Here is a 56,731-nt window from a genome sequence, read left to right as displayed (position 1 = left end):
ACCGGGAGGCGGTCATCGAGGAGATCAAGCGTAAACAGGCGGCGTCCGGGTGCGACGAGCAGGCGCCGCCGGTGGACGGGTCTGCCCCGCCTGCGGACGGGACGGCTCCACCGGCCGAGGAATCCGCCCCACCGGCCGGTGAGCCGGCCCCGCCGGTGGACGAGTCGGCGCCTCCGGAGGCCGGTGAGAGTTCGGATGCCGCCCAGCCGCCGGGGCAGGCGCCCGAGGGGGCGGTCGGCGAGGTCGTCTGCGCCGGGTCGACCGTCACGCTGTCGGGCGAGGGCGGCGCGCCGGCGGCGTCCAGCGGCGAGTTCCCGGTCGGCACGACGCTCAAGGTGACCAACCTCGACAATGCCAAGTCGACCACGGTGAAGGTCACTTCGGCCTCCGGCAGCTGCGCTCTGCTCAACAACCAGGCGTTCGAGGAGGTCCGCGAGGCCGGGAAGTTCCTGATCCGCAACGCGCGGATCGAGCGTGTCGGGTAAGCCGTCCTCTCAGGTACGTACGCCACTCAGCAGCGCGTCCACCGCACCACCGTGGAAGGCTCCCGCCGCGTCGCCGCACGGCGGGAGCCGGTTCACCCCCGCGGCGGCCCGGAACTCCACCGCCGTGCTGGTCGTACACGGAGGCGGCACACCCGGCCAGGCACCGGCGCGCGCTCCGACCGCGCCTTCGGCCCGGCCGGCACGGATATGGGCACCACGTGCGGCCGTCCTCGATTTCGTGACCGCACGGCGCTCGTGACGCGTGGGAAACCTGAGTAACACGGGGTTCACAAGCGGGCAACGGCCGGGAAATCCCCGCTTGCGAGGCTGCGTGCACAAGCCGCAGCACCGCAAAGGATGGCGTCCGTGACCTTCAAGGCCGAGTACATCTGGATCGACGGCACCGAGCCGACCGCCAAGCTTCGCTCGAAGACGAAGATCCTTGCCGGCGGCACCGAGCTGCCCGTCTGGGGCTTCGACGGATCCAGCACCAACCAGGCCGTGGGTCACGCCTCCGACCGCGTGCTGAACCCAGTGTTCTCCTGCCCGGACCCGATCCGCGGCGGTGAGAACGTCCTCGTCATGTGCGAGGTGCTCAACATCGACATGACGCCGCACGAGTCCAACACGCGTGCCCTGTTGCGTCCGTTCGCGGAGCAGTTCGCGGGCCAGGAGCCGATCTTCGGCATCGAGCAGGAGTACACCTTCTTCGACGGCCACCGCCCGCTCGGCTTCCCCGAGAGCGGCTTCCCTGCCGCGCAGGGCGGCTACTACTGCGGCGTCGGCGCCGACGAGATCTTCGGCCGCGACATCGTCGAGAAGCACCTCGACCACTGCCTCGCCGCAGGCCTCGGTATTTCCGGTATCAACGCCGAGGTCATGCCGGGCCAGTGGGAGTTCCAGGTGGGCCCGCTGTCTCCGCTGGAGGTTTCCGACCAGCTGTGGGTCGCGCGCTGGCTGCTGTACCGCACCGCCGAGGACTTCGATGTGTCGGCGACCCTCGACCCGAAGCCGGTCAAGGGTGACTGGAACGGCGCGGGCGCGCACACCAACTTCTCGACGAAGGCGATGCGCGAGGGCTACGACGCCATCATCACCGCGTGCGAGTCGCTGGGCGAGGGCTCGAAGCCGATGGACCACGTCAAGAACTACGGCGCGGGCATCGACGACCGCCTCACCGGACTGCATGAGACCGCCCCGTGGAACGAGTACAGCTACGGCGTGTCCGACCGCGGCGCCTCGGTCCGCATCCCGTGGCAGGTCGGGCAGGAGAAGAAGGGCTACATCGAGGACCGGCGCCCCAACGCGAACGTCGACCCGTACGTCGTGACGCGGCTGATCGTCGACACGTGCTGCACCGCGCTGGAGAAGGCCGGCCAGGTCTGATCACCACGGCTCGCACAGCCCACACAGCCCACAACTCGCACAGCTCCGCACGCGCGCAGGGGCGCCCACCGGACAAGCGGGCGCCCCTGCGCGCGTCTTGGGCCGGTGGACCGGAGGGGCTACTGCCGGCGGCCGCCGTCTGCTTGAATTGGGTTCATGGCCAGCTACCGGGAGAGCGCGACAGGTCGACGTATCGACCTTGAGCCGTTCTGGCCCTCCCGTCAGCATCACGACTTCGACCGGGTCTGTTGTCGCGCGACGAACGCGCGGTCCCTCCAAAGCCGTTGAACAGCGGTTTTCGGTCGGCGCGCACAGCGTAGTACGTCCCTCGACGACTCCCTCGCGCGAAAGAGCTGTCTCATGGCGAAAACCCGCCCCTTCTCCGCCGCACCCCAGCCCCACTCCCCCGCCAGCGCCGCCCGCCACCGGCTGCGGGCCGTGGACCGGGACGAGGTGGTACGTACCGGGACGGCCCTCGGCGTCGGTGACTTGCTTCCGCCCGGCGCCACGTGGCTGCCGGCACCCCCGCACTCGGTTCCCACCCTGCCCGGCCGGCCGCCCATGGTCGGCTACCTGGTGCTGCTCCCCGCCGCCCAGGCCGGCGCTCAGACAACCGCTCAGACCGGCCGCCCGGCCACCGCCCCCCTGAGCGGTTCGGGCAGCGAGGACGGGACGCCCGGCACCGGGCCGGTACGGATCGACGGAGCCGAGCGCACCGCCACCGTGGACGGCCGGACCCTGGACCTGACGTACCTCGAATTCGAGCTGCTCGCGCACTTGGTGGCGCACCCCCACCGGGTGCACACCCGAGACCACTTGGTGTCCACGGTGTGGGGGTACGGCCACGTGGGCGACGGCAGGACCGTCGATGTCCACATCGCGCGGCTGCGCCGCAAGCTCGGCGCCGAGCGCCGCGCCACGATCCGCACGGTGCGGCGCGTGGGCTACAAGCACACGCCCTGACGGGGCGCGGCAGCGGGGTGCTTGCCCGTGCAGGCGCACGGACAAGCACCCCGTCTCGGCGCGGGCTCAGGCCGTCGTACGGGCGCGGAGCCTGGCCGCCAGGCCGAGCGACGCGTCGACCGCCAGGAACGCCAGCAGGCTGATCCCCAGCAGCGGTACGAACCAGCCTGCCAGCGCGGTGAGCGCCACCAGCGGCAGCAGCACCGTCACCGGCGCCTTCCGCCAGGCGCCGCGCGGCATGGGCCGGCCGACGGTGAACCTGCGTTCCCTGGTCGGCCTGCGCAGCCACCACATGCGGTACCCCCAGGCGATCAGCAGGATGAGGGCGACCATGAGGGCGGCCAGGGCCAGCTGGTTGGCCAGGCCGAAGGTGACGCCCATGTGGGCATCGATCCCGAACCGGGTGAGCTGCGCGAGCAGCGGATAGTCGGCGAAGCGCAGGCGGTCCATGATCTTGCCGTCGGCGGGGTCGACCGCGACCGAGTCCAGGTGGACGGGGAACTGGGCGTCGGTCTCCTTGACGACGTAACCACTGCCCTCGCTCGGCAGGATCACCGAGAGCTCGCCGTCGACGCCGGCTGTGCGGGCGGCCGCGAGCGCCTTGTCGATGCCGATGTCGGGGCCGATGTCGGGGCCGGCGGTGCCCTGGTGGTTGCCTCCGCCGCCATGGCCGGCGTGGTCGCCGCCGCCCTCGGTGAGCGCCGCGGACACGGTCGGGGTGGCGCCGCCGAGCTGGTCCTGTACGGCGCCGATGTTCTCGCCGGCGTACCGGGACCAGGTGAGGCCGGTCGCCGAGAGCAGGAGGAGCCCGAGTGCCGCCCACATGCCTACGGTGCCGTGCCAGGAGAGCGTGCGGCGGCGGCCCTTCGGGCCGCGTTCGGGGACGATCAGGTCGCGCTTGGCGGTGTGGCGGCGGCCGAGCCACAGCAGCAGGCCGCCGAGGGCGACCACCCACAGCCAGCTGGCGGCGAGTTCGCTGTAGTGGCGGCCGAGGTCGCCGAGGTGCAGGTCGCGGTGGAGCTCGTCGAGCCAGGTGCGCAGCGGCAGGGCGCCGGAGCTGCCGTAGCTGGTGAGTTCGCCGCGTACCTGGGCGGTGTACGGGTCCACGAAGACCGCGAGTGACCTGTCCTCCGCGACTTCGGGCGTCGCCATCAGCACCCGGGTCGTGGCGCCGTTCTCGGCGGACGGCCAGACGGCGGTCACGGTGCCCTGCGGGTGGGCTTCACGGGCTGCGGCGAGCTGGTCGCCGAGCGGCAGGGTGCGTTCGCCCACGGAGACTTCGAGTTCGTGGCTGTAGAGGAACTTCTCCGCCTGGAAGGAGAGGGAGTAGAGCAGCCCGGTGACGGCGGCGACGAGCAGCAGCGGAGCTGTCAGCAGGCCCGCGTAGAAGTGGACGCGCAGGACGAGGGGGCGCAGGGCGGTCCACGTGGACCTGGGTCCGGCGGCCGGGGCGGCGGGTGACTGCGCCGTGGGCACGGGTTGTGCGGGTCGTGCGGGATCGTCAATGGCCATGACTGTCCTCGGAGTTGTCGACGAATGATCGGGAGCCATGCGCGGGGCATGGGGAGCGGCCCCCTGGTCACGCGGTCGGACAGCCGAGGCGGCTCAGACTGTTCGGAGGGTGCCCGGGGCGGGGGCCGTGGTGCGCGGTGCGGGTGCGCGCGGCGGCCCCCGGCGGGAGAGGGTGTGCGCGAGGACGACGCCGTGGGCGGGCCGACGGGTCGTACGGAGCCGGGGGCGCGGCTGCTTCGGCAGCCCGTGGGGGCCTGCGACGGCGAGCAGCAGCCGCAGCGGCGTGAAGGCGAGCGCCCCCACGGTGCGCGCCAGCCGGAAGAAGGCGGCCTCGCCGCGTGCCAGCCACAGGGCGCACAGCAGGGCGGCGGCGAGGTGGGCCGAGGTCATGGCGAGGGAGGAGGAGCCGTGGCCGTGCGCGACGGCGGTGGCGGCCTCCGCCACCGCCGCTGGGTCCATGGCCTGCTGGTGCACGGCCTGCTCCTGCATGGCGCCGGGCATCGGGTGGTGGCCGACGCCCGGGCCGGTGTCCTGCGCCGTACCGAAGACGAGGTGCAGGACTCCCTGTACGGCGAGGAGCCCGCCGCCGACGGTGAGGGAACCGCGCCGCCGGTGGCCCGCGACCCAGGCGATGGCGGCGGTCACCGCGAAGGCGGCGAACAGTCCCGAAACCGGAAGCTCATGGGCAGACATGGACGAATGCGCCACCGCGGCCGCAAGGACGCACACCGCCGCGAAAAGTGCGGCTCGGAGTGCGCGCAGGGGCGACCGGGCATCTGTCATGGTCCGCACATGCTGCCATCCCCGGCGTTGGGAGGTGGTGGTAGGTACACCACTGCGTCGGGGGCCGGGCCCAATGACCTCGTGGGGCGGCGCGGGCGAGACTGGCGCATGCCCGGCAGACCGGCCGCCGAGAAGAGGTGGGGCGCGTGATCGCGACGAAGATACGCACCGCATTTCTGGCCGCGGTACAAGGACTGGCACTCACGGTGGGTCGGGGGTGCGGATCGCCGTGCCGTACCGCCCGATGCCCGCCGGCCTGCGTTCCGGTGTCACCGGGCAGGTCGAGCGCTGCGTACTGATGTTGAAGGACCCGGCGACATGGCGGGACGTGCTGACGGGTACTGGCCGTCCTGGCATACCTGGACCAGGGCCGGCCCGGCGGCTGAGCGTCGGGCTGCTGAGCGCCGGTCACGCGGGCACCGGGGCCGCGCTCCGGGGCAGGATGGGCACATGACCGTCACCGAGGAAGTCATCCCGATCCTGCACGTCGAGAACGCCGCCAAGGCGGCCTCCTGGTACGCCCGTCTCGGCTTTCGGAAGCAGTGGGAGCACCGCTTCGAGGCGGGCTTTCCCGCGTTCGTGGAGGTGGCGCGCGGGTCCGTGCGGCTGTTCCTGTCGGAGCACCGGGGGGGGACGCGCGCCCGGACACGCTGGTGTATCTGCGGGTGCGCGACGTGGACGCGGTGGCTGCGGAGTTCGACGTAGCGGTGGAGAAGCAGCCGTGGGCGCGCGAGGTGGAGTTGCGCGATCCGGACGGAAACCGGCTCCGGGTGGGAACGCCGGCCGAATGACACGGTCCGTCCGCATGCGGGGCTCTTTGCTCATGGAGGTAGCTACGAATTCGGACGAGGTGTGAACAGGCCGTGAGCCGTGCCCGTATGGAACGGAGCGCTTCTCCCCTGCCGGGACATCCCTCAACCCTCCCCCGGCAACGAAGCAGAGGAGTTCCATGCGACGCGCATCTCGTAAACGATCCACGCTGGCGAACCGGGCGATTGCCGCTTCGGCCGCTCTGCTCCTGGGCGGGGGTGGACTGGTCGCGGTCAATGTCTACGCATCCGCGGGAGAAGGCTGGTCCGGCCCGCCATCGGGGCAGACCGGTCAGATCAAGAACGCCGGCCTGCGGATGTCGACCATTGTCTGTCCGGAGGTGGTGAACGAACTGACCGACGTACCCGACTCCGCGCGCCCGGAAGTCGACCGGGAGCTGGCGGCTCTCGACTCTCAGATCACGGACGCGTACAAGCGGTTCGCTGATTCCAGGGAACAGATGTCCAGGGACCCGAACCTGGCACAGAACGCCGTTCTCGGACCGCTGAAGGACAAGCGGACTGCGTCCGTCGACCGGATCGCCGTCGCCATCGACCGGGCGGCGGAGCGGCCCCAGGGGCTCGAAAGCCTCGCGCCCTGCACCCTGCGCGCCGACGACAACCAAGTGGCCGACGGCGGAGACGGACAGGGCGGGAACGGTAACGGGAATGGGACCGGGCAAGAGGGCGGGGGTGGGGGTGGGCAGGACAACGGGAACGGGCAGGACGGTGACGGTCAGGACGGCGGTCAGAATGGCGGTCAGGACGGCGGCGAAGGCGGTCAGAACAATGGCAACGGCGGGCAGGCCGGCAACGGCCCCAACGCCGCCGACTTCGTGGACATTCAGTCCGTCCAGCCGAACGTCCCAAAGCCCCGCAAGCTGCGCGGCGCCTCCCGCGGCGTCTTCAGCACGAACTGCGGCGTGAATGAGAACGGCAAATTCAACCCTGACAACGTCATCGTCGCCCCGGGTGTGAGCAATGGCGCACACCACATGCACGATTACGTCGGCAACCAGGCCAACGACGCCTTCGCCAGCGACGACGACCTCGCGGCCGGCGACACCTCGTGCCGCAACCAGGGCGACAAGTCGACGTACTACTGGCCCGTCCTGCGGCTGCAGAACGGGCAGAACGAAGCGGATGCCAACGCGGACGGCGGCGGGAAGGACAGCAACGTCGGAGAGATCCAGACGCCTTCCCAGGTCACGCTGAACTTCGTCGGCAGTCCCGTCAGCAGGGTCACCGCAATGCCCCGCTTCCTGCGGATCATCACCGGCGACGCCAAGGCGTTCACCAATGGTGACGCCAACGCCAACGCTTCCTGGAGCTGCACCGGATTCGAGGACCGCCAGCTGAAGGACAAGTACCCGATCTGCCCGGAAGGCAGCCAGGTCGTGCGTTCCTTCGAGTTCCAGAGCTGCTGGGACGGGCAGAACACGGACAGCGCCAACCACCGCACCCACGTGGCGTTCGCCCAGCCCAACGGAGCCTGCCCGCAGGGCTTCCGCGCCATCCCGCAGCTGGTGCAGCGGATCGTGTACGACGTGCCGCCGGGTCCGGGGTTCGCGGTCGACTCGTTCCCCGAGCAGCTGCACAAGCCGGGCACGGACCACGGTGACTTCATCAACGTCTTCGACAGCCGGCTGATGAACAAGGTGGTGGCCTGCGTGAACGGCGGCCGCCGCTGCGCCTGATCCCCCGCACCCCCACACCCCCCACCCCCCAAGGGGGCGGCCGCCCCACCGGCCGCCCCCCGTTGGCCTGCGCGGTCAGCTTTCGCGATGACCGGAGTGCTCGTCAGTGCTCGTCTCGTGCCCCCCATCGCCACTGTCCCCGGAGTGGTGCGAGGAAGTCTCCACGGTCCCGCCCAGCTGACCGCGCAGTGCTGTGACCACCTTCGGGTCGCCCACCGCGACCCACTTCCTGCCGACCAGGTACGAGCCGCCGTAGTCCTTGGCCTCGTTGATCCACTCGCGTTGTCCGCGATCGGTCGCGAAGGTGGCCAGCACGTAGCGGCTGTCGCCGGTCTTGCAGTTCGCCTGACGCAGCTCCTCCGCGTCCGTTTGTATGTTCGGCTTGCACCCGACCTTTTTCGCGAGCTGCTCCAAGCTGCCCTCCGCCGTCCTGGGCAACGGCTCTTCCGCGTCCTCACCCGAGCCGCAGCCCGTGACGAGGAGGGCCAGAACGGCCAGGGCAGAGGCGGTTTTCGCTGTACGTCGACCGTGGTTGCGCATGCCCCCATCGTGCCCCGTTGCGCCACCCGGTGGGGCGCGAACCAGTACATGGCACGCCCCATTGCCCGCCCCTCCACACCGTCACTAACGTGCGCTCCGTACGGCCCTGCGCCCTGTCGTCCCACCGAGGAGTGCCCGATGGCCGAGCAACTGTCGCGACGTACGCTGCTGGGCACCGCCGGCGCGGTCGGGATCACAGCCGCCGTCGGCGGGCACGCCCCCGCCGTGGCAGCGGCGCCCGATCACCGGCCCGCGCACGCCGCCCTGGAGCGGCTGCTGCCCGACCACGCCCACCAGTTCCGGCTCACCGCCCTGAGCGGCTCCGACCGTTTCCGGGTCACCGGCACCACAGGCCGCATCGAGGTCGCCGCCACCGGCCCGGCGGCGGCGCTCACCGGCGTCCACTGGTACCTCAAGTACGTGTGCGGGGCGCACATCTCCTGGTCCGGCACCCAGCTGCGGCTGCCGAAGCGGCTGCCCGCGCCCGGCGCGTCCCCGGATCTGGAACGATCGGCCACCGTCCCGCACCGCTTCGCGTTCAACGACACCCACGACGGCTACACCGCGCCGTACGCCGACTGGTCCCGCTGGGAGCGGATGATCGACGTACTGGCCCTGCACGGCTGCAACGAAGTACTGGTCACCACCGGCCAGGAGGCCGTCTACCACCGTCTCCTGCAGGACTTCGGCTACTCCGACACCGAGGCCCGCGCCTGGCTGCCCGCCCCCTCACACCAGCCGTGGTGGCTCTTGCAGAACATGAGCGGATACGGCGGCCCCCTGGCCCCCGAGCTGATCGCGAAGCGCGCCGCGCTCGGGCGGCGTATCACCACCAGGATGCGCGAGCTGGGCATGAGGCCGGTGCTGCCCGGCTACTTCGGGACGGTCCCCGAGGGCTTCGCCACCCGCAACCCCGGAGCCCGCACGGTTCCGCAGGGCGACTGGTCGGGGCTGCGGCGCCCCGACTGGCTCGACCCGCGTACACCGGCCTTCGACGAAGTGGCCGCCGCCTTCTACCGGCACCAGTCCGCGCTCTTCGGGCCGGTCGACCACTTCAAGATGGACCTGCTGCACGAGGGCGGCTCGGCCGGGGACGTGCCCGTGCCCGAGGCGGCGCGCGCCGTCGAGCGCGCCCTGCGGACCGCCCGGCCCGGCGCCACCTGGATGATCCTCGGCTGGCAGGGCAACCCGCGCCGCGACCTGATCGACGCGCTCGACAAGCGGCACCTGCTCGTCGTGGACGGCCTGTCCGACCTGGACACCGTCACCGACCGCGAGAAGGACTGGGGCGGCGCGCCCTACGCCTTCGGCACGATCCCCAACTTCGGTGGGCGTACGACGATCGGCGCCAAGACCCACCAGTGGACCGAGCGGTTCACGCTCTGGCGCGACCGGCCCGGTTCGGCGCTGGCCGGGACCGCGTACATGCCGGAGGCCGCGGAGCGGGACCCGGCGGCGCTGGAACTGTTCTCGGAACTGGCCTGGCGGCGCGAGGCGGTGGACCGCGAGGCGTGGTTCCAGGGGTACGCCGACCTGCGCTACGGCGGCCGGGACGCCGACGCCAGAGCCGCGTTCGCCGCGCTGCGCGAGACGGCGTACCGCATCACCAGCCGCGACGGGCGCCCGCACGACTCGATCTTCGCCTCCCGCCCCAGCCTGTCGGCGGCCTCCGGTACGCACTACGCGACGCACACGCCCGCCTTCGACCTGGCGGACTTCGACAAGGCGTTCGGTGCGCTCCTCGGCGTCCGCGAGCCGCTGCGGGCCTCGGACGCGTACCGCTACGACCTCACCGACCTGGGCCGCCAGGCCCTCGCGAACCGCTCCTGGCAGCTGCTGCCGCAGCTGAAGGCCGCGTACGGGCGTAAGGACCTGCCCGCCTTCCGCGCGCTGTCCGCTCTCTGGCTCAGGCTGATGCGGCTGAGCGAGGACATGGCGGGTTCCCACGAGGCGTTCCTGTTGGGGCCGTGGATCGAGGACGCGAAGCGGCTCGCGTCATCGGCCGCCGAGTCGGAGCAGCTGGAGCGGACGGCGCGGGTCCTGGTCACGACGTGGGCGGACCGGCCGACGGCGGACGGCGGGCGGCTCGCCAACTACGCCAACCGCGACTGGCACGGGCTCATCGGTGACTTCCATCTGCCGCAGTGGCAGGCGTACTTGGGCGAGCTGGAGGACGCGCTCGCGGCCGGTCGGGCACCGAAGCCCTTCGACTGGTACCCGTCGAGGAGCCGTGGACGCGGGAGCGCACGGCGTACCCGCTGCGCCCGCCGAACGATCCGTACCGCACGGCGCGCCGCGTCCACGCCGTACTGGCCCGCGCGCCCTACCAGGGCGCGGTGACGGTCACCGCCGATCCCGCTGTCCTCAAGCCGGGCGGCTCCGCGTTGCTCACGGCGGGCTTCCGCAACGTCAACGGGCTGCGCGCGACCGGCCGTGTCGACTTCGCACTGGACGGGGTCGACGCACAGCCGCAGGGGCCGGTGTCGCTGCCGTCCGTACCGGCGGCGGGCGCGGGGTCGGCGTCCTGGCGTGTGACGGCCCCGGACACGGCCCCGGACGGATCGCCGGCCCGGCCGCTCGTCGCCCTGCCGTACGAACTGAGCACGGTCTACGGGCCGAAGGGCGAGCCCCGGGTCACCTCCGTGCACACCGGCAGCCTGTACGTCGCCGGGCCGCTGAGCGAGGGCTGGCGGACGTACACGAACAACCAGGCGGTGTTCGGGCAGCTGGAGGGCCGGTACGCGATCAATGGCGCGGGCCAGGATCTGTGGAAGGCGACGGCCGAGTTCGGTTCTCTGTACCGGGAGGGAGCACTGCGGGACGGCGGGAGCGTGACGGTGCGGGTCGAGGCGCAGGAGGTGACGGGCGCGTGGGCGCGCGCCGGTCTCGTGGCGCGGAACTCTCTCGCGACGCCGGGGTCGCCCGGCTTCCTCAACCTCGCTGTCACGCCCGGGAACGGTGTGGTCCTGTCGTACGACACGAACGGCGACGGCACGCTGGACACGTACCTGCGCATCACGGGAATCACCGCGCCCGTGCTGCTGCGGCTCACGCGGGCGGACGGGGCGTACACCGGGAGGTGTTCGGTGGACGGCGGGACGTCGTGGCGGACGGTGGGGACGGTACGGGTGGCCGGGGCGGCGGCGGGGGCGCAGGACGCGGGGATGTTCATGAGCGCGGCGCACGGGGGAAGCGGCGGGCGGGGGACGGTGGAGTTCGGCGAGTGGGTGGTGGGCTGAGGCGGGGCCGCGGGGCCGCGGGGCGTTGGGCACGCGGCGGCCTCCCGCTGGCGGCTTTGCCTGCGCCGAGGTGACCGGCCGGTACTGGATTCGTGACGCGCGGCGGCAGTTACGCTGCTCGTATGACGATCGGGGTGCGCCGCAGAATGGGCGTCGAGGAACGCAAGCAGCAGCTGATCAGCGTCGCGCTGGAGCTGTTCAGCCATCGCTCGCCCGAAGACGTGTCGATCGATGAGATAGCGGCAGCCGCCGGCATCTCGCGACCCCTCGTCTACCACTACTTCCCCGGCAAACAGAGCCTGTACGAGGCCGCGTTGCGGCGAGCCGCCGACGAACTCGCCGCGCGGTTCGTGGAGCCGCATGAAGGGCCCCTGGGCGTACGGTTGTTGCGGGTCATGGGCCGCTTCTTCGACTTCGTCGACGAGCACGGTCCCGGCTTCTCCGCGCTGATGCGGGGCGGCCCGGCCGTCGGTTCCTCGACCACCAACGCCATGATCGACGAGGTGCGCCAGGCGGCGTACGAGCAGATCATCGCGCACCTCGGCATCACCGACCCGCCGGCCAGGCTCGCCATGGTCGTACGGTCGTGGGTGTCCCTCGCCGAGTCGAAGGCGCTGATCTGGCTGGACGGCCGAGAGATCCCGCGCCCCGAGTTGGAACAGCAGTTGGTGTACGACTTCGCGGCGCTGGCCGCGGTGAGTGCGGCGTACAACGAGGAGATGGCACAGATCCTGCTCCCGGTGCTCGCCCTGGAGCCGGCCGACGGACCGTTCGGCGACCTGCTGACGCGACTGGCGGCGCTGGCACCGCAGGCGGCACCGCAGGCGGCACCGGAGTCAGCGACGGCGACGGCTACAGCGACGGCGACGGTACCGGGTCAGCGACCGGCGTCGTCGTCACCGTAGCGGACGGTGACCTCCTTGAAGCCGAGCGAGGTGAGCAGGCCCTGGAGCATGCTGGTGGTGTTCTTCTCGGCGCGCGCGGCGAGTTCGCTGTCCTTGGCGGCCTCCCCGATGTGACGGGCGGCGAGGCGGCTGACGGCGCGCTCGTCGGCCGGGTTGTCGGAGAAGAAGTCCCCGAACCGGTCCAGCAGCCCCCGCTGCTTGGACACGGCGTACGAACGGTCCGCGTCCAGCGAGGGCTTGCCGAGCTCGGCATGCGGGAGGCGAAGAGTGGCGCTGGTGCGGTCCTTGTTCACGGTGACCTGGTCCTCGCCGACCTTGCCGAGGTCGACGTACGCCCCGACGGTGCCGGCGCCGACGTAGAGCGTGCGGGAGCCGCGGAGGGCGTCCGGGAGGAACTTGGCGTCCTTCTCCAGGTCGACGACGACCTGGAAGTTTCCGGACGCGGCCTCGTAACGGCTCATGTCCTGAATGGACCTCAGGAGGGTCGGCCCGGAGTTGTCGCGGGTCTCCTCGCCGAAGATGTCGTCGAAGTCCGGGACGAGACTGAGCCTGCCGGCGACGAGGAGCAGCGCCAGCAGCCCCGCGATCACAGCGATCACCTTGGCCCACCACGGGAGCCCGGTGCGGGGCCGGGGCGTCTTGGCCTGCTGGTCGGTGAGAGTCATACGGTCCTGATTCCCCCGTAGCCCTTGGTCACTCAGCGCTTACGGTTCGACCTATGACGACACGAGTGAACTTTCGTACGGCGGACGACGCCGATCTCCCCGCCCTGGCCGCCCTCTACGACCAGGCCGCCCGCTGGATGCGGAGCCGGGGCATCGAGCAGTGGCAGCCGGGTGGGAAGGACGAGGAGCACTTCCGGCTGCGGACGCAGGAGGGCGAGGTGTGGCTGGCGGAGGCGGGGGGCGTGGCGGGCGTGGTGCTGGGCGCGTACGAGCTGTGGTGGGACGACGAACCCGCGTGGGGCGTGCGGCCGCCCGAGGCCGGGTACGTACACCGGCTGATGACCGACCGCACGGCCGCACCCGCCGGTCTGGGGCGGACCCTGCTGGCGCACGCGGAGCGGCGGATCGCGGAGGCGGGGCGGGAGCTGGTCCGGCTGGACTGCCTGACGTCGAACCCCCGGCTGCGGACGTACTACGAAGCGGCGGGGTACGAGGTCGTCGGCGCCGAGCGGGTCAAGGCCGGCGCCGTGGGGGAGGCGCCCTACGGTGTGACACTGCTTCAGCGGCGCACGCCCCTGGGCCGCCCCGCTGGGCCCGGACCCCGCTCCTCAAACACCGGAGGGGCTGAAATGTGCGCAAGCGGCACATCCAGCCCGTCCGGCGATTGAGGACACGCCTGCAGGGCGTCACGGGGTCCGGGGGACCTGCCCCCGGCTTCGGGAAGGGGCGGGTCGGGGAACGCCCACCGCGGGCCGCCCCGAACCGCCCCGCCGCCACCCCCGGCTAGCGCGTGAACACCGCCACCGTGCGGGCCGGGACTTCGAACGTACCGCTCGCCCCGTCGTACGCCGCGCCCTTGACCACCGCGTCCGCCCCCGCCCGCTGCACAGGATGCAGCGAGTACGCCGCATCTCCCAGCCCGGCGACCTTCTGCTTCTGCGCCGAAGGGGTCGCGTTGAAGACCACGACCAGGTCCCCCGCCCTCATCGTGATGACGCCAGGCGTCTCGTCCCGCCCCGAGAGGGGGAAGGAAACCGCCGTCTGCACTTGATCCGCCGTGCCGAGGCTGAACGCCTTCTCCGTCGTACGGATCTTCAGCAGGTCCCGGTACGCCGCCGACGCCCCGTCGATCTCCGCGCATCCGGCCGTCAGCGACGGCGCCGTCAGCAGCGGCTTCGAGTAACCCCACTTGGCCTTGTTGTCGGGCGCCGGGGGCAGTCCGCGCCCGAAGCCGTTGCCGTCACGGCAGTCCCAGTGGATGGCGTTGAACCAGTCGCCGCTGTCGTAGGAGTTGCGGTCGAGGGACTTCGAGCGGAGGAGATCGGTGCCCGACTGGGACAGCGCCGGCCCCTGCGACAGCGCCGCCGTGGCCATCGCGAGCACCTGCATGCGAGCCCGGTCCTGCGCCTTCACCGAAGCGGGCAGCTTGAAGGCGAGAGCGTCGTAGAGGGTTTCGTTGTCGTGGGCGTCCGCGTAGGCCAGGGCGTCGCCCGGCGCCGCCGCGTATCCCGCCGGGGCGCCGTTGTAGTCGACCTCGGAGCCCTTGACCGTACGACCGGACGTGTCGGTGAAGGTGTACGCCGCGAGGTTGCCGGTCAGGCCGACCTTGATCAGGTCCTGGTAGTGCAGCAACCGCGCCTTCTGCTCGGCCTCGGTGCCGTTGGCCGCCGACGTGTTGGGGTCGGTGTAGAGGCCCGAGGCGAAGCCCTGCACGCCCGGGTCCTCGTCGAACGGCCCGCCGCCGCGCACCGCGTCGCGTGCCCGGTCGGAGAAGGTCGCGATGCCCGTGCCGGCCATGTTCTTCTGGGTGGCCTGCTCGAAGCGCGCGTCGTCGGCGATCTCGCCGAAGTTCCAGCCCTCGCCGTACAGGATGATCTTCTTGCCGTCGACGCCGTCCCTGGCGGGCGTCAGTTCGTCGAGGGCCTTGCGCACGGCGAGCATGTTCGCCTTCGGGTGGTGGCCCATGAGGTCGAAGCGGAAGCCGTCGATCTTGTAGTCGCGGGCCCAGGTCACCACCGAGTCGACCATGAGCTTGCCCATCATGGCGTTCTCGGGCGCGGTGTTCGCACAGCACGTGGACGTGGCCACCGTGCCGTCGGCCAGCAGCCGCTGGTAGTAGCCGGGCACGATCTTGTCGAGTACGGACTTGTCGGCCTGGCCGGACGCGACCGTGTGGTTGTAGACGACGTCCATGACCGTGCGCAGGCCGGAGTTGTTCAGGCCCTGGACCATCTGCCGGAACTCCACGGTACGCCGCGTCCCGTCGGGGTCACTCGCGTACGAGCCCTCGGGGACGGTGAAGTGCAGCGGGTCGTAGCCCCAGTTGTACGCGTCCTTCGCCGCCGCCTTGGCCACGCACGCCTGCTGCTCCTCGGAGTCGGGGGCGTAGACCGACAGGTCACAGGCGGGGCGCTGCTGGTCGGCCTTCTTCTCCGGGATGGTGCCGATGTCGAAGACGGGCAGCAGGTGGACGTACGACGTGCCGGCGTCGGCCAGCTTGCCGAGGTGGTTCATGCCCTTCGATTCGCGGTCGGTGAAGGCCCGGTACTCCCCCGGGTGCTTCGCCGTGCGGTCGCCGATCGAGAAGTCCCTGACGTGCAGCTCCTGGATCTGCGCGTCGCGCAGCGGGGTCGCGGCCGGCTTCCTCAGCCCGGACCAGCCCTTGGGAGCGAGCTTCGGGTCGGTGAGGTCGACGACGAGGCTGCGGGCCGAGTCGGCGGTCAGGGCGGTGGAGTAGGGGTCGGTGACCTGGTTGGTGACGACCTTCTGGACGCTGGGCGCCCAGACCTTGACGGCGTACCGGTAGGGCTTGCCCGTCCAGCGCTTGCCGCCGGTGACGGACCAGACGCCGCTGCGGTCGTCGCGCCGCATCGGCACCGCCTTGCCGTCGATGTCGAGGGCGACGTGCTGAGCGGTGGGCGCCCACAGGGACAGCGTCGGGCGGCCCTTGGTGAAGACGGGGCCCAGCGACGCCTTGGTGGCGGACCCGCTGTACAGGTCGTCGATTACGCCCGGCAGCTGGACGCCGGTCGCGGCGAGCAGAGCGCCGTTGGCGGCACGCTGGGTGGCGATGATCTGGCCGCGCAGGGCCTCGCGCACGCGGTCGCGGTCGCGCGGGTCGACGGTGAAGGCCGGGTAGTCCTTGAGGTGCGGGTACTTGGTCTTCTGGGCGTCGGTGAGTGGACCGGTGTTCATGCGCAGCCACCGGCCCTCGTCGGAGAGCGCCCCGCCTTCGACCTCGATGCCGCCGTCACGCGCGTACACGAGCTGTTGGCTGGTGGCCTCGGTGGCCTCGACCTTCCAGACGACCGTGTCCTTGTCGATCCACTGGGCCTCCGCCTTGCTCAGGTCGAGCGAGGCCGCGCCGCCGGTCTGCGGCAGCAGGTACGTGGGCTGCCCGGCTAGCATCCAGACTTCGTTGCCGTACGTCGCGAGGTCCAGGGACTGGTCGCTGGGCAGGTCCTTCTCGTCACCCTTGTGCAGGATGTAGCTGAGCGAGGTCGCGCCATCGGCGAGCGGGACCTCGAAGGTCGCGCCGTACGCGTCCTTCTTCACCGGCATCAGCGGCCTGGCCCAGTCCGTGGGGTTCTTGGACCCGGTCCAGGTGTGCAGTCCCCAGCCGTCGTAGTCGCCGTCGGCGCGCTGGTAGTGGAGCACTGCCTTGGTCTTGTCCTGGGGCGGGTAGGCGCCGTCGGGGGCCTTGGTGGCCTGGCCGTCCTTGCCCTGCTCGATCCAGACCTCGCCGGTCGCGCCGAGGTCGACGGTGCGCTGCGGCCCGTCCGCCGTGCCGTTCTTCTCGACCGTGTACGGGAAGGACGACGCACCCTCGGCGAGCTTGATCCACGCGAAGGCGCCGTACGCGTCACGACCGGTGAAGGGGGCTGTGCCGTCGCCGGACCTGAGGCGGTGACCTTCGTAGTCGCCGTCGGCGCGCTTGTAGTGGACGACGGCGTAGTCGCGCTCGACCGCCGACGGCCTGTCCGGCGCGGAAGCCCGGCCGGCCGTCGTGGCGGCGAGTGCGCTCGCGGTGCGTCCGGCGCTGTCGACCACAACTGCCTTGTACCGCACGGGGGTTCCGGCCGCCACCTTTGCGTCCAGGTACTGGGTCACCTGGTACGGGGCGTGATCGGCGGAGCCGAGCGTACGCCACGGGCCGTCACCGATCTGGGCGGCGAAGACGACGCGGGTCAGCTGCCCGCCGTCGGTGTCCGCGCTGATCTCCACGGTGCCGGTGGCGCCGGCCGCGGGGGCCTTGAGGGTGACGGACGGCTTGGCGGTGGGGGCGGGCAGGGGCTTCGCCGCCCGGAGCACCACGGAGGACAGTGCCGGCACGGTGACCTCGACCTTGCGGCCGGCGTCGCTGCGTACCGTCCCGGAGGCGCCGTACAGCGCACGGAAGCCGGTGTGCGCGGCCGAGCCGGTGGTCAGCTCGACGGTCTTCGGCTCGGCGGCGTTGTTCGTGGCGACGACGTACTCCGTCCGGCGCTCGGCGTCGGTGCGCGAGAACGCGTACACGGAGCCTTCCGCGTGCAACTCGCGCTGGACGCCGTCTCGCAGGGCGGGGTGGGACTTCGTGAGCTTGGAAAGGTCGGCGATCGACCGGTAGAGGGGATGGGTGGGGTCGTACGCGTCGGAGGCGTGCGTACGGTCAGTGCCGAGCTGGTCGTCGTCGAGGTAGTCGGCGGTCTTCGACGCGAAGAGGGTCTGCCGGGCGTCCTTGTCGCCGCCCGCGCCGGTGAAGCCCTGCTCGTCGCCGTAGTAGACGACGGGGTTGCCGCGCGAGAAGAACAGCAGCTCGTTGGCGAGGCGGGCCCGCTTGACCAGCTCGGCGTCGTCGGCCTTCGGGTTGTCCTGCTTGAGGAAGGTCCCGATGCGGCCCATGTCATGGTTGCCGGTGAAGGACACCTGCGCGTAGGCGTTGGCCTGGTCGGTGGTGTAGCGGTAGTCCTCGGCGAAGACCTTGGCGAGCTTGCCGGCGGCCGCCCCCTGGGAGACGTACGCCCGGGTGGCGTCCTGGAGCGGGAAGTCGAGGGTCGAGTCGAGGCGCCCGCGCGTCACGTAGGGGGAGGTCACCCCGGTGTCGGCGGAGTAGACCTCGCCGAACATGAAGAAGTCGTCCCGGCCCCGCTTCTCGGCGTACGCGTCGAGGGCGGTCGCCCACTGAGTCCAGAAGTCGAGGTCGACGTGCTTGACGGTGTCGATGCGGAAGCCGTCGATGTCGAAGTCGCGGACCCACTTCTGGTAGATCTTCGCCATGCCGTCGACGACCTCGGGGCGCTCGGTCCACAGGTCGTCGAGCCCGGAGAAGTCGCCGTACTCGGAGCTTTCGCCGGCGAAGGTGGAGTCGCCCCGGTTGTGGTACATCGTCGGGTCGTTGAGCCAGGCAGGGACCTTGCGCTCGTCCTGGCGGGGGGCGGGGGTGTACGGGAAGGAGTCGGTGTCGGTGTTGACGGACTTCCTCCCCCCGTCTTCGCGGTCGTCGAAGGGCCTGCCGGACGTGTCGAGGTAGGGGTACGCGCCCTTGGGGCGGTAGCCGTACTTCTTCTCGGCGTAGTCCACCGTGTCGGCGGTGTGGTTGGTGATGACGTCGAAGAAGACCTTCATGCCCTTGTCGTGGGCCTTGTCGATCAGCTTCTCCAGGTCGGCGTTGGTGCCGAAGTGGGGGTCGACCTGGGTGAAGTCGGTGATCCAGTATCCGTGGTAGCCGGCGGAGGCGTCCTTGCCCGTGCCCTGGACGGGCTTGTTCTTGAAGATCGGCGCCATCCAGATGGAGGTGGTACCGAGGTTCTTGATGTAGTCGAGCCTCTTGGTCAGGCCCTTGAGGTCGCCGCCCTGGTAGAAACCCTTGTCGGTGGGGTCGTAGCCGGTGTCCAGGCGGCTGCCGGTGAGGCCGCCGCGGTCGTTGCCGGGGTCACCGTTCGCGAACCGGTCGGGCAGTACGAAGTAGAACTGCTCCCGCGTCAGGTCGTGCCGGGCGGGCTCGGCGGCGAGCGCGCGGTCCGAGGGCGGCGCGGGTGGTGGCTTCGCGGCGGATGCGGGCGGGGCGGGTATGAGCGCCGCGAACAGGGCGGCCGCGGTGGCTGCGGCGACTCTGCCGAGTCTGGGGGGCATGGGGGTGGTTCCCTCTCGGTGGTGGTGTGGTGCGGGACGGTGGGCGTGTACTCAAGACGCCGGAGGGGCTGGAATACCAGCCCCTCCGGCGTTTGAGGAGCGGGGTCTGGGGCGGAGCCCCAGCCGCGGAACCCGCGTCAGCAGCTGCGTGCGTTCACGTGCAGCGCGACCGCCGTGTTCGCCCCAAGCGTCGCCGTGAACTGGCCGGAGCCGTTGACCGTCACGATCCGGTTGTTCTGGACATCGCAGTACGTACCGCCCGCCAGCCCCGTCTGGAAGGTCCTGGTCAGCGACCCGCCCTCGTGGTTGATGGCGACGTACGCCTTGCTGCCCCGGCCGAACGCGATCTGGTCGCCCCCGTTGTCCCACCAGTTCGTGACGCCCTGACCGCGCGCCGCGTTCCGGAAGCCGACCATGCTCTGGATCTCGCGCCAGTTGTGCTGGCACTTCCAGCCGTCGCTGTAACAGGCGTTCACCGTTCCGCCGTTCGGCGGGCCGGCGTCCCTGTCGGACCACTCGTACCCGGAGTGGACGTCCGGGGCGCCGTACGGCCAGGCCAGCATGAAGACGCTGGCCAGCGTGTAGTTGGCGCCGTCCTTGTAGCTCAGGGTGTCGCCGCCGCGCTCGGTGTCGTGGTTGTCGACGAAGACGGCGGACTTGCCGCTCTCCATGTACCCCCAGCCCTCGCCGTAGTTCTTCAGGTAGGCGAGGTTCTCGTTGTTGAAGACCCGCTTGAGGTCACGCGCGTACCGGAACTCCTGCACGTCACCCGAGCCCAGGTACTCGCTCGGCGACACCGCCTCGCCTGCGCCGTGGATGGCTTCGTGCTTCCAGTACACGCCCGGATTGCTCAGCCGGGACTTGATGTTGGCGAGGTCCCCGGCCGGCATGTGCTTCGCCGCGTCGATGCGGAAGCCGTCGACGCCCAGCGAGAGCAGGTCGCCCAGGTACGTGGCGATGCGGCCGCGCACGTAGTCCTCGCCCGTGTCCAGGTCGGCGAGCCCGACCAGTTCGCAGTTCTGTACGTTCCCGCGGTCGCCGTAGTTGTTGATGTGCGAGCGGCAGTCGTCCAGGTCCGCGCCCGAGTAGACGCCGGGATAGTCGTACTTCTGGTACGAGGAGCCGCCGGTGCCGGTGCCGTTGCCGGCCGCCATGTGGTTGATGACGCTGTCGGCGATGACCTTGACGCCCGCGCCGTGGCAGGTGTCGACCATGTTCTTGAACGCGTTGCGGTCACCGAGCCGGCCGGCGATCTTGTAGCTGACGGGCTGGTACGAGGTCCACCACTGGCCACCCTGGATGTGCTCCTGAGGCGGTGAGACCTGGACGAAGCCGTAGCCGGCCGGTCCCAGGGTCCGGGTGCACTCCCGGGCGATCGAGTCGAACTTCCACTCGAAGAGGACGGCGGTGACGTCCCTGGTTCCGGGCGGGGCCGCCTGTGCCGGACCGGTTGGTGCCACGAGGGCGACCGCGCCGGCGGTGAGAGCGAGAGCGAGCGCGGCAGAGAAGGGTCTGCGAGCCATGGTTCCTCCTGCATGGGGGGAGGTGCGGGTGCGACGGTGCAGCCCTGCGCGGCAACGCGCCTTGCCCTCAAGGCCTTGAAGGTTCTTGCAGCAAGAAATGAAACCCTGCTGCCGAGCAGACCGTACGAGCCCTCACCAGCCGGGTCAACCCTTGTGACACAGTCCGCTCACACGCAGGAAACCTGGCAGATTTCTTTCTGCAATCTCTTTCGCAAGCAATTGCGGTCCTGTTAACTTCTTTACGACTCCGGTCCGGCCGGTCGGGGGTCCCGGCTGGTCCGGGTCCCACGCGCCCGTCCGGCCGGGTCGGGTATGCAGGGGGTTTCCTCGGGCCACCGCACCCCCGCTGCCCGACCAGGGCCGGTCCGGGGCTCCCTCTGCCACCCCGGGCCCGCTCACCCGCGTGCGCCGCCCACCGGCGCCTGCGCCGTGGAGCCCCGTACCACCAGCTCCGGCTGGAACACGTACTCCGTGCGCTGCACCGGGCTCCCGCCGATCTCCTCCAGCAGGGCGCCGACCGCCGCGGTCGCCATCGCCTGCACGGGCTGGCGCACCGTCGTCAGCGGCGGGTTGGTGAAGGCGATCAGCTGCGAGTCGTCGAAGCCGACGACCGAGACGTCGTCGGGGACTTCAAGACCGCGGTCGCGCGCCGCGCGCACCACGCCGAGCGCCATCATGTCGCTGCCGCAGACGATCCCCGTGCAGCCCTTGTCGAGCAGCGCGCCGGCCGCCACCTGGCCGCCCTCGACGCTGAACAGGGTGTGCTGCACGTGGAGTTCGGCTTCGTCCCGTGGCAGGTGCAGCACGCCGGCGAGCGCGTCGACGAAGCCCTCCCGCTTGCGACGCGAGGGGACGTACCGCTGCGGGCCGACCGCGAGACCGATCCGTTCGTGGCCGAGGTCCGCGAGGTGGCGGACCGCCATCCGCATCGCGGCATGGTCGTCCGGCGACACGAAGGGGGCGCTGATCGCGTCGTTGTAGCCGTTGATGAGTACGTACGGGACCCCGCGCGCCGCCAGGTCGGCGTAGCGCGCGGGGTCGGTCGAGAGGTCGGCGTGCAGGCCGGACAGGATGACGATGCCGCCGACCCCCCGCTCGACCAGCTGCTCGACGAGTTCGTCCTCCGTCGCCCCGCCGGGCAGCTGGGTGCAGAGCACCGGCGTGTAGCCGTGCCCGGCCAGGACCTGCTCGATGACCTGGGCGAACGCGGGGAAGATCGGGTTGGTCAGCTCGGGCGTCAGGAGCCCGATCAGGCCGGCGCTGCGCCGCCGCAGCCGCACCGGGCGCTCGTATCCGAGGACGTCGAGCGCCGCGAGCACCCGCTGACGCGTGGTGTCCGCGACGCCCGGCTTGCCGTTCAGGACCCGGCTGACGGTGGCCTCGCTGACACACGCGTGCTCCGCGATGTGCACCAGCCGCGGCGCGGGAACGGTCACACCGTCCACCACACCGCGGTGTCCGCCGGCAGCTCGAAGTCCCCTTCTGCGACGGTGACTTCGCCGCTAACAAGGAGGACGCGGCCGGGAGCGGGGATGCGGATGGCCGTGTCCGTCGCGTTGACCGTGCAGACGAAGCCCTCGCGGGCGAAGGCGACGACCCCCTCGGGCGCGTCCAGCCACGTCACGTCCGTACCGGCGCCGAGGCCGGGATGGTCACGGCGTACGGCCAGCGCGCAGCGGTACAGCTCCAGGGTCGAGCCGGGGTCGCCGGTCTGCGCCTCGACGCTCAGGCCGCCCCAGCCGGCCGGCTGCGGCAGCCAGCTGCCGCCCGCACCGAAGCCGTACGACGTGCCGTCCTCGGTCCACGGGATCGGCACCCGGCAGCCGTCGCGGAAGCCGTCCTGGCCGTCCGCGCGGAAGAACGACGGGTCCTGGCGGGCCTCGTCGGGCAGGTCTGTGACGTCGGGAAGACCCAGCTCCTCGCCCTGGTAGACGTACGCCGAACCGGGCAGCGCCAGCATCAGCATCGTCGCCGCGCGGGCCCGGCGCAGGCCGAGGCCGCGGTCGCCGGGGGTGCGGATCTGGGTGCCGAGGCCGGGCGGGTTGGCGAAGCGGGTGGCGTGGCGGGTCACGTCGTGGTTGGACAGCACCCAGGTGGCGGGCGCGTCGACGGGGCGCATCGCGGCGAGCGATACATCAATGACCTCGCGCAGCGCGGCGGCGTCCCAGGAGGTGCCCAGGTACTGGAAGTTGAACGCCTGGTGCAGCTCGTCGGGGCGCACGTAGTTGGCGGTACGCTCCACGGTCGGCGTCCACGCCTCGGCGACGCCGATGCGCTCGCCGGGGTACTCGTCGAGGATCTGCCGCCAGGAACGGTAGATCTCGTGGACGCCGTCCTGGTCGAAGAAGGGCATGACGTCATTGCCGAGCAGCTTCAGCTGGTCGTGGCTGCCGAGGTCGGGCAGCCCGTCCGCCTTGACGAGACCGTGCGCCACGTCGATGCGGAAGCCGTCGACGCCCATGTCGAGCCAGAACCGCAGGATGGAGCGGAACTCGTCGGCGACGGCCGGGTGTTCCCAGTTGAAGTCGGGCTGCTCGGGCGCGAAGAGGTGCAGGTACCAGTCGCCGGGCATGCCGTCCGGGCCGGTGGTACGGGTCCAGGCGGGGCCCCCGAAGATGGACTCCCAGTCGTTGGGCGGGAGTTCACCGCTCACACCCTTGCCGGGGAGGAAGTGGTAGCGCTCCCGCAGCGCCGAGCCTGGCCCCTCCTTGAGCGCGCGCTTGAACCATTCGTGCTGGTCGGAGGAGTGGTTGGGCACCAGGTCGACGATGATGCGCAGGCCCAGTGCGTGGGCGTCGCGGATCAGTGCGTCGGCGTCGAGGAGGGTGCCGAACATGGGGTCGATGGCCCGGTAGTCGGCGACGTCGTAGCCGGCGTCGGCCTGCGGGGACGCGTAGAACGGGCTGAGCCACACGGCGTCGACGCCAAGCTCCTTGAGATACGGGAGCCGGCCGCGTATCCCTTCGAGATCGCCCATGCCGTCGCCGTTGCCGTCGGCGAAACTGCGCGGATAGACCTGGTAGATCACCGCGTCGCGCCACCAGCCGGTGCGCCGGTTTCCCATGGTGGGGGCACCGGCGGGGGCACTGGTGGGGGCGGTGGGAGCAGCGAGGTGCTGGGTCATGTCGTCCCTGTGAGTCTCGGGGTGGGAGCGGCGGCCGGGCCCGCCCGGGCGGGCCCGGCGACCACCGACGTATGCGGTGCGGGCGTATGCGTGAAGGGCGGCCGGCCCTTGGCGCCGTCAGCCCTTGACGGCTCCGGCAGAGACGCCGGTCACCAGATGGCGCTGCGCGAAGAGGAAGACGATCGCGGCGGGGACGGCGATGAGCACGGAGGCCGCGGCCATCGGGCCCCACTGGGCGCCGTACTGGTTGACGAACTTCTGGAGGCCGCCGGCGAGGGTGAGGTTCTCGTCGCCGACCATGAAGGCGGAGGCGTACGCCACTTCGCCCCACGCGGTGACGAAGGAGTAGAACGCGGTCACCGCGATGCCCGGCTTGGCCAGCGGCAGGATCAGCCGCCAGAACGTGCCGAACGGGGTGAGGCCGTCGACCTGGCCGGACTCGTCGATCTCGCGGGGGATCGTGTCGAAGAAGCCCTTCATCATCCAGGCGCAGAACGGCACGGAGATGGTGAGGTAGGTGATCACCAGGCCGACCGGCTGGTTGAGCAGGCCGATGCTCGACATGATGTTGTAGATCGGCACGATCAGGACGGCGACCGGGAACATCTGGGTGATCAGCAGGGTCCACATCAGGCCGCGCTTGCCGGGGAACCGGAAGCGGCTCACGGCGTAGCCGGTGGTGGCGGCGACGAAGACGCCGAGGACCGTGGTCAGACCGGCGACGACCAGCGAGTTGGCGAACCAGGTGAGGAACGGGGTGTCGTTCAGCAGGTTCGTGTAGTTCGCCAGTGTCGTGTCCTGGACGAAGGCGGTGCTCGTCGCGTACGCCGCCGGCTTCAGGGAGGTCAGCAGGACCCACAGCACCGGGAACACGGCGATCACGGACGCCACGACGAGCGTGATGTGCAGGCCGGCGGAGGCCAGCGGGGAGCGCCGACCGCGCAGCGGGGCGTTGGCGGAAGCCGGTGGGGTGGCGGTGTCGGTGGTCACCAGACATCTCCCTGCTTGCGGAGCACTCGCCGGTAGACCGCGGCGAAGAGCATCAGGAGGATCAGGATCAGCACGCCCCAGGTCGAGGACTGCGCGAAGTCGCGCGGGCTGATCTCGAAGGAGAACTTGTAGGCCTGGGTGACCAGGATCTGGGTGGCGTCGCCGGGTCCGCCGCGGGTGAGCAGGAAGATCACCGGGAACATGTTGAAGGTCCAGATCGTGCTCAGCAGGATCACGGTGGCGCTGACGGGGCGCAGCCCCGGCAGGGTGATGTGCCGGAAGCGCTGCCAGGCGTTCGCGCCGTCCATCTCGGCGGCTTCGTACTGCTCGCCCGCTATGGACTGCAGGCCGCCGAGGAGGGCGACCATCATGAACGGCACGCCGAGCCATACGTTGACGGCGATGACCGACAGCTTCGCCCAGGTCGGGTCGTTGAGCCACGGCACCGCGTCGATGCCGCCGCCGGCCAGGATCCGGTTGAGGAATCCGCGGTCCTCGTTGTAGAGGAAGCGCCAGGCGAAGACGGAGACGAAGCCGGGGATGGCCCACGGCAGGATCAGCATCATCCGGTAGAAGGAGCGTCCGGCGATCCTGCGGTTGAGGATGTTCGCCAGGCCGAGGCCCAGCAGGAAGGTGACGCTGACGCAGGAGACCGTCCACACCAGGGTCCAGCCGAGGGTGGCGAGGAACTGGTCGCCGGTAAGCGCGTCGGCATAGTTGTCCAGCCCCACGAACTCGTACGTCGCGGGGAGTTGGTTGACGCCGATGTTGCGCTCGACATTGCGCTCGTTGGCGTCGGTCATCGACAGGTAGATCCCGCGAACCAGCGGGTATCCGATGATCGCGCCAATCACGATCACCACGGGGGCGACCATGGTCCAGGCGTACCAGTGGGTCGAGAGCGAGCGCCGGAGCCTGCCCGGCGGATTGCCAGCACCGCGGCTGGGGCCGCGGGCGACGATGTCGTCGCCCGCGGCCTTCACCACCGACTGGCTGGTGTGGACAGCCATCAGTCGGCCTGCCTTCCTGTTACTTCCAGCCCTTGAGGAGCTTGCGGTACGAGTCGCCGGTGGTCTCGGCGCCCTTCTCCGGGGTGGTCTGGTCGGTGAGGACCTTGGTGTACTCGGTCACCAGCGGCGCGAAGAGGCTGCCGGTCTCCGGGATCCAGGGGCGCTCGACGGCCTTGTCGACCACGGGCTTGAAGAAGCCGACGATCTGGTTGCCCGAGACGTCCGGCTCCGCGAAGACGGAGGTACGGGTCGGGAGCAGGCTGAGCTCCTTGGCGACCATGGTCTGGCTCTCGGCGGAGGTCATGTACTCGCTGAAGGCGTAGGAGGCGTCCAGGTTCTTGGAGCCCGCGTAGACGGCGAGGTTGTGGCCGCCCTGCGGGGCCCCCTGGCCCGCGGAGCCGGCCGGGACGGTGGTGATGCCCAGGTTGGCCTTGTCCTTGAACTCCTTGCCGGCGAAGGTGTCGGCGACGGCCCACGGGCCGTTGATCATCATCGCGACCTTGCCGTCCTTGAAGGCGGCCTGCTGGTTCTCCCAGCCGTCGGTGGCGTCCGTCTTCGCGGCGCCGGAGTCCACGAGGTCCTTGACGACCTTCATCGCCTTGACGCCGGCCTCGTTGTCGACGGTGATGGTCTTGGCCTTGGCGTCGACCAGGTCGCCGCCCTCGCCGTAGAGGAAGGACAGGAACCAGTACGCGTCGTCGCCGCGCAGGTAGAGCCCGGTCTTGCCGGTCTTGTCCTTGATCTTCTCGGAGACGGTCTTCAGCTCGTCGATGGTCTTCGGGACCTCGACACCGGCGTCCTTGAATATCTTCTCGTTGTAGAAGAGACCCATGGAGTCGATGACCTGCGGCACCGCGTAGGTCTTGCCGTCGTACTTCGTGCTGGCCGCGGCCTGCTCCAGGAAGTCCTTCTCGTTCTTGAGGGCGGCCGTGCCGTCCAGCGGAGCGAGGTAGCCGAGGTCGGCGAACTCCGGGGTCCAGGCGACCTCGGAGCGGATCACGTCGGGGGCGCCGGAACCGGACTGGGCGGCGTTCTTGAACTTGTTCTGCGCCTCACCGAAGGGCACGTTCACGTACTTCACGTCGACATCCGGGTGCTTCTTCTCGAAGCCTTCCGCGAGCTTCTTGAAGACCTTGTCCTCGCTGCCCACGGTGGAGGTGTCCCACCAGGTGACGGTGCCGGACAGCTTGCCCGAAGCCTTCTTCTCGTCACTGCCGCCGCTGTCGCCACCACATGCTGTCGCCGCGAGCGCCAGGGTCGCGACCAGGGCGGTGGCTACTGTGCCACGTCGCATCTGAACTCCTTCAACTGCCGAACCGCTCCGTCGCGGCGCCGGGTCGTCGAGGAACGTAACAAGGATGAAAGAAGTCCGAAAGAGCTTGCGAAGATTTTCCGCAAGACCAGGCGATCGTTACATCGGCGTGTCCTCACGGTTGCCGTCGAGCCCCTTGCCAGACGGGCGGGGCAGCCATAAAGCACTGACGCGGCGCACTGCAACGACTACCGCAAGGACTTGCAGGACTGTTACTTTCGGAGCGCATCCGCGTTGATCTCACCGTGACCGACCCCGGCCAGGACCGCTCCGTACGAGAGGGATCTTCCATGACGCAGGAGCCGCAGCAGCTCTGGTGGCGCGAGGCCGTCATCTATCAGGTGTACGTGCGCTCCTTCGCGGACTCCGACGGCGACGGCATCGGTGATCTGCGCGGAATCCGCGAGCGCCTGCCGCATGTGGCCGCCCTGGGCGCCGACGCGGTCTGGCTCACGCCGTTCTACGCGTCGCCGCAGGCCGACGGCGGGTACGACGTGGCCGACTACCGGACCGTCGACCCGCTCTTCGGCACCCTCGACGACGCCGCCGCACTGATCAACCGGGCGCACGAACTGAGCCTGCGGGTGATCGTCGACATCGTCCCGAACCACACCTCCGACCGGCACGCCTGGTTCCGGGCCGCCCTCGCGGACCAGCCGGGCGGACCGGCCCGCGAGCGCTACCACTTCATGCCGGGGCGCGGCGCCGGCGGAGAACTGCCGCCCAACGACTGGGAGTCGGTGTTCGGAGGCCCGGCCTGGACCCGCACCACCGACCAGGACGGCCGCCCCGGCGACTGGTACCTGCACCTCTTCGCGCCCCAGCAGCCCGACCTCAACTGGCACAACCCCGAGGTCCACGAGGAGTTCGACTCGATCCTGCGCTTCTGGCTGGGCCTGGGCGTGGACGGCTTTCGCATAGACGTCGCCCACGGCATGGTCAAGGCCGAGGGGCTGCCCGACATCGGCGCCCGCGAGCAGGCCAAGATGATCGGCTCCCAGATCCTGCCGTTCTTCGACCAGGACGGCGTCCACGACATCCACCGCTCCTGGCGCCGGCTCCTCGACACCTACGACGGGCAGCGCATCGGGGTCGCCGAGGCGTGGGCCCCCTCCCCCGAGCGCCTCGCCCTGTACGTACGCCCCGACGAGCTGCACCAGGCCTTCAACTTCCAGTTCCTGAACTGCCCGTGGGACGCGCAGGCGATGCGCGCCGTCATCGACGCCTCGCTCGCCGCGACCGCCTCCGTCGGGGCCCCCACCACCTGGGTGCTGTCCAACCACGACGTGGTGCGCCACCTCACCCGGTACGGCGCCGGCGACGGGCTGGTGGGGCTGCGCCGGGCCCGCGCGGCCGCGCTGCTGATGCTGGCGCTGCCCGGTTCGGCGTACCTCTACCAGGGCGAGGAGCTGGGCCTGCCCGAGGTCACCGACCTGCCCGACGAGGTGCGCCAGGACCCTTCCTTCTTCCGCAGCGACGGCCAGGACGGGCTGCGCGACGGCAGCAGGGTGCCGATGCCCTGGTCGGGCGACGAGCCGCCGTACGGCTTCTCGCCGGTGCCGGCCACCGGCTGGCTGCCGCAGCCCGACAGCTGGAAGTCGCTGACCGTCGAGGCGCAGACCGGCGACCCGTACTCCACGCTGGAGCTCTACCGCTCCGCGCTCGCCCTGCGTCGCGAACTTCCCGGCCTCGGCGACGGCCCGATGACGTGGCGGCAGCCGCCCGGCGGATACCCCGACGGCCTGCTGGTCTTCGCCCGCCCCGGCGTCGTCTGCGCCCTCAACACCACGGCCCGCCCCGCCGAACTCCCCACCCCCGGACGCCTGCTGATCGCGTCCGCCACCCCGGTCACCGAGGGCTCCTGGGTCACCCTTGCGCCCGATTCCTGCGTGTGGTGGGCAATCTGACATGCGCGACACAACAGGGCACAATTGACTTCTCTCCCTCCTGAAGGAGGGAAATTCTCACGGCTCGCGCCGTGAGGGTTTCTGCTCCATCGCCGACTGCCCGCCCGGAGTGCTCCGTTGAGGTCTTACACCGGCTCCACAGACTGTCACTGCCAGCCCGGCAGCCAGAATGTTCTTTGCCGCGTTCACGTCCCGGTCATGGGTCGTTCCGCAGTCACACGTCCACGTCCGGACGCTGAGGGGTATCCGCCCTTGGATGCTGCCGCAGGTCGAGCACAGTTCGGAGGAGGGGAACCACCGGTCGACGGTGATCAGGTTCCGCCCGTACCACTGGGCTTTGTACTCCAGCATCATCCGCAGGTCGGTCCACGCCGCATCCGAGATGGCGCGGGCCAGGGTGTGGTTCTTGAGCATGTTGCGTACGGTCAGGTCCTCGATCACGAGCGTTTGGTTTTCGCGCACGAGCCGAGTGGTCAACTGGTGGAGAAAGTCGCGCCGCCGGTCCGCGATGCGGGCGTGGACCCTGGCGACCTTGATACGGGCCTTGGCCCGGTTCGCCGATCCCCTGGTCTTGCGGGACAGGCGCCGCTGGGCCTTCGCGAGCCGCGCCCGGTCGCGGCGTTCGTGCCGGGGGTTGGTGATCTTCTCCCCCGTGGAGAGCGTCAACAGGCTGGTGGTACCCACGTCGATACCGACAGCCGCCGCGGTGGAGGGCATCGGGGCCGGGGTGTCGTCGCACAGCAGGGAGACGAACCAGCGCCCGCCAGCATCCCGGGACACGGTCACGGTCGACGGCTGCGCACCTTCGGGAAGGGGGCGGGACCACACGATGTCCAGCGATTCGGACATCTTCGCCAGCGTCAGCATTCCGTCCCGGTAGCGGAACGCGGAGGACGTGTACTCGGCACTGGAACGGGACGTGCGCTTCGACTTGAAACGCGGGTACTTCGACCGCTTGGCGAAGGAGTGGGTGAACGCCCCCTGCAAGTGCCTCAGCGCCTGCTGCAACGGAACAGAGGAGACCTCGTTGAGGAACGACGGTTCCTCGGTCTTCTTCCACGCCGTCAGCATCGCCGAGGTGGCGTTGCAGTTGACCCGCTCCTGCCGCAGCGCCCACGCCTCCGTGCGGGCGACAAGCGCCATATTGTAGACCTTGCGCACACATCCGAAGGTGCGCGACAGCTCAACTGCCTGCACATCCGTCGGATAGAAGCGGTACTTGAACGCCCGCTTCACATAAGTGGCCACAGCCCACAAACCACCATAACAACTTGTGACTACCTGCGCACGGTGGGTAATGACCGGCGATCCGCCCCTGATGGCGAATCCCCGCCCCTCGCCCTGCTCCGCAGGGGTCCGATTCCTCCCCGGCCCAAAGGCCGGGGCATCCACGGAGGTATCCGATGACCGCACGGCTTGCTGACATCGCAACCCAGGCGGGGGTCAGTGAAGCGACGGTCAGCCGCGTGCTCAACGGCAAACCGGGGGTTGCCGCGGCCACCCGTGAATCCGTACTGGCCGCACTCGACGTCCTCGGATACGAACGCCCGGTCCGCCTGCGGCGGCGCAGCGCGGGACTGGTCGGCCTCATAACCCCCGAGCTGGAGAACCCGATCTTCCCGGCGCTCGCCCAGGTCATCGGCCAGGGCCTGACCCGCCAGGGCTACACCCCGGTCCTCGCCACCCAGACACCCGGCGGGTCCACCGAGGACGAACTCACCGAGATGCTGGTGGACCGGGGCGTTTCCGGCATCATCTTCGTCTCCGGACTGCACGCGGACACCACGGCGGACATGCAGCGATACGAGCAGCTGCGCGCCCAGGGTGTTCCCTTCGTCCTGGTCAACGGTTTCTCACCGAAAGTCCAGGCCCCCTTCATCTCACCGGACGACCGGGCCGCGATGCGGCTGGCCGTCACGCACCTGGCGTCGCTCGGCCACACCAGGATCGGCCTGGCCGTCGGCCCGAAGCGGTTCGTGCCCGTACTGCGCAAGATCGAGGGGTTCAGGACCGGTATGCAGGAGCGGTTCGGGCTGTCCCCGGAGGAGACGGAGGAGCTGATCCAGCACTCCCTCTATACCCTGGAGGGCGGCCAGGCCGCCGCCTCCGCCCTGATCGAACGCGGCTGCACGGCGGTCGTATGCGCCAGCGACATGATGGCGCTCGGCGCGATCCGGGCCGCCCGACGGCTGGGCCTGGACGTACCGCACGACGTGTCGGTGGTCGGCTTCGACGACTCACCGCTCATAGCGTTCACTGATCCGCCGCTCACGACGATCCGCCAGCCCGTGACGGCTATGGGCCAGGCCGCGGTGCGCACCCTCCTGGAGGAGGTCGGCGGCACCCCGGCACCCCCCAGCGAGTTCGTCTTCATGCCGGAACTGGTGGTACGCGGTTCAACGGCTTCGGGGCCTCGTTCCTGAGGCGTAGCAGGTGCAGGCATCACCCGACTGGAGGATGATCGGAGGGGTGGTGCTCATCTGGCAGACTCTCTCCCCATGGGTGACGCGACGGTGAAAACTCTCGAAGGCCGGACGGCCGCTTCCCTCTCACCCGTCGTGGCCGAGGAGCAGCAGCAACCGTCCGAGCGGTGGGCTGCTCGGGCTGCTCTGCGGAGGATGCGCTCGCCGCGCCGGCCGCGTATCTGGTTCGAGATCCTGCTGATCGCCGTCAGTTACTGGACGTACTCGCTGATCCGCAACGCCGTCCCGGAGCAGAAGGCCGCGGCGCTGCGCAACGCGGACTGGATCTGGGCGGCCGAACAGACCCTGGGGCTGGCCTTCGAGGAGTCGTTCAACCGGGCCGTTAACTCGGTTACATGGCTCATCGTGACGATGAACTACTACTACGCCACCCTGCACTTCATCGTGACCATCGGCGTCCTGGTCTGGCTCTTCCGTAGGCAGCCGGGCCGTTACGCGGCGACCCGCCTGGTCCTTTTCGCCACGACGGGCGTCGCCCTGCTCGGCTACTACCTGTACCCCCTGGCGCCGCCCCGCCTGATGAACGGGCACAACTTCGTCGACACGGTCCTGGTCCACCAGACCTGGGGTTCGATGGCTTCGGGCGACTTCAAGAACATGTCGAACCAGTACGCCGCCATGCCGTCCATGCACATCGGCTGGTCCCTGTGGTGCGGCCTGACGATCTTCGCTCTGGCCTCCGCCCCCTGGGCGAAGATCCTCGGCCTGCTCTACCCGACGCTCACCCTGGTCGTGATCGTCGCCACCGCCAACCACTTCTGGCTGGACGCGGTGGGCGGGATGCTCTGCCTGTCCTTCGGTTACGCCCTGAGCTACGCCTGGTACGGAGCGCTCCCGCACCGCCTCCCGCGTCTGGTCGAGGCCCCGAAGAAGCCACGCACCGGCCGCCGGGACGGGTCGGGCGCAGCCGAAGCTCGGCCGCCGGCACTCTCCTAGAAACCCGGTCAGCCCCGGTGGGTGATGGAGCCGCCGGTGACGGTGAGCCGTACCGGGGCCTGTGCGACCTCGTCGGACGGCGCTTCGACGGGGTCGACGGAGAACGCCGTCAGGTCGGCGCGCAGTCCTGGGGCGATGCGCCCGGCGACTGCCTGTTCGCCGGCGGCGACAGCCGCGTGCGTGGTGCAGCCCTCCAGCGCCATCAGCCCGGTCAGCCCGCGCCCGGCCCGCGCGGCGCCGTGCGGTGTGCGGGCGGAGGCGAGGACCTGGCGGGCGTCGTAGTGGGCGATGGGCCAGTCGGAGCCGAGCGCCAGCACGGCGCCCGCGTCCCGCAGGTCACGGCAGCGCCAGGCGCGGCCGGCCCGCTCCTCGCCCAGCCGCTTCGACCACTCGTCGGTGTGGTCGGCGCGGGTGTACGCCGTGTGCGGCGGCTGCATCGACGCGATCACGCCGAGCCCCGCGAAGCGCGCGATCTGGTCCTCGGGGACGGTCTCGATGTGCTCGATGCGGTGGCGCAGACGGCCGCTCGCGCCAAGGGATTCGACGGTGTCCAGGACGTGCCGCACGGCGGCGTCACCGATGGCGTGGGTGGCGGTGCGAACGCCGGCGGTGTGGAGGTGGCGTACGGCAGCGGTGTACGCCACCGGGTCCGGCCAGAACGCTTCGGTGCCTTGGCCGTGGCAGTCGGCGTGCTCCAGCCACGCGGTGCCGCCCTCGACGGTGCCGTCCATGAAGAACTTAACGGCGCCGACCCTCCAGAGCCGCCCCGCCCGCTTCTGCAGGGCGATCAGTTCGTCGAGGTCCGCCGGGTCGGTGCCGGGCATGCACCAGGGGGCGAGGAGGAGCCGTAGCGGAAGGCCGTCGGCCTCCTCGGCCGCGGTGAGGAGCTCCAGGGAGTCGCCGCCGAGGTCCATGACGTGGGCGCCGGTCAGGCCGGTGGCCGCCATCGCGGAGAGCAGTTCGCCCAGCCGGGCCTGGCGCTCGGCGTAGGGGGGCCGGGGGACGACGGCGGCCACCAGGTCCATCGCCGCGTGCTCGATCAGATGCCCGGTGGGGCGGCCGTCCGCGTAGCAGACGATCTCCGAGCGCTGGGCGAAGGTACGCGGGCCCGTGATCTTGGCCGCGGTCAGTGCGGCGCCGCTGACCAGGGCGGAGTGACCGTCGTACAGGCGGATGAAGGCGGGGGAACCGGCGAGGGTGTCCTCGATCAGGGCGCGGTCGAGCGGGCGGCCCCCGAAGGCGTTGTGGTCGAGGCCGAAGGCGACGATCCAGCCCTCCTCGGTGCGCTCGGCGCCTGCGAGGGCGGCGCGCAACTCGTCGAGATCGCGCACGGCCGAGAGGTTGAGGCCGGTGGCCAGATCCAGGCCCCACACGGGGTGGCTGTGGCTGTCGACGAGTCCGGGCGTGAGGGTCGCCCCGGCCAGATCGACGGTCTCGGTGCCGGGCCCGCGCCAGTCCCGTACGTCCGCCGCGTCTCCGACTGCGGTGATCAGCCCGTCGGTGACGGCCACGGCGGTGGCTTCGGGGCGGGCGGGGTCCAGGGTGCGGACACGGGACGCGGTGACGACGAGATCGGCTGCGGGCACGTGCGGTTCCTTAGGGGTGGGGGTGCTCGGGGTCGGGGTGCTCGGGGTGGTCGTCCGGTTCGGCGGCGAAGGCCGCGTACACCTCGGGCCTGCTGCGGCGCAGGCGCAGGGCGATGGCGATGCCGACGAGGAAGACCGCGGGGACGAGGGAGACGAGGACGACGTTGATGCCGGCTGTGGCGCCGGAGAAGAGCTCGACGTTCGCCGCCACCAGGGTCAGCGCGCAGGTGAGCAGCACGGCGGCCACGGCGGGGGCGACGACCGTGCGCCAGGGGCTCTCGGTGTGGCTGATGCGCCGGAAGTAGAACGGCACGGCGACGGCGGCGAGCAGCTGGAGCGCCATCAGGCCGATCATTCCCGGGGTGTTCACCCACAGCAGGAGCTGGGTGTACGGGTCCGCGCCGGCCAGTGCGAAGGCGAGGACGACGACCAGGCCCAGCGCGGTCTGCGCGGCGCCGGCGCGGTGCGGCGAGCGGTGGCGGGGGTGGACCTTGCCCAGCGCGGCGGGCAGCACGCCTTCTTCGGCGAGGGAGAGCCCGTACCGGTTGATGGCGTTGTGGAAGGCGAGGAGGGAAGCGATGACGCTGGTGACGATCAGGATGTGCATCAGGTCGGCGGCCCAGCCGCCGACGTAGGTGGTGATGGCGGCGAAGAAGAGGCCGCCGGGGTCCTCGGTCGCGGCCTGGACGACGCGGTCGGAGCCGTACGCCTGGATGACGGTCCAGACGACGAAGGCGTAGAAGAGGCCGAGGAAGGCGACGGCGATATAGGTGGCGCGGGGGATCGAACGTCCGGGGTCGCGGGCCTCGCGGCGGTAGATGGCGGTCGATTCGAAGCCGGTGAAGGCGGCGAAGGCCACAGCGAGGACGGCGACCATGCCGGGCGCGACGATGTTGCCGGGGGCGAACGAGTCGGCGCTGAGGCCGCCGTGGGCGCCGCCCTCCAGCAGGACCCCGCCGGCCAGCAGTACGAGGATGCCCGTCTCGGCCACGAGCAGCACGCCGAGGATCTTGGCGCCGAAGTCGATGGACCGGTAGCCGAGGTACCAGGTGAGCAGCAGGCCGGCGATGGAGACCGGGAGCCAGGGGATGTCGATGCCCCACAGGGCGGCGACGGTGTCCTGGGTGGCGCTGCCGAGCAGGCCGTAGACGCCGATCTCCATGCCGTTGTAGCCGATGAGGGCGAGCAGCGCGGCGCCCATGCCGACGGGACGGCCGAGGCCGCGGGTGATGTAGGCGTAGAAGCCGCCGCCGTGGCGGACGTAACGGGTCATGGTGGTGAACCCGACGGCGAAGATCGCGAGGGTGATGCCGGCCATGAGGTATCCGGCCGGCGCTCCGATGCCGCCGAGCATGATGGCAAGCGGGGCGACACCGGCCATGACGGTGAGCGGGGCGGCGGCCGAGACGACGAAGAAGACGATGTCCGAGGTGCCGAGGGTGGCGCGGCGGAGGGTGGGTGTGGGGGTGCCGGGATCGGCGGGTGGCTCACTCTTGAGGGTCGCGGACATACGGAGAGAGGCCCTTCTGCGGTACGGCGGGGCAGAAACCTAAAGGCTTTCGGTTTCGGCAATGTAGCCTCCGCTTGGGCATCCGGGAAGACCTGAGAACGAGGAGCATCGGCATGGGCCGGCCGCGCACACCACTGCTCGACAGGGAGCGCATCACCACGACGGCGCTCGAACTCGTCGATGAGCAGGGCGAGTTCAGCGTTCCGCAGATCGCTCGGCGGCTCGGGGCGCAGACGGGGTCGGTGTACCACCATGTGGACGGCCGGGACGGCATCGTCGAGCTGCTGCGGGTGCGGGTCACCTCCGCGATCGACACCTCGACGCTGGACCTCCGCCCGTGGGACAGGGCGATGGCCGCCTGGGCCCGTTCCTACCGGGCCGCCTTCGCCGCCCACCCACGGGCGATCCCGCTGCTCATGACGTCACCGGTACGCGCCCCGAAGGTCCTGGACCACTACGAGCGGGCGGTACGGCTGCTGCTGGACGCGGGCTTCGCCACGGCGGACGTGATGGTGGTGATCAGCGCGCTGGAGAACCTGGTGCTGGGCTCGGCGCTGGACATGGCGGCGCCGGAGACGATGTGGGAACTCCCGGACGAGACGACGACGCCGGGCCTGGCCGACGCGCTGGCGGCAGCGGGACCCGGCCGCACCCACGCGGCGTTCGAACTGGCCCTGGGAGCGTTCATCGCGCGGTGCGGCGAGTTGCTGCGGACGGAGCGGTGACGCCGGCGGGGCTCGCCTCCCGGCCGCCTACCCCCCGTAGAACAGCTCCTCCACCACCGCCCGCGCCCGCCGCGTCATACGCCGGTAGTCGTCGAGCATGTCCCCCACGTGCCCGGCCTCGTACCCCAAGTACCGGGCGACCGCACCCAGTTCACGCCCGTCCGAGGGGAACGTGTCGCCCGCCCTCCCCCGCACCAGCATCACCGCGTTGCGCACCCGCGTCGCGAGGACCCACGCCTCGTCGAGCACCGACGCGTCCTCCGTCACGATCAGGCCCGCCGCGTGCGCGGCCGCCAGCGCCTCACGGGTGCGGGTCGTGCGCAGGCCCGGTTCCGCCCAGGCGTGCCGCATCTGGAGCAGCTGCACCGTCCACTCGACATCGCTCAGACCGCCGCGCCCCAGCTTCGCGTGCAGCGTCGGGTCCGCGCCGCGCGGCAGGCGTTCGGACTCCATACGTGCCTTCAGCCGCCGGATCTCGCGGACCGCGTCGTCGCCCAGGCCCTCCGCCGGGTAGCGCAGCGGGTCCGCCAGCTCGATGAAACGGGCGCCCAGTTCCGTGTCCCCCGCGATCGGTTCGGCGCGCAGCAGGGCTTGGCTCTCCCACACCAGCGACCACCGCCGGTAGTACGCCGCGTAGGAGGCGAGCGTACGCACCAGGGGGCCGCTCTTGCCCTCCGGCCGCAGGTCGGCGTCGATGAGCAACGGCGGGTCGGCGGTGGGGAGTTCGAGCAGCCGTCGCATCTCGGAGACGACCGTGTTCGCGGCCCGCGACGCCTCGTGCTCGTCGACGCCCTCGCGCGGCTCGTGGACGAAGAGCACATCGGCGTCGGAGCCGTAACTCAGCTCGTGCCCGCCGAACCGCCCCACCCCGATGATCGCGAACCGCGTCGGCAGCTCGTCGCCCCACCGCTCCCGCACGGCCGCCCGCAGCGCGCCGGCCAGGGTGGCGGCGGTCAGGTCGGTGACGGCGTTGCCGACCCGGTCGACGAGGGCGCCGTGGTCCTGCTCGGCCGGGTTCTCCTCGGTGCCGTACGAGCCGATGAGGTCCGCGGCGGTGGTACGGAACAGCTCCCGGCGGCGTACGCCCCGCACCGAGGCGACCGCGCCCTCGGCGGTGTCCGCGCGCCGGACCGCCGCCAGCACCTCCTGCTCCAGATGCGCCCGGCCGCGCGGTTTCAGCCCCTCGGGGTCGCCGAGCAGGTCGACCGCCTCCGGGGCGCGCAGCAGCAGGTCGGGGGCGAGGCGGCCCGCCGACAGGACGCGGGCCAGGTTCTCGGCTGCCGCGCCCTCGTCCCGCAGGAGGCGCAGGTACCACGGGGTCTTGCCCAGTGCGTCCGACACCTTGCGGAAGCCGAGCAGCCCCGCGTCCGGGTCGGCGGAGTCCGCGAACCAGCCCAGCAGCACGGGCAGCAGGGTGCGTTGGATGGCCGCCTTGCGCGTGACACCGGACGACAGGGCTTCCAGATGGCGCAGCGCGGCGGCCGGGTCGGCGTAACCCAGTGCCTCAAGGCGCTGACCGGCCGCCTTCGGGCTGAGCCGGATTTCGCCGGGTGCGAGCTGGGCGACCGCGTCGAGCAGCGGCCGGTAGAAGATCTTCTCGTGCAGCCGCCGGACCACCGCGGCGTGCCGCCGCCAGGCCCGGTTGAGTTCCGCGACGGGCTCTGTGCGCAGGCCCAGCGAGCGCCCGAGCCGCCGCAGGTCGGCCTCGCCCTGCGGCACCAGGTGGGTGCGGCGGAGCCGGTGGAGCTGGATGCGGTGCTCCATGGAGCGCAGGAAGCGGTACGCCTCGTCGAGCTGCGCGGCGTCCGTCCGGCCGACGTAACCGCCCGCCGCGAGCGCCCCGAGGGCGCCGAGCGTCGACCCGCTGTGCAGCGTCGCGTCGCTGCGTCCGTGCACCAACTGCAGGAGCTGTACGGCGAATTCGACATCGCGCAGGCCGCCGGGGCCCAGCTTGAGTTCGCGGTCGACCTGCGCGGGCGGGATGTTGTCGACGACGCGACGGCGCATCTTCTGCACGTCGGGGACGAAGTTCTCGCGCTCAGCGGCCTGCCACACCAGGGGCGACACGGCCTCGACGTACTCCTCGCCGAGCGCCAGGTCACCGGCCACGGCCCGCGCCTTGAGCAAGGCCTGGAACTCCCAGGTCTTGGCCCAGCGCTGGTAGTAGGCGAGGTGGCTGGAGAGGGTGCGCACCAGCGGCCCGTTGCGCCCCTCGGGCCGCAGGTTCGCGTCGACCGGCCAGATGGTGCCCTCGGTGTTCGTCTCGGAGCAGATCCGCATGAGGTGGGAGGCGAGGCGGGTCGCGGCCTTGATCGCGTTCTCCTCGTCGGCGCCTGCCGCGCCGTCGGCCGGTTCCGCTACGAAGATCACGTCGACGTCGGAGACGTAGTTCAGCTCGTGGCCGCCGCACTTGCCCATCGCGATGACGGCGAGGCGGCAGGCGGCGGCGTCCTCGGGGGCTGCCGCGCGGGCGATGGCGAGCGCGGCGCGCAGGGTCGCCGTCGCCAGGTCGGCGAGTTCGGCGGCCGCCTGGGCAACGTCGGTCGTACCGCACACGTCACGGGCGGCGATCGACAGCAGGCAGCGCCGGTAGGCGACCCGCAGCGCCACCGGGTCCGTCGCGTCGGCGAGGTTCCGCTCGAATTCGGCGACCCCCGGGTGCAGGTCGGCCGCCTCGTAGGTGACGAGCGCCTGCCAGTCGCGGGGGTGGCGGGCCAGGTGGTCGCCGAGCGCCTCGGAGGCGCCGAGCACCCCGAGCAGCCGGTCGCGCAGCGGCTTGGCGGAGACGAGCGTGTCGAGGAACACATGCCGCTCGTCCGTGACCTGCGCCTCGGCCAGCCGCACGAGTCCGAGCAGCGCCAGGTCGGGGTCGGCGGTCCGGCCGAGCGCGTCGAGGAGCACCGGATCGCTGCGTACGGCGGCGAGTTCGGGTGCGTCGAGCAGCCGCTCGGCTGCGGCCGGATCGGTGAAGCCGTGCCGGAGCAGCCGCGAGAAAGTACTGCTCCTGCGCCCGGGCGCCGACATTTTGCCTCCTGCTGCGACCGTACAATCGACCGGTCAAGGTCCGGCTCACGAGCCTATCCGCTGGAGCTGACGGGGCCTCTTCGCAGCCACCGCAGCGACATTGTGACCATGACATATACGCAGTGACACACCGCAGTGACCCAAACGCAGTGACACGTCCAACGTCGCCGGATTTCGCCTGCGATGAACCCGACACCCCGTTTCACCCCACTGCTGCTCAACCGTCAGCGCAGTGACAGCGCCGTCCTGGGCGCCAGGTCCGTACAACCGTGCAGCGTCGCACGCCCACCGCACACCGAAAGCACCTTCTTCATGTCGCCCAGGGCACACCGTTCCCTCGCTTCGTCGCGCCGCGCGCTGGTCAGCACCCTGCTGGCGGCCCTCCTCGCGACGGTGGCGGGCATCCACATGGCCGACTTCGCCGTTCCCGCCGCGGCCAGGGCGGGGTCGTCCTCCGGGACCGGGGCGGCCGAGCTGAAGCCGGCCCGTGCCTCCGGCGAGTCCGTGGTGCAGATCGTGTCGCACCCGGACGACGACCTGTTCTTCATGAACCCGGAGCTGAGCCAGTCCATACGCTCCGGGAAGCCCCTGACGACGATCTTCCTCACCGCGGGCGAGGCGGACGGCATAAACGCCCCGCGCGGCCGCGCGTACGCCGGTATACCGCTGCCCGCCGCCGACACCGCCCGGTACGCCGAGGCCCGGCAGAACGGCATACGTGCCGCGTACGCGGAGATGGCCACCGGCGACCGCACGAGCGGCTGGCGGCGCTCCGCGATCCGCACGGCGGGCGGCGGCTGGGCGGAACTCGACACGCTGAACGCGCGCCCGCAGGTCAGCCTCGTCTGGATGCAGCTGCACGAGGCGGGCAACAGCGCCGCGGACCGGCCGCACAGCCTGCACGGGCTGTGGGACGGCCGGGTGGGCGCCCTGGAGTCGCAGCTGTCGTCGGGGACGCCGGTCGCGGAGGACTTCGCGTACACCAGGGAGCAGGTCGTGCGGAGCGTCCAGGGGCTGCTGGAGCGCTTCCGGCCGACGTTCGTGCGGATGCTGGACCCGACGAACGGCCGCGAGGCGACGCCGCACGTGATGGCGGACCACCAGGACCACATGTACGGCGCACGCTTCGCGCAACTGGCGCTCGCGCGGTACGGCGGGGCCACCGACGGCCACCCCCATTTCACCGTCCAGAACTACCTCGGCTATCTCAACGGCCGGCTGCCGCACGTGCTGGACCCGGCGGCCCTGCGGGAGAAGCTGCACACCCTGAAGACGTACGCGTGGACGGAGTACCCCAGCAACTACTGCGGATCCGAGGCCGGCTGCGGCGACCGCAAGGTGGCGGCGCGGCCGGCGGGCCACGGCTGGGCGCCGGGCATCCGCCACTCGCGCAACACCAGCACCTCCTGGCTGCTGGGTGGTGAGCGGGCGGGCGAACTGTGGGCGTTCTCGGTGCTCGATACGCGGCTCGCGGTGTGGCACCGGTCGCCGGGCGGGAGGGGCGGCGCGAAGGGTGCGTGGGCGGGCCCCCGGCTGGTCGGCGGCACCGGCCTGGACAGCGGCGTCGTCTCGTCGAAGCTCCCGGACGGCCGGATCGCCCTCTTCGGCACCCGCACGTCGTTCGACGGACCCGGCGGCTACCGCCGTGACGTCGTGACCATGGTGCAGCGCACCCCGGGCGGCGCCTTCGGCGACTGGCAGTCGCTGGGTCTCCCGCAGCCGGCGCCCGCCCCCGGCGTGGTCGGGGCGGGCGCCCCGGCCCTGGACATCAGCGCCCCGGCGGTGGCCGTGGACCGTAGCGGACGCTCCACCGTGTACCTGCGCGACGGGGGCCACGGCCTCAGCGCGCGTACGCAGCGCCCCGACGGCACCTGGGCGCCGTGGCGGCCGCTCGGCGGCCGGGGCCTGCACGGCGACCCGGCCGTGGCCACCGACGCGGCGGGGCGGCAGCACGTGTTCGCGCACACACTCACCTCGGCTGTCGCCTGGACCCAGGACGCGGCGGGCGCCCCGATGGCGGGGCCCCTGCCCACGGGGCTTCCGGCGACCACCCTGCCGCTGACCGCCGTGGTGGACGGCGACGGCGTACGCGTGTACTTCCGCAAGCCGGGCTCCGGCGCGGTGCTCTCCGCCCGGTTCGGCGGCGCGCGGCGCGCCGCCACGCAGGCGTCCCCGGTCACCGACCTCGGCGGCCGGGCGGGCTTCGGCCCGGTGGGCGCCGCCGGGCCGGTGCTGGCGGCCCGCGACGGCGCGGGCCACCTCGCCGCCGCGCTGGTCCCGGCGGATCCGGGCGGGAGCCCCCGGTGGAGCCGGGGCGATTTCCTCTTCGCCGGGGCTCCCGCGGTCACCACCGACGCGGCGGGGACGCCCTGGGTCGCCGCGGTGGGCCTGGACGGACGCCTGCGCTGGAGCAGCCGGGGCTCCGGCGGCGCCACCGCCCCCGCGGTACGGCAGGCGGTGGGCGGGGCGCCACCCGTCACCCGGACGGCGGTGGCCCGCCCACCGGCTGCCGCGAGCCGCTGAGTGACTCCGATGATGACCCGCTGAGTTTCGCTTCCGCAGGCGGTCTGCCTTCCTGAGAGGGACAGACCCCGAGCGAGAGGAAACCGACCGTCATGGATCCGCAGACCCGGCTGGACGCCCGTTACAGCGACGAGGAGGCGACGGCCGCCTCGTGGCCGGACGCGGTGGCGCGCCTGGCGGCGGCTGAGCTCTTCTGGCTGACGACGGTACGTCCCGACGGCCGCCCCCACGTCACCCCGCTGCTCGGCGTCTGGCTCGACGACGCCCTGTACTTCTGCACCGGTCCGGCGGAACGCAAGGCGAAAAACCTCGCCGCGAGTCCGCACGTCGCCCTGACCACCGGCGCGAACACACTGCACGAGGGCTTCGACCTGGTGATCGAGGGCAAGGCGGCACAGGACACCGACGAAGCCCGCCTGCGGCGCCTGGCGGCGGCGTACGCGACGAAGTACGGCCCGGAATGGCACTTCGACATCGTGGACGGGGCTTTCCACACCCAGAGCACCGGCCGGGCCCTGGTCTTCCGCGTCGAGCCCACCACGGCCTTCGGCTTCGGCAAGGGCGTCTACAGCCAGACCCGCTGGCTCTTCCGCTGACCGGGCCGATACGGGCTGACCCGGCCGATACGCGGCCTACGCGGCCTACAGGACCTTCGGGGCCTACGGGGTCGCCCGCAGCACCAGCGTAAGAAACCCGAAACAGCTCCGGTACCCGCGCAGCCACTCCGACCGGTGCTGGGCGGCCACCGCCAGGGCCTCCCCGGACAGCGGGTCATCGGGGTGGTCGAGGGCCCATTCCGCCAGATCGCCGGTCCAGTGCCACTCGTAGTCGTCCAGCTCCCGGCGGGTGCTGAGGTGCCCGAACACGGGTGTCCAGCCGTCGGCGGTCACCCGGTCCATGGTGGTGGCCAGATCGTCGTACTCACCGAGCATCCGCCGCGCCTCGTCGCCGGGTTCGGCCTCCCAGTAGGCGTCGCCGACGAGCACCCGCCCGCCGGGCGCCAGGTGGGGGCGGGCGGCGGCCAGGGTGGCGAGCAGCCCGCCGAAGGCGTGCGCGGCACCCACGCTGAAGACCACGTCGAAGTCCCCCTCCGACGGATACGTCCCGGCGTCCGACTCATGCAGCGTCAGCCGCCCCCCGACACCTCGCGCCTCAGCCCGCTCGCGGGCCTCCCCCAGCGCGTCCGCCGATACGTCGACCCCCACGGCGGTGACCTGTGGCTGCGCGGCCAGGGCCCGTACGAGCCATTCGGCCCGCCCGCACCCCAGATCGAGCAGCCGCTCGTCGCCCCGGACCACGGCGCGTTCGAGCAGCCGGCGCACGGATTCGTCGTCGAGAGGGGCGGCGATCGGGTGACGGGCGTGGGCCAGTTGCGACATCAGTGATCGGCTCATCCGCGCACCTTCTCACTGCCTTCGGAGCCACCGCACGCCCTTTCCCGCTGCCGCACGCCTGCAGTACGACCGACGCACGCCTTCGGATACCACTCGCGCTGCCCGCAAGTCATGGGCACACTTCACTCCTCTGTACTCGTCTGCCACAGGAGGCACTCGCCATGGACTGGACGCTCGAAGTGATCGTTCTCCCCGTCACCGACGTGGACCGGGCCCGGGACTTCTACCGGGACAAGGTCGGCTTCAACGTCGACTTCGACAACCGGATGGACGGCAACATGCGGCTGGTCCAGCTCACCCCACCCGGCTCCGGCTGCTCCGTGGTGATCGGTGAGAACATCCCCGACCCGGGTCCCGCCCCGAAGCCCGGCTCGTACCAGGGCCTCCAGCTCGTCGTCTCCGACATCAAGGCGGCCCACGCCGAGCTGGTGGCGCGCGGCCTGGAAGTCTCCGACCCGGTGGAGTACGCCCCGACCGACGGCGGTACCTTCATGCATTTCAAGGACCCGGACGGCAACGGCTGGTCGGTGCAGGAATACCGCGTACGGGCCACCGATCCGCTGCACCAGGTCCTGCGCCCCAAGACTTCGTAGGTGCCGCGGCGAAAAACTTCTGCGAAACATCTGCGCGATTTCTGTTATCGGCGACGGGCGGCCGGGTCTCCTGAGTGTCAGGCCGGCCACCGCCGGCCCCCCACACCGGAAGTTGACCCGCGTGAACCGTGAGCCGCAGCCCCCGCAGCACAGCCAGGACCCGATCCCCGCACGGCCCGCACGGCACGGCCGCCGCAGCGGCGCGCACCGCAGCCGCACGTCCCGGCGCGGCGGCGTCACAGCGGCCGGAGCGGTGGCCCTGATTGCCGTCGCGGGCGGCGGTTACGGCGCCGTCCAGGCGCTCTCGGGCTCCGAAACACCGCAGGCGCGGGGCTCCGCGCAGTCCGTGGCCGCACCGGATGTGCTGCGCGCCGGCGGAGGGCCGTCCCCGTCCGCCACCGCGTCGGACCGTACGACCGCCACCCCGTCCGGCAGAGCGACCGCGTCCCCCGCCGAGCGCGGCGCCACCGCGAAGGCGACCCCCGCCAAGGCCAGGAAGGCGCAGGCCGAGGAGAGCCGCACCACGGCCCCCGCCGTGGCCCCTTCCCCGGCCGCCGCCCCGCGTCAGACGCCCGCTGCCCGCGCCGGAGCGGGCTCGGGCAGGTTCAGGCGGGCCCCGGCGGCGAGCACCCCCGCCGGCGGGACGGCCGGGGGGCTCGCGCAGCAGGTCGTCGAGATGGTGAACACGGAACGGGCCAAGCAGGGTTGCTCCCCCGTCACCCCCAACGCGAAGCTGCGGGCGGCCGCCCAAGGACACTCCGACGACATGGCGGCCCGTAGCTTCTACGATCACTCGACCCCCGAGGGCGTAGGACCCGGCAAACGGATAGCGGCTGCCGGATACCGCTGGAGCACGTACGCCGAGAACATCTTCAAGAGCCCCAGGGACGCCCGCACGGCGATGGACGGCTGGATGAAGAGCCCGGGGCACCGCGCCAACATCCTGAACTGCGCCTTCAAGGAGATCGGCGTCGGCATCAACATGAGTTCGAACGGTCCCTGGTGGACCCAGAACTTCGGCGCCTCTTCCTGACATGGCGGGCGTGGAACGGGAAGCCGAGGCCCCGGTGGTGGCGGCCGCAGCGGCCGGGGACGGGGAGGCCAGACAGCTGCTGCTGGCGGCGCATCTGCCGCTGGTCTACAACGTCGTCGGCCGGGCGCTCCGCGGGCACACCGACGTGGACGACGTGGTGCAGGAGACCATGCTGCGCGCCCTGAACGGGCTCGACGGCCTGCGGGACCCGGAGGCGTTCCGGTCCTGGCTGATGGCCATCGCGATGAATCAGGTACGCCGGCACCGGTCGGCCGGCGCGCGCCCGCCGGCCGACGCGCTCGAACGTGTCCGGGAGGTAGCCGACCCGGCGGCCGACTTCGTGGAGCTGACCATCTGGCGGCTCGGCCTGTCGGGGCAGCGCCGTGAGGTGGCCGAGGCGACGCGCTGGCTGGACGCCGACGACCGGGAGCTGCTGGCGCTGTGGTGGCTGGAGGCGGCCGGGGAGATCACCCGGCGGGAGCTGGCCGGCGCACTGGAGATCGCCCCGCGCCATGCGGCGGTGCGTGTCCAGCGGATGAAGGAGCAGCTGGAGGCCGGGCGGCTGGTGGTGCGGTCACTGGCGGCCGTCCCGGGATGCGCCGGTCTGCAGCCGCTCACCGCGTTGTGGGACGGGGGTCCGTCCGCGCTGTGGCGCAAGCGCATCGCCCGGCACGCCCGCGACTGCGCGACCTGCGCGGGGCGGTCTGGGGATCTGGTGCCGGCGGAGGGGTTGCTGGCGCGCTTGAGCCTGGTGCCGCTGCCGCTCTCGTTGTCGGCGCCGGACGCGCTGGACGCGCACGCGACGGCGAGCACGGGGCTTGTCGCGGCGAGCCCGCCGCCGCCCGTATCGCCCGGCGGGGCCCCGCCGCCGCCCGTATCGCCCGGCGGGGCCCCGCCGCCGCCGACAGCGCGACGACCCGGGCCGCGTACGGCCGGGGCGGTGGCAGCCGTGGTCGTCGCGGCCGCCGCCGTCGCGCTGTGGCCCTGGGGGGCCGCCGAGGCACCTTCGGCTCCGGCTCCGGGGGGCGCTCGGCCGCAGCAGAGCGCCTCGGCCTCCGTCTCCGTCTCCGTACGCCCGCCGCAGGAACCCAGCGCCGACGCCACGCCGTCCGGCACGGCTCCGACGCGCGCGCCGGAGCCCCCACCGCCCACCACGCCGACCCCCGCACCGCCGGCAACGCGGGCGCCCGCCCCCGCACCCGCGGGCATCGAGCAGCAGGTCACCGACCTGGTCAACGCCCGGCGGGCCCGAAGCGGTTGCCCGCCCGTGCGCCCCGACCCGAAGCTCCACGCGGCGGCCCAGCGGCACGCCGACGACATGTCGGCCCGCGGCTACTTCGCGCACACCGGCCCGGGCGGCGCCGATCCCGGCGCGCGGATCACGGCGGCCGGGTACGCGTGGAGCGCCTGGGCCGAGAACATCCACCGCGGCCCCACCACCGTCGACGCCACCGTGGCCGGCTGGATGAGCGACACCGCCCATCGGAACAACATCCTCGACTGCCGCTTCACGCACATGGGCATCGGCCGGTCGAGCGGCCCGGGCGGCCCCTGGTGGACCCAGGACTTCGCCGCCCGCTGACGACCGGGCCGCCCCCGACGAAGGGGGCGCCCCACGGCCGGGCTACAGCACCGGCAGGTTCTTCCGCAGCTCGAAGGCGGTGACCTCGGAGCGGTACTCCTCCCACTCCTGCTTCTTGTTGCGCAGGAAGAAGTCGAAGACGTGCTCGCCGAGCGTCTCGGCGACCAGCTCGCTGCGCTCCATCAGCGCGATGGCCTCGCCGAGGTTCTGCGGCAGCGGCTCGATGCCCATGGCGCGGCGCTCGGCGTCGGACAGCGCCCATACGTCGTCGTCGGCGCCCGGCGGCAGCTCGTAGCCCTCCTCGATGCCCTTGAGACCGGCGGCGAGCAGGACGGCGTACGTCAGGTACGGGTTCGCGCCGGAGTCGATCGAGCGGACCTCGACCCGCGCCGAGCCGGTCTTGCCGGGCTTGTACATGGGCACGCGGATCAGCGCGGAGCGGTTGTTGTGGCCCCAGCAGATGTACGACGGCGCCTCGCCGCCCGAGCCCGCGGTGCGGGTCGAGCCACCCCAGATCCGCTTGTAGGAGTTGACCCACTGGTTGGTGACGGCGGAGATCTCGGCGGCGTGCTTGAGCAGGCCGGCGATGAAGGAACGGCCGACCTTGGAGAGCTGGTACTCGCTGCCCGACTCGTAGAAAGCGTTGCGGTCGCCCTCGAAGAGGGAGAGGTGGGTGTGCATGCCGGAGCCGGGGAACTCCGAGAACGGCTTCGGCATGAACGTGGCCTGCACGCCCTGTTCCAGCGCCACCTGCTTCATGACCAGGCGGAACGTCATGATGTTGTCGGCGGTCGACAGCGCGTCGGCGTACCGCAGGTCGATCTCCTGCTGGCCGGGGGCGCCCTCGTGGTGGCTGAACTCGACCGAGATGCCCATGGATTCGAGCATGGTGATCGCCTGGCGGCGGAAGTCCATGCCGACGTTCTGCGGGGTGTGGTCGAAGTAGCCCGAGTTGTCGGCGGGGGTGGGCCGGGTGCCGTCGAGGGGCTTGTTCTTCAGCAGGAAGAACTCGATCTCGGGGTGGGTGTAGAAGGTGAAGCCGAGGTCCGAGGTCTTGGCGAGGATCCGCTTCAGTACGTAGCGCGGGTCCGCGAAGGACGGCGAGCCGTCCGGCATCAGGATGTCGCAGAACATGCGGGCCGTACCGGGGGCCTCGGCGCGCCAGGGCAGGATCTGGAAGGTGCCCGGGTCCGGCTTGGCGATCATGTCCGATTCGTATACGCGGGCGAAGCCCTCGATCGCGGAGCCGTCGAAGCCGATGCCCTCGTCGAACGCCTGCTCAAGCTCGGCCGGGGCCACCGCGACCGACTTCAGGAAGCCCAGTACGTCGGTGAACCACAGGCGCACGAACCGGATGTCGCGCTCCTCGAGCGTACGGAGCACGAATTCCTGCTGCTTATCCATGTCGTCTTCCTACCCATCCTTGCCGGTCGAGCCGCCTGCTCCCACGCCTCGGTCGCACGTCGGGGCACTTGAGCATCCCACCACACGGTTTCCAACACGTTGCGGCCCCTCGGGCAAACACGGGACACACGGCCGCCGCCATCAGGGTGTACGACCTGCGCCGCCTCTCCCATAGTGCCCACGGAGCGCGGGGGCGAATGCAGGCCGGCGCCGTGCTGCCGCGCCGACGGCGGAAAATCTGTCCTGGCGGGTGCAGACATGCCACACTCGTACTGTTCGCTCCACTCGCTTCAGAAGATGGTGCAAGTGACCGCTGAGACCCACCGCAACACCACCCACCGCAACAGCACCGACCGCGGCAACACCCGGGCAGACCTCTTCGACGACGACGACTTCCCCGCGTACACCATGGGCCGGGCGGCCGAGATGATCGGCAGCACACCGGCGTTCCTGCGGACCGTCGGCGACGCACGACTGATCACCCCGCTGCGTTCCGACGGCGGCCACCGCCGCTACTCGCGCTACCAGCTGCGGGTCGCGGCCCGGGCCCGGGAGCTGGTCGACCAGGGCACCCCCATCGACGCCGCCTGCCGGATCGTCATTCTCGAGGACCAGCTGGAAGACGCGCTGCGCATCAACGAGGGGCTGCGCGAGGCTCGCACAGCCCGCAGGGACGACACCACGGGCCAGAATATCTAGTGCCGCAGCAGCAGAATTTGAAGCGGGCCGCCTGGAGAGTTTATGACCGGGCGGCAGCGGAAGCACGGATGTGACGAAAGACCTCCCGTCACGCCCGCCGCCCCGTGCTACATTGGATCTCAGTTGCAGTTGTGGTTCCCAAAACTTCAAGTGCTCCCGCAGCTTCGACGCTGTGGGCGCACTTTCGTATTTCCGGCTTTATTCCGGACGGGGCATCATCGCGGCAACGCGACTCGGGGTCCGCACAGGGCGGGCTCCGGCACTGCTCCAAAGGAGAATGACATGGCTTCTGGCACCGTGAAGTGGTTCAACGCAGAAAAGGGCTTCGGCTTCATCGAGCAGGAGGGTGGCGGCGCTGACGTCTTCGCCCACTACTCGAACATCGCCGCCCAGGGCTTCCGTGAGCTCCAGGAAGGCCAGAAGGTGACCTTCGACGTCACGCAGGGCCAGAAGGGCCCGCAGGCCGAGAACATCGTTCCCGCCTGACGCTGACGCGTACTACACGATTCGGGGCCCGCACCTGAGGGTGCGGGCCCCGTCTCGTTGCTTTGAATCGTTGCCCCGACTCGGCCGCCCCTCTTGCGCGGCCGACTCCCACGCGGTCGGCCACGATTCTCGTCGCCCCGCCCCTTCCGCGCCATTTCCGGCGCGGATTCCAGCCACTTCGAAGCTCCCGGCCCAACGGTTTTCAACCTTTTCGGACCGGCTTCATTTCGGCTTTTTATTTTCCGGCTCGTTCTTGCGATTCCGTACGGCAGTCACATCTCAGTCACTGCTGCCCGGAATTCCTCGATACGTGCCCATCGAGGAAGGTTCAGATGAACCGCGCAGCACGTTCGAACGACCGTGAACGATTTTCCCGTACCCGCGCCGGCGGCAACTTCGCCGGCCGTACCAGCGACCGCGGCGAGCGCTTCCGCCCCGCGGCGCCCCGCTCCTCCGGCGGCTACGCCGGCTCGGGCCGCCCGGCTCAGCGCCGGTCGTCCGCGCCGCAGGGCGAGTTCGCCCTGCCGACCGGCACCTCTCCGGCACTGCCCGCAGTCGAGGCCTTCGACGCGCTGGACATGCCGGCGCCCCTGCTCGCGGCGCTCACCGCGCAGGGCGTGACCGTGCCGTTCCCGATCCAGGGCGCCACCCTGCCGAACTCGCTGACCGGGCGCGACGTCCTGGGCCGCGGGCGCACCGGCTCCGGCAAGACCCTTGCCTTCGGGCTGGCGCTGCTGGCCAGGACGGCCGGGCAGCGCGCAGAGCCGCGTCAGCCGCTGGCCCTCGTACTCGTCCCCACCCGTGAGCTGGCCCAGCAGGTCACCGACGCGCTCACCCCGTACGCCCGCGCCGTACGGCTGCGGATGACCACGGTCGTCGGCGGCATGTCGATCGGCCGCCAGGCCGGCGCGCTGCGCAGCGGCGCCGAGGTCGTCGTGGCGACCCCGGGCCGGCTCAAGGACCTGATCGAGCGCCGTGACTGCCGCCTGGACCAGGTGAAGATCACGGTGCTGGACGAGGCCGACCAGATGACCGACATGGGCTTCATGCCGCAGGTCACCGAACTGCTCCAGCAGGTCGCTCCGAGCGGCCAGACGATGCTGTTCTCGGCCACCCTGGACCGCAATGTCGACAAGCTGGTGCGCAACTACCTGACCGACCCGGTGGTGCACTCGGTCGACCCGTCGCAGGGCGCCGTCACGACGATGGAGCACCACCTGCTCCATGTGCACCCCGCCGACAAGCAGGCCACGGCCACCGAGATCGCCGCCCGCGACGGCAAGGTGATCATGTTCCTGGACACCAAGCACGCCGTGGACCGGCTGACCCGCGACCTGCTGGCAAGCGGTGTACGGGCGGCCGCGCTGCACGGCGGCAAGTCGCAGCCGCAGCGCACACGTACCCTCGACCAGTTCAAGAGCGGTCATGTGACGGTGCTGGTGGCGACGAACGTCGCGGCCCGCGGCATCCACGTCGACAACCTCGACCTGGTCGTGAACGTCGACCCGCCGACCGACCACAAGGACTACCTGCACCGCGGCGGCCGTACGGCCCGCGCCGGTGAGTCCGGCAGTGTCGTCACGCTGGTGCAGCCCAACCAGCGCCGCGAGATGTCCCGTCTGATGCAGGCGGCGGGCATCACCCCGAACACCGCCCAGGTCCGTTCCGGCGACGCCGAGCTGACCCGGATCACCGGTGCACAGGCGCCCTCGGGTGTGCCAGTGATCATCTCGTCGCCGGTCAGTGAGCGGCCCAAGCGCAGCGCGTCCTCGCAGCGTGGGCGCCGCAGCGCTCCCGCGCAGTCCCGGCGCCGGGCGTACGGCAGCAGTGGCGCCGGCGGGCGCGGCGCCGCGTAGCACCTGGGCAACCCCTCGTGTCGCGGGCAGGGAGTGACTTCGGTCACTTCCTGCCCGCTTCTCTGTGTCTGGCCCAGGCAGGCAGCGCGAACCAGCACAGGACGAACCACACCAGCAGCCCCACGACCAGCCACAGCGCCAGGGTGTCATCGATGGCGACACGCAGAACGAGCAGCAGGGCCGAGGTGATCGTGCCGAGCAGCAGGAAGAGCGCGACGACGGTCAGCCGCGAGGCCCAGATCACCGTCTGGGGCTTGATCCGGCGGCCCGTGACCAGGCGGTGCAGGGAGACGGGCCCGATCAGGGCGCCCACCGTCGCCGCTCCCAGCACGACGGTGACGACGTAGATGGTCAGGTTCGTCGTCGACAGGTCGTCGAAGCGGGGCTGGAAGACGACGGTGAGCAGAAAGCCGAAGAGGATCTGTACGCCGGTCTGCGCGACCCGTAGTTCCTGGAGGAGATCGGCCCACCGCCGGTCGGCCCGTTCCTCCTCGGTCTCGTCGCGGCCGTGCCGTGGTTCCCCGGCCTTCGTGTCGGTCACGGCGACGTTCCGGGTCCGCTCTCCAGCCGCAGCGTGATCTCCTTCTCCTGGTCGCCGGAGGCCGACCCTCCCTCCTGTACGGCGAAGGCCGCGGCGAGCTGCTCGCGCAGCGTTTCCACCGCGCGGTAGCCGCCCTGGACGGTGACCGTCACGGGGGAGGTCAGCCGGGCGGGGGAGGCGTTCTCGCGTACCTCGAACACGTCGTAGGTGGCGCTCCACACCATCGGCCGGCCGCCCGCGCCGTTGCCGGGCGCCTCGTCAGCCGCGCGGTCGGACTCGAAGGCTGTACACAGCGCGCCGAAGACGGCGTTGGCGTCTTCCTTGGAACTGCCGGTGACTTCCACGTGGACCTGGGTTCCGGAGTGTTCCGTGCTGTTCACAGTGAGGCTCTTTTCTCTCATTCGTCCGCGGATTCCCAGGCTCGCCCCGCCCGGTCGCGTGCGCGACCCGAGGCGCGCGGGCGGGCCCGGCTGCGGCGGTTCGTGTGCTTCGTGTGTCCCCGCACTGGGCGGGTATGCGGGTCAATGGCCATCCGGCCGCTGCCGCCTGCGGAAAGTGGGAGAGCACATGACGGTCGTCAAACGCCCTGTCCTGGTCCTGGACTGCGCGCAACCCGAGGAACTCGCGGAGTTCTACGCCGGGCTGCTGGACGCGGAGGTCCGGACCGGCGCCCACCCGGACTTCGTCGAGGTCGTCGGCCAGGAGGGTGTCCAGCTGACGATGCGCAGGGACCACGGCTACGCCCCGCCCAGCTGGCCACGCCCCGAGGACTCCCAGCAGGCACATCTGCGGATCCTGGTGCGGCGCGGCGACATGGACGAGGCGGAGCGGGACGCGGTGAGTCTTGGTGCCCGCCCGGTGGACACCAAGAACAACAGCGGCCCCAGCGACGAACGGGTCTACTCCGACCCGGCCGGGCACTCCTTCACGCTGGCGCTGATGGACCCGTCCAACTGATCGGAGCCCGCGCAGGCCGATCGGAGTTCTCCCAGCCTGGTCAGAGTTCGCACAGCGCCGGCAGGAGTTCCTTCTCGGCCCAGTCGATGAACGGCTGCTGGTGGCCGCCGCCGATCTGGACCAGTGCGATCTCCGTGAAGCCGGTCTCGGCGTAGGGCCGTACGGCGTCGACGAAAGCGGAGACGTCCGGGCCGCACGGAATGGACTCCGCGATGTCCTCACGCCGTACGAACTGGGTGGCCCCGGCGAATCCGGCGGGTCCGGGCAGCTCGGAGTTGACCTTCCAGCCGCCGCCGAACCAGCGGAACTGGTCGTGGGCGCGGGCGATCGCCGTGTCCCGGTCGGTGTCGTAGCACACGGGCAGCTGGCCGACGCGGGGCTTTCCCGTACCGCCGTGCCGGTCGAAGGCGTCCACGAGTTCGCGCTTGGGCTCGGTGGCGATGACGAGGTCGCCGAGCCGTCCGGCGAGCGAGCACGATGTCTCGCCGGACACAGCGATACCAATCGGCGGCGGCTGGTCGGGGAGGTCCCAGAGACGGGCGTTCTCGACGTCGTAGTGGGTCCCGTGATGGCTCACGTCGCCGCCGGCGAACAGTGCGCGGATGATCTCGACGGCCTCTTCGAGCATCTCCAGGCGTACGTGCGCCGCGGGCCAGCCGGCGCCGACGACATGCTCGTTGAGGTTCTCGCCGGAGCCGAGGCCGAGCCGGAACCGGCCCTCGGCGAGCAGTTGCATGGTCGCGGCCTTCTGGGCCACGACCGCGGGGTGGTAGCGGACCGTCGGGCACGTCACGTACGTCATCAGCGGGATGCGTGAAGTGGCCTGGGCCGCCGCGCCGAGCACGCTCCACGCGTAGGGCGCGTGGCCCTGCTCTCCGAGCCAGGGGAAGTAATGGTCCGAGGTCACGGAGAAGTCGAAGCCGGCGCGTTCGGCCGCGACGACATGGTCGACGAGATCGCGGGGGCCGGCCTGCTCGGTCATCATCGTGTATCCGATTTGCACCATGAAAGACGGGTTGCCGATCGCCGGGGCCGAAACATCCGTCTCCGGGGAGACAACCGGTATGCCACACGGGCCTTCGGCCGCATTACGCTTCCGCCCATGGGGGCACTGCGGCGATCCCGCACCGGGCGCATCACGCGCACCACCCGCCCCACGGCGCTGCTGAGCGCCGTGGCGGCGCTCCTTGCCGCGATCTTCGTCTGTCTGGGCTCCCAGGACTCGGGTCCGGGTGCCGGGGCGGAGCCCGGGCCTCTTGCCGGCGGCGGACCCCGGCAACAACACGTGGCGGTCGCGGAACACGGGGCGGTATCGGCGTACGGGGCGGTCGCGTCGTACCGCGGCCCCGCGTACCTCTGCCCGTACGACTCCCGGCACTGCGGCGCCTTCCCGCACCTGTCCCCCGCCGTGCTCACCGCGCCGCCCCCGGCCACCGAGGTGAGCGCCGAGCCGCAGCGCCTCGCGCCGCCCCCCGACGCCCGCCCGGTCCGCGACACCGACGCACTCGCCCGGGCGCCGGGGCGTCATGTCCTTCAGGTGATGCGGACCTAGGAGGGGGTGTCGGCCCCATCCGGATCCGCTAATCCCCCCAACCCCTTTCAGCAGGCGAAGGACTTACACCATGGCTTCCAACAAGACCGCCAACGCGTCACGCAAGTCCCGAATAGAGGAGATGCGCCGCGCCGAGCAGGCCCGCGAGCGCCGCAACCGGCTCATCGCGATCGTCACCAGCGCGGTCGTGGTGGTCGGCCTCGTCGGCTTCGGTTCGTACGTCTTCCTCCAGGAGTCGGACGAGAAGGAGAAGCGGGAGAGCCAGGCGAAGGCGCCCGTGAAGGGCGAGGAGACCTGGGACGCGAAGAAGCTGGGACGCAATCACGTCGCCAAGGAGGTCTCGTATCCGATGACGCCTCCGGTGGGCGGGGACCACAGCCAGGCGTGGATGAACTGCGACCGGGATGTCTACAAGAAGGAGATCCCGAACGTCAACGCGGTGCACTCGCTGGAGCACGGCGCGGTGTGGGTGACGTACAACGACAAGGCGTCGGACGCCGACATCAAGAAGCTCGAAGCCAAGGTCGGTGGCACCTCGTACTCGCTGATGAGCCCGGTCAAGGACCAGAAGGGCGCGCTCATGCTCAGCGCCTGGGGCAAGCAGGTGACGGTGGACAGCGCCACGGACCCGCGCGTCGACCAGTTCTTCACGAAGTACGTCCAGGGGCCGCAGACGCCGGAGCCCGGAGCGGCGTGCACGAACGGGATCGGCCAGTGATGACGCGTACGTACTGGGCCGCGATCACGGCCGTCGTCCTCGCGCTGCTGTTCGCCGCGGGGGCCGTCACGGTGGCGTCCGGGAGCGCTGACGACAGTGCCGCTTCGGCGGCGGCCGCCCCGGCCGGCGGCTCCGCGGATGCCGGTTTCGCCCGTGACATGTCGGTGCATCATCAGCAGGCCGTCGAGATGTCGTTCATCGTGCGCGACCGCACGAAGGACGAAGAGGTGCGCAGGCTGGCGTACGACATCGCCAACACCCAGGCCAACCAGCGGGGCATGATGCTGGGCTGGCTGGATCTGTGGAGTCTGCCGAAGGTCGCTCCCGGTGAGGAGCCGATGGCCTGGATGGGCTCCGACGACTCGGCGGATGACGGCGGCAAGAACGGCGGCGAGAACGATGGCGGGCACGACGGCCACGGGACACACGGAACCCAGGACAGTGGTGACGGGTCGCTGATGCCCGGCATGGCGACCAGGGCGGAGCTGGCGAAGCTCGCCGATGCGGACGGCAAGCAGGCGGAGATCCTCTACCTCCAGCTGATGACCGACCACCACAAGGGCGGCGTCACCATGGCGCGGGGCTGCGCCGACCGGTGCGAGGTCGCCGCCGAGCAGTCGCTGGCGCAGGGCATGGTCGACGCCCAGGAGTCGGAGATGGCGCTGATGGCCGACCTGCTCAAGGCACGGGGCGCGGCCCCGCGTTCCTGACCACGCCTGGCCGGACCGCCCGGACCGCCCCGACCACCGCGTCGGGGCGGTCCAGCATCATCAGATGCCCCGAGGGCTCGATGGTTTCGAAGTCCGCCCCGAGGGCTGCCGCCAGGGCCCGCTGGCGCTCCAGCCAGCGCAGCGACCAGCGGCCTCCGCTGCCGTCGTACGCCGCGAGGACCGTGACCGGGCTGCCCGCGGGCAGCGGGCAGCTCTCGCGCAGGGCGAGGAGTCCGGCGGCGACCGCGCGGTAGTGGGTGTTCTCGCGCTGGACCCCGCGCAGGACGCGGGTGGTGCGGTAGCAGCAGCGTACGAGCGCGGGGGGAGCCGGGTCGCCGGCGTTCCCCGCGCGGCCGGCCCGCACCAGCGCGCGGCGCGCGAGGGGGCCGAGCGCGGCCGGGGCCCCGGCCGCGGACAGCGTCGCGGCGAGCGCGCGGCCGGCGGCGGTGCGCAGGGCCGGGGCGGCGGGCATCCGGGCGTGCTCCTCGACGCTGGAGTCGACGAGGACGACCCCGGCCGTACGGGCGGGGTGCAGCCGGGCGAACGCCTCCGCGTGAAACCCGGCGACGGAGTGGCCGACGACGGTGGCGGGCGCTTCGGCCAGCCCCAGCGCGTCGAGGACCCCGGCGATACGGTGCCCCTCCCCGGCGGCGGTGGGTGGCGCGGAGCCGGGTGCGGCGGCGCTCAGGCCGTGGCCGGGGCGGTCGAACCGTACGACCGTGTGCGACGGAGCCAGGAGCGCCGCCACCTGGTCCCAGTCGAACCAGCTCATCCCGAGACCCGCGCTCAGCACGCACACCGGGCCGCTGCCTTCGACGACCACGTGGTGCGCGATGCCGCCGATCCTGAGGAAAACGCCGGTCGAGGTCACTCGTACAGCTTCTCTCGTACCACCGGCATGTGCGTCGCTGACATGCGCCGCACGGACAGCGCGAGTACGACGAGCCAGACCGCCACGAGCAGCACCTGGAGCCGCTGCCCCGCCCCCAGCAGCCAGTTGCCCGCTCCGGCCTCGAAGGCGGCGACGGAGGCCAGGGTCCAGACGGTGGCGGCCAGTTCGGCGCCGGCGATCAGGTGTCCGATACGGGCGAGGAGCGAGCGGGGGCGCCGGCGGCGGGCCGCGACCGTGAGCGCCACGACGGCGACCACCGCCCCGGTCATGGCGAGGCCGCTGCTCCAGGCGTGCGCCACGTGCGTGGCGGGGACGAGCCCGGCGGTTTCGTCGGCGACGCAGCGGGCGTCCAGGGTGGGCGCGCAGCTCAGCGGCAGCCGGGAGTCGGTGGCGGTGAAGGCCCCGAAGAGGGCGAGGGCCGCCCAGCCGGTGACCTCCCAGCGGCCGCGCGGGCGGCAGCAGGCGAAAGCCGCCGACGCGGCGGCCAGGACCAGCAGGCCGGCGACGAGGTCGGTGGTGCGGAAGAGGCCGCCGAACGGCTGGTCGGCGGCGGCCAGTTCGCTGAC

Annotated in this window: 44 protein-coding genes and 3 pseudogenes (2 of these 47 running past the window's edge); 24 read left to right on the top strand and 23 right to left on the bottom strand. The window is 71.2% G+C overall.

Translation table 11 applies throughout. The annotated features are described in order from the left end of the window. The 3 genes from ACU6WZ_RS21410 to ACU6WZ_RS21400 form a co-directional block, all read left to right on the top strand. On the top strand, positions 1-485 hold the 3' portion of the coding sequence (locus tag ACU6WZ_RS21410) for an SCO2207 family protein (protein WP_447029737.1). 211 nt of this gene lie to the left of the window's left edge; only the last 485 of its 696 coding nucleotides appear in the window; the start codon falls outside the window, past its left edge; it ends in the stop codon at positions 483-485. A 366-nt stretch (positions 486-851) separates the two neighbouring features. Beyond that, positions 852-1,871, top strand: a complete 1,020-nt coding sequence (gene glnII / locus ACU6WZ_RS21405) for a glutamine synthetase (RefSeq protein ID WP_447029736.1) — start codon at positions 852-854, stop codon at positions 1,869-1,871. A gap of 360 nt (positions 1,872-2,231) precedes the next feature. Then, positions 2,232-2,834 carry a winged helix-turn-helix domain-containing protein gene (locus tag ACU6WZ_RS21400; protein WP_447029735.1) on the top strand — a complete coding sequence of 201 codons (603 nt, stop codon included), beginning with the start codon at positions 2,232-2,234 and terminating at the stop codon, positions 2,832-2,834. Between the two features lie 66 nt (positions 2,835-2,900). Here the strand turns inward: ACU6WZ_RS21400 and ACU6WZ_RS21395 are convergent, their stop codons facing one another. The 3 genes from ACU6WZ_RS21395 to ACU6WZ_RS21385 form a co-directional block, all read right to left on the bottom strand. Further along, entirely contained in the window at positions 2,901-4,346 is a 1,446-nt protein-coding gene (locus ACU6WZ_RS21395; protein ID WP_447029734.1) for a PepSY-associated TM helix domain-containing protein, read from the bottom strand. A 93-nt stretch (positions 4,347-4,439) separates the two neighbouring features. Beyond that, on the bottom strand, positions 4,440-5,039 hold the full coding sequence (locus tag ACU6WZ_RS21390) for a hypothetical protein (protein WP_447029733.1): 600 nt from the start codon (positions 5,037-5,039) through the stop codon (positions 4,440-4,442). 291 nt (positions 5,040-5,330) lie between these two features. Then, complete coding sequence (locus tag ACU6WZ_RS21385; RefSeq protein WP_447034331.1) at positions 5,331-5,486, bottom strand: hypothetical protein; 156 nt, start codon at positions 5,484-5,486, stop codon at positions 5,331-5,333. Between the two features lie 93 nt (positions 5,487-5,579). Between ACU6WZ_RS21385 and ACU6WZ_RS21380 the strand changes: the two are divergent. Together ACU6WZ_RS21380 and ACU6WZ_RS21375 are read left to right on the top strand one after the other, a co-directional pair. Next, positions 5,580-5,920, top strand: a pseudogene (locus ACU6WZ_RS21380) (glyoxalase superfamily protein). Between the two features lie 158 nt (positions 5,921-6,078). Next, positions 6,079-7,635 carry a DUF1996 domain-containing protein gene (locus tag ACU6WZ_RS21375; protein ID WP_447029732.1) on the top strand — a complete coding sequence of 519 codons (1,557 nt, stop codon included), beginning with the start codon at positions 6,079-6,081 and terminating at the stop codon, positions 7,633-7,635. A gap of 75 nt (positions 7,636-7,710) precedes the next feature. Here the strand turns inward: ACU6WZ_RS21375 and ACU6WZ_RS21370 are convergent, their stop codons facing one another. Further along, a complete protein-coding gene (locus tag ACU6WZ_RS21370; RefSeq protein ID WP_447029731.1) occupies positions 7,711-8,175 on the bottom strand; it encodes a hypothetical protein in 465 nt (154 codons plus the stop codon). Between the two features lie 138 nt (positions 8,176-8,313). Here ACU6WZ_RS21370 and ACU6WZ_RS21365 point away from each other — a divergent pair. Both ACU6WZ_RS21365 and ACU6WZ_RS21360 read left to right on the top strand, forming a co-directional pair. Next, positions 8,314-11,414: pseudogene (locus ACU6WZ_RS21365) on the top strand (alpha-N-acetylglucosaminidase). Between the two features lie 122 nt (positions 11,415-11,536). After that, the gene (locus ACU6WZ_RS21360) at positions 11,537-12,319 is read left to right on the top strand and encodes a TetR/AcrR family transcriptional regulator (protein ID WP_447029730.1); all 783 of its coding nucleotides are present in this window, start codon (positions 11,537-11,539) and stop codon (positions 12,317-12,319) included. Here the strand turns inward: ACU6WZ_RS21360 and ACU6WZ_RS21355 are convergent. Beyond that, positions 12,292-12,984 carry a DUF4230 domain-containing protein gene (locus ACU6WZ_RS21355; RefSeq protein WP_447029729.1) on the bottom strand — a complete coding sequence of 231 codons (693 nt, stop codon included), beginning with the start codon at positions 12,982-12,984 and terminating at the stop codon, positions 12,292-12,294. The two genes, ACU6WZ_RS21360 and ACU6WZ_RS21355, sit on opposite strands and share 28 nt — an antisense overlap. Positions 12,985-13,037: 53 nt before the next feature. Here ACU6WZ_RS21355 and ACU6WZ_RS21350 point away from each other — a divergent pair, with 53 nt between their 5' ends. Next, complete coding sequence (locus tag ACU6WZ_RS21350; RefSeq protein ID WP_447029728.1) at positions 13,038-13,652, top strand: GNAT family N-acetyltransferase; 615 nt, start codon at positions 13,038-13,040, stop codon at positions 13,650-13,652. Between the two features lie 115 nt (positions 13,653-13,767). On the opposite strand, the gene pulA is transcribed toward ACU6WZ_RS21350, so the two are convergent. The 7 genes and pseudogenes from pulA to ACU6WZ_RS21315 all read right to left on the bottom strand — a co-directional run bounded on the left by pulA (position 13,768) and on the right by ACU6WZ_RS21315 (position 27,036). Further along, positions 13,768-19,095 carry a pullulanase-type alpha-1,6-glucosidase gene (gene pulA / locus ACU6WZ_RS21345; protein ID WP_447029727.1) on the bottom strand — a complete coding sequence of 1,776 codons (5,328 nt, stop codon included), beginning with the start codon at positions 19,093-19,095 and terminating at the stop codon, positions 13,768-13,770. A 140-nt stretch (positions 19,096-19,235) separates the two neighbouring features. Next, a pseudogene (locus ACU6WZ_RS21340) lies at positions 19,236-20,618 on the bottom strand (alpha-amylase); the annotation flags it as partial. A gap of 395 nt (positions 20,619-21,013) precedes the next feature. Further along, a complete protein-coding gene (locus ACU6WZ_RS21335; protein WP_447029726.1) occupies positions 21,014-22,066 on the bottom strand; it encodes a LacI family DNA-binding transcriptional regulator in 1,053 nt (350 codons plus the stop codon). Then, positions 22,051-23,742, bottom strand: a complete 1,692-nt coding sequence (locus tag ACU6WZ_RS21330) for a glycoside hydrolase family 13 protein (protein WP_447029725.1) — start codon at positions 23,740-23,742, stop codon at positions 22,051-22,053. The genes ACU6WZ_RS21335 and ACU6WZ_RS21330 overlap by 16 nt, the downstream gene beginning before the upstream one ends. 117 nt (positions 23,743-23,859) lie before the next feature. Beyond that, positions 23,860-24,732 (bottom strand): sugar ABC transporter permease, encoded by an 873-nt coding sequence (locus ACU6WZ_RS21325; RefSeq protein ID WP_447029724.1) that lies wholly within the window; start codon positions 24,730-24,732, stop codon positions 23,860-23,862. Beyond that, positions 24,729-25,742: a carbohydrate ABC transporter permease gene (locus ACU6WZ_RS21320; protein ID WP_447029723.1), complete on the bottom strand. Its 1,014-nt coding sequence runs from the start codon at positions 25,740-25,742 to the stop codon at positions 24,729-24,731. Before ACU6WZ_RS21320 ends, ACU6WZ_RS21325 begins: the two co-directional genes overlap by 4 nt. A 19-nt stretch (positions 25,743-25,761) precedes the next feature. Then, positions 25,762-27,036, bottom strand: coding sequence for an extracellular solute-binding protein (locus tag ACU6WZ_RS21315; RefSeq protein ID WP_447029721.1), 1,275 nt, complete (start codon positions 27,034-27,036; stop codon positions 25,762-25,764). Positions 27,037-27,344: 308 nt separating this feature from the next. On the opposite strand from ACU6WZ_RS21315, the gene ACU6WZ_RS21310 reads away from it, so the two are divergent. Then, positions 27,345-28,961, top strand: a complete 1,617-nt coding sequence (locus tag ACU6WZ_RS21310) for a glycoside hydrolase family 13 protein (protein ID WP_447029720.1) — start codon at positions 27,345-27,347, stop codon at positions 28,959-28,961. A 57-nt stretch (positions 28,962-29,018) separates the two neighbouring features. Here the strand turns inward: ACU6WZ_RS21310 and ACU6WZ_RS21305 are convergent, their stop codons facing one another. After that, complete coding sequence (locus ACU6WZ_RS21305) at positions 29,019-30,209, bottom strand: RNA-guided endonuclease InsQ/TnpB family protein (RefSeq protein WP_447029718.1); 1,191 nt, start codon at positions 30,207-30,209, stop codon at positions 29,019-29,021. Between the two features lie 155 nt (positions 30,210-30,364). Between ACU6WZ_RS21305 and ACU6WZ_RS21300 the strand changes: the two genes are divergently transcribed. After that, positions 30,365-31,384 carry a LacI family DNA-binding transcriptional regulator gene (locus ACU6WZ_RS21300; protein WP_447029717.1) on the top strand — a complete coding sequence of 340 codons (1,020 nt, stop codon included), beginning with the start codon at positions 30,365-30,367 and terminating at the stop codon, positions 31,382-31,384. A gap of 75 nt (positions 31,385-31,459) precedes the next feature. Beyond that, positions 31,460-32,380, top strand: coding sequence for a phosphatase PAP2 family protein (locus tag ACU6WZ_RS21295; RefSeq protein ID WP_447029715.1), 921 nt, complete (start codon positions 31,460-31,462; stop codon positions 32,378-32,380). 8 nt (positions 32,381-32,388) lie between these two features. Here the strand turns inward: ACU6WZ_RS21295 and ACU6WZ_RS21290 are convergent, their stop codons facing one another. Then, positions 32,389-33,966 (bottom strand): amidohydrolase, encoded by a 1,578-nt coding sequence (locus ACU6WZ_RS21290; RefSeq protein ID WP_447029714.1) that lies wholly within the window; start codon positions 33,964-33,966, stop codon positions 32,389-32,391. Between the two features lie 10 nt (positions 33,967-33,976). Continuing rightward, entirely contained in the window at positions 33,977-35,476 is a 1,500-nt protein-coding gene (locus ACU6WZ_RS21285) for an APC family permease (RefSeq protein WP_447029713.1), read from the bottom strand. Positions 35,477-35,589: 113 nt separating this feature from the next. Between ACU6WZ_RS21285 and ACU6WZ_RS21280 the strand changes: the two genes are divergently transcribed. Beyond that, the gene (locus tag ACU6WZ_RS21280) at positions 35,590-36,201 is read left to right on the top strand and encodes a TetR/AcrR family transcriptional regulator (protein ID WP_447029711.1); all 612 of its coding nucleotides are present in this window, start codon (positions 35,590-35,592) and stop codon (positions 36,199-36,201) included. A gap of 27 nt (positions 36,202-36,228) precedes the next feature. Here ACU6WZ_RS21280 and ACU6WZ_RS21275 read toward each other — a convergent pair whose 3' ends face one another. Beyond that, entirely contained in the window at positions 36,229-39,225 is a 2,997-nt protein-coding gene (locus tag ACU6WZ_RS21275; RefSeq protein WP_447029710.1) for a bifunctional [glutamine synthetase] adenylyltransferase/[glutamine synthetase]-adenylyl-L-tyrosine phosphorylase, read from the bottom strand. 183 nt (positions 39,226-39,408) lie between these two features. On the opposite strand from ACU6WZ_RS21275, the gene ACU6WZ_RS21270 reads away from it, so the two are divergent. Further along, positions 39,409-41,748, top strand: coding sequence for a PIG-L family deacetylase (locus ACU6WZ_RS21270; RefSeq protein WP_447029709.1), 2,340 nt, complete (start codon positions 39,409-39,411; stop codon positions 41,746-41,748). Positions 41,749-41,840: 92 nt separating this feature from the next. Then, positions 41,841-42,344, top strand: a complete 504-nt coding sequence (locus ACU6WZ_RS21265) for a pyridoxamine 5'-phosphate oxidase family protein (RefSeq protein WP_447029708.1) — start codon at positions 41,841-41,843, stop codon at positions 42,342-42,344. Between the two features lie 63 nt (positions 42,345-42,407). Here the strand turns inward: ACU6WZ_RS21265 and ACU6WZ_RS21260 are convergent, their stop codons facing one another. Continuing rightward, positions 42,408-43,142, bottom strand: coding sequence for an SAM-dependent methyltransferase (locus ACU6WZ_RS21260; protein ID WP_447029707.1), 735 nt, complete (start codon positions 43,140-43,142; stop codon positions 42,408-42,410). Positions 43,143-43,303: 161 nt separating this feature from the next. Here ACU6WZ_RS21260 and ACU6WZ_RS21255 point away from each other — a divergent pair, with 161 nt between their 5' ends. The 3 genes from ACU6WZ_RS21255 to ACU6WZ_RS21245 all read left to right on the top strand — a co-directional run bounded on the left by ACU6WZ_RS21255 (position 43,304) and on the right by ACU6WZ_RS21245 (position 46,350). After that, the gene (locus ACU6WZ_RS21255; RefSeq protein ID WP_447029706.1) at positions 43,304-43,735 is read left to right on the top strand and encodes a VOC family protein; all 432 of its coding nucleotides are present in this window, start codon (positions 43,304-43,306) and stop codon (positions 43,733-43,735) included. A gap of 121 nt (positions 43,736-43,856) precedes the next feature. After that, on the top strand, positions 43,857-44,768 hold the full coding sequence (locus ACU6WZ_RS21250) for a CAP domain-containing protein (protein ID WP_447029705.1): 912 nt from the start codon (positions 43,857-43,859) through the stop codon (positions 44,766-44,768). Between the two features lie 10 nt (positions 44,769-44,778). Beyond that, on the top strand, positions 44,779-46,350 hold the full coding sequence (locus tag ACU6WZ_RS21245) for a sigma-70 family RNA polymerase sigma factor (RefSeq protein ID WP_447029704.1): 1,572 nt from the start codon (positions 44,779-44,781) through the stop codon (positions 46,348-46,350). A 42-nt stretch (positions 46,351-46,392) separates the two neighbouring features. Here ACU6WZ_RS21245 and glnA2 read toward each other — a convergent pair whose 3' ends face one another. Continuing rightward, positions 46,393-47,754, bottom strand: coding sequence for a gamma-glutamylpolyamine synthetase GlnA2 (gene glnA2, locus ACU6WZ_RS21240; RefSeq protein ID WP_447029703.1), 1,362 nt, complete (start codon positions 47,752-47,754; stop codon positions 46,393-46,395). Positions 47,755-48,051: 297 nt separating this feature from the next. Between glnA2 and ACU6WZ_RS21235 the strand changes: the two genes are divergently transcribed. From ACU6WZ_RS21235 to ACU6WZ_RS21225, 3 genes are all read left to right on the top strand, one after another. Next, positions 48,052-48,453 carry a MerR family transcriptional regulator gene (locus tag ACU6WZ_RS21235; protein ID WP_447029702.1) on the top strand — a complete coding sequence of 134 codons (402 nt, stop codon included), beginning with the start codon at positions 48,052-48,054 and terminating at the stop codon, positions 48,451-48,453. Between the two features lie 282 nt (positions 48,454-48,735). Then, the gene (locus ACU6WZ_RS21230) at positions 48,736-48,939 is read left to right on the top strand and encodes a cold-shock protein (RefSeq protein WP_164265153.1); all 204 of its coding nucleotides are present in this window, start codon (positions 48,736-48,738) and stop codon (positions 48,937-48,939) included. Between the two features lie 332 nt (positions 48,940-49,271). Beyond that, complete coding sequence (locus ACU6WZ_RS21225; protein WP_447029701.1) at positions 49,272-50,795, top strand: DEAD/DEAH box helicase; 1,524 nt, start codon at positions 49,272-49,274, stop codon at positions 50,793-50,795. Positions 50,796-50,838: 43 nt separating this feature from the next. On the opposite strand, the gene ACU6WZ_RS21220 is transcribed toward ACU6WZ_RS21225, so the two are convergent. Together ACU6WZ_RS21220 and ACU6WZ_RS21215 are read right to left on the bottom strand one after the other, a co-directional pair. Next, on the bottom strand, positions 50,839-51,336 hold the full coding sequence (locus ACU6WZ_RS21220; RefSeq protein WP_447029700.1) for a DUF6328 family protein: 498 nt from the start codon (positions 51,334-51,336) through the stop codon (positions 50,839-50,841). Further along, positions 51,333-51,716 carry a hypothetical protein gene (locus ACU6WZ_RS21215; protein ID WP_447029699.1) on the bottom strand — a complete coding sequence of 128 codons (384 nt, stop codon included), beginning with the start codon at positions 51,714-51,716 and terminating at the stop codon, positions 51,333-51,335. Before ACU6WZ_RS21215 ends, ACU6WZ_RS21220 begins: the two co-directional genes overlap by 4 nt. A gap of 187 nt (positions 51,717-51,903) precedes the next feature. Here ACU6WZ_RS21215 and ACU6WZ_RS21210 point away from each other — a divergent pair, with 187 nt between their 5' ends. Then, on the top strand, positions 51,904-52,293 hold the full coding sequence (locus tag ACU6WZ_RS21210) for a VOC family protein (RefSeq protein ID WP_447029698.1): 390 nt from the start codon (positions 51,904-51,906) through the stop codon (positions 52,291-52,293). A 40-nt stretch (positions 52,294-52,333) separates the two neighbouring features. Here the strand turns inward: ACU6WZ_RS21210 and ACU6WZ_RS21205 are convergent, their stop codons facing one another. Further along, positions 52,334-53,299 carry an LLM class F420-dependent oxidoreductase gene (locus ACU6WZ_RS21205; RefSeq protein ID WP_447029697.1) on the bottom strand — a complete coding sequence of 322 codons (966 nt, stop codon included), beginning with the start codon at positions 53,297-53,299 and terminating at the stop codon, positions 52,334-52,336. Positions 53,300-53,395: 96 nt separating this feature from the next. Between ACU6WZ_RS21205 and ACU6WZ_RS21200 the strand changes: the two genes are divergently transcribed. The 3 genes from ACU6WZ_RS21200 to ACU6WZ_RS21190 all read left to right on the top strand — a co-directional run bounded on the left by ACU6WZ_RS21200 (position 53,396) and on the right by ACU6WZ_RS21190 (position 55,273). Beyond that, positions 53,396-53,845, top strand: coding sequence for a hypothetical protein (locus ACU6WZ_RS21200; RefSeq protein ID WP_447029696.1), 450 nt, complete (start codon positions 53,396-53,398; stop codon positions 53,843-53,845). Positions 53,846-53,915: 70 nt separating this feature from the next. Further along, complete coding sequence (locus ACU6WZ_RS21195; RefSeq protein WP_447029695.1) at positions 53,916-54,563, top strand: thioredoxin-like domain-containing protein; 648 nt, start codon at positions 53,916-53,918, stop codon at positions 54,561-54,563. After that, complete coding sequence (locus tag ACU6WZ_RS21190; RefSeq protein ID WP_447029694.1) at positions 54,563-55,273, top strand: DUF305 domain-containing protein; 711 nt, start codon at positions 54,563-54,565, stop codon at positions 55,271-55,273. Before ACU6WZ_RS21195 ends, ACU6WZ_RS21190 begins: the two co-directional genes overlap by 1 nt. On the opposite strand, the gene ACU6WZ_RS21185 is transcribed toward ACU6WZ_RS21190, so the two are convergent. Together ACU6WZ_RS21185 and ACU6WZ_RS21180 are read right to left on the bottom strand one after the other, a co-directional pair. Further along, positions 55,242-56,144, bottom strand: a complete 903-nt coding sequence (locus tag ACU6WZ_RS21185; RefSeq protein WP_447029693.1) for an alpha/beta fold hydrolase — start codon at positions 56,142-56,144, stop codon at positions 55,242-55,244. The two genes, ACU6WZ_RS21190 and ACU6WZ_RS21185, sit on opposite strands and share 32 nt — an antisense overlap. Next, positions 56,141-56,731 carry the 3' portion of a DUF998 domain-containing protein gene (locus tag ACU6WZ_RS21180; protein ID WP_447029692.1) on the bottom strand. The gene runs 126 nt beyond the window's last position, so the window shows 591 of its 717 coding nt (coding positions 127-717); its start codon lies beyond the right edge, outside the window — the gene reads right to left on this strand; its stop codon occupies positions 56,141-56,143. Before ACU6WZ_RS21180 ends, ACU6WZ_RS21185 begins: the two co-directional genes overlap by 4 nt.

The organism is Streptomyces hypolithicus, from assembly GCF_052934925.1.
This window is presented reverse-complemented; position numbering and strand designations above follow the sequence as displayed.

What these genes read in the sequence shown, in the direction of transcription:
- ACU6WZ_RS21195 (WP_447029695.1), top strand. Translation starts at nt 53,916, where the DNA reads ATGGCTTCCAACAAGACCGCCAACGCGTCACGCAAGTCCCGAATAGAG.
- ACU6WZ_RS21360 (WP_447029730.1), top strand. Translation starts at nt 11,537, where the DNA reads ATGACGATCGGGGTGCGCCGCAGAATGGGCGTCGAGGAACGCAAGCAG.
- ACU6WZ_RS21270 (WP_447029709.1), top strand. Translation starts at nt 39,409, where the DNA reads ATGAACCCGACACCCCGTTTCACCCCACTGCTGCTCAACCGTCAGCGC.
- ACU6WZ_RS21395 (WP_447029734.1), bottom strand. Translation starts at nt 4,346, where the DNA reads ATGGCCATTGACGATCCCGCACGACCCGCACAACCCGTGCCCACGGCG.
- ACU6WZ_RS21390 (WP_447029733.1), bottom strand. Translation starts at nt 5,039, where the DNA reads ATGTCTGCCCATGAGCTTCCGGTTTCGGGACTGTTCGCCGCCTTCGCG.
- ACU6WZ_RS21315 (WP_447029721.1), bottom strand. Translation starts at nt 27,036, where the DNA reads ATGCGACGTGGCACAGTAGCCACCGCCCTGGTCGCGACCCTGGCGCTC.
- ACU6WZ_RS21205 (WP_447029697.1), bottom strand. Translation starts at nt 53,299, where the DNA reads ATGGTGCAAATCGGATACACGATGATGACCGAGCAGGCCGGCCCCCGC.
- ACU6WZ_RS21210 (WP_447029698.1), top strand. Translation starts at nt 51,904, where the DNA reads ATGACGGTCGTCAAACGCCCTGTCCTGGTCCTGGACTGCGCGCAACCC.
- ACU6WZ_RS21330 (WP_447029725.1), bottom strand. Translation starts at nt 23,742, where the DNA reads ATGACCCAGCACCTCGCTGCTCCCACCGCCCCCACCAGTGCCCCCGCC.
- ACU6WZ_RS21200 (WP_447029696.1), top strand. Translation starts at nt 53,396, where the DNA reads ATGGGGGCACTGCGGCGATCCCGCACCGGGCGCATCACGCGCACCACC.
- ACU6WZ_RS21235 (WP_447029702.1), top strand. Translation starts at nt 48,052, where the DNA reads ATGGTGCAAGTGACCGCTGAGACCCACCGCAACACCACCCACCGCAAC.
- ACU6WZ_RS21230 (WP_164265153.1), top strand. Translation starts at nt 48,736, where the DNA reads ATGGCTTCTGGCACCGTGAAGTGGTTCAACGCAGAAAAGGGCTTCGGC.
- glnA2 (WP_447029703.1), bottom strand. Translation starts at nt 47,754, where the DNA reads ATGGATAAGCAGCAGGAATTCGTGCTCCGTACGCTCGAGGAGCGCGAC.
- ACU6WZ_RS21350 (WP_447029728.1), top strand. Translation starts at nt 13,038, where the DNA reads ATGACGACACGAGTGAACTTTCGTACGGCGGACGACGCCGATCTCCCC.
- ACU6WZ_RS21370 (WP_447029731.1), bottom strand. Translation starts at nt 8,175, where the DNA reads ATGCGCAACCACGGTCGACGTACAGCGAAAACCGCCTCTGCCCTGGCC.
- ACU6WZ_RS21300 (WP_447029717.1), top strand. Translation starts at nt 30,365, where the DNA reads ATGACCGCACGGCTTGCTGACATCGCAACCCAGGCGGGGGTCAGTGAA.
- ACU6WZ_RS21295 (WP_447029715.1), top strand. Translation starts at nt 31,460, where the DNA reads ATGGGTGACGCGACGGTGAAAACTCTCGAAGGCCGGACGGCCGCTTCC.
- ACU6WZ_RS21400 (WP_447029735.1), top strand. Translation starts at nt 2,232, where the DNA reads ATGGCGAAAACCCGCCCCTTCTCCGCCGCACCCCAGCCCCACTCCCCC.
- ACU6WZ_RS21385 (WP_447034331.1), bottom strand. Translation starts at nt 5,486, where the DNA reads ATGCCAGGACGGCCAGTACCCGTCAGCACGTCCCGCCATGTCGCCGGG.
- ACU6WZ_RS21190 (WP_447029694.1), top strand. Translation starts at nt 54,563, where the DNA reads ATGACGCGTACGTACTGGGCCGCGATCACGGCCGTCGTCCTCGCGCTG.
- ACU6WZ_RS21260 (WP_447029707.1), bottom strand. Translation starts at nt 43,142, where the DNA reads ATGAGCCGATCACTGATGTCGCAACTGGCCCACGCCCGTCACCCGATC.
- ACU6WZ_RS21280 (WP_447029711.1), top strand. Translation starts at nt 35,590, where the DNA reads ATGGGCCGGCCGCGCACACCACTGCTCGACAGGGAGCGCATCACCACG.
- ACU6WZ_RS21265 (WP_447029708.1), top strand. Translation starts at nt 41,841, where the DNA reads ATGGATCCGCAGACCCGGCTGGACGCCCGTTACAGCGACGAGGAGGCG.
- ACU6WZ_RS21375 (WP_447029732.1), top strand. Translation starts at nt 6,079, where the DNA reads ATGCGACGCGCATCTCGTAAACGATCCACGCTGGCGAACCGGGCGATT.
- ACU6WZ_RS21225 (WP_447029701.1), top strand. Translation starts at nt 49,272, where the DNA reads ATGAACCGCGCAGCACGTTCGAACGACCGTGAACGATTTTCCCGTACC.
- ACU6WZ_RS21285 (WP_447029713.1), bottom strand. Translation starts at nt 35,476, where the DNA reads ATGTCCGCGACCCTCAAGAGTGAGCCACCCGCCGATCCCGGCACCCCC.
- ACU6WZ_RS21320 (WP_447029723.1), bottom strand. Translation starts at nt 25,742, where the DNA reads ATGGCTGTCCACACCAGCCAGTCGGTGGTGAAGGCCGCGGGCGACGAC.
- ACU6WZ_RS21255 (WP_447029706.1), top strand. Translation starts at nt 43,304, where the DNA reads ATGGACTGGACGCTCGAAGTGATCGTTCTCCCCGTCACCGACGTGGAC.
- pulA (WP_447029727.1), bottom strand. Translation starts at nt 19,095, where the DNA reads ATGCCCCCCAGACTCGGCAGAGTCGCCGCAGCCACCGCGGCCGCCCTG.
- ACU6WZ_RS21275 (WP_447029710.1), bottom strand. Translation starts at nt 39,225, where the DNA reads ATGTCGGCGCCCGGGCGCAGGAGCAGTACTTTCTCGCGGCTGCTCCGG.
- ACU6WZ_RS21310 (WP_447029720.1), top strand. Translation starts at nt 27,345, where the DNA reads ATGACGCAGGAGCCGCAGCAGCTCTGGTGGCGCGAGGCCGTCATCTAT.
- ACU6WZ_RS21355 (WP_447029729.1), bottom strand. Translation starts at nt 12,984, where the DNA reads ATGACTCTCACCGACCAGCAGGCCAAGACGCCCCGGCCCCGCACCGGG.